Source organism: Mycobacteriales bacterium (assembly GCA_036497565.1).
Classification (GTDB): Bacteria; Actinomycetota; Actinomycetes; order Mycobacteriales; family QHCD01; genus DASXJE01.
This window is the reverse complement of record DASXJE010000018.1, coordinates 57,672-114,411: the sequence shown is the minus strand read 5'-3', so window position 1 is coordinate 114,411 and position 56,740 is coordinate 57,672. Positions and strand designations below refer to the sequence as shown.

Sequence of the window (56,740 nt, the reverse complement as noted above, 5' to 3'; positions counted from 1 at the left end):
TCGGGGACACCGTGAAGACGTCGACGGCGAAGGACAGGTCGGTCGTGATGCTCGCCGCCCGGACGTCGAGGTGGTGCAGCGCCAGTACGCCGGCCGCCCGGCTGAGCAGACCGGCGGAGTCGGGCGCGGCCACCGTCACCTCGCCGCCGTCGACCATGACCGCGATCGCCCCCTCGCGGGCCAGCGCCTGCTGATCCGGAGTCAGCCGCGGCGTCACCTCGGGCGGGGCGCCGTGCAGTGCGCCGCGGGTCCGGGCGGCCAGATCGCCGACCAGCGACGCCTTCCAGTCGCTCCACGCCGCCGGACCGGTCGCCAGTCCGTCCGCTTCTGCCAGGGCGGCCAAGATCTCCAACAACTCCGTCGACCCGTCGACCGCCTTCGCAACGGTGGCCACGGTCGCGGGGTCGTCCAGATCGCGCCGGGTCGCCGTGTCCGGCAGCAGGAGGTGGTGACGCACGGCGCCCGCGACGAGGGCCGCGTCGGCCGCAGACAGTCCGATCCGCCGCGCGATCCGCTCGGCGACCAATGCGCCCTCGCGACTGTGGTCGTCGCCGAGCCCCTTGCCCACGTCGTGCAGCAACGCGGCGATGAGCAGCAGATCGGGTCGGCTCACGTCACGGACCCGCTCAGCGGCGTTCGCCGCGGTCTCCATGAGGTGGCGGTCGACGGTGAAGCGGTGCACCGGGTCGCGCTGCGGACGGCACCGGACGTGCTCCCACTCGGGCAGCATGCTCACGAGCAGCCCGCTGCGATCCAGTGCCTCGAGCGGGGCGATCGCGCCGTGCCCGGCGGCCAGCAGACCCACCAGGGCGTCGCGGGCGGCGGGCGGCCACGGGACCGGAAGCACCGGCCGGCTCTCGACCAGCCGGCGGAGGGTGAACGGCGAGACGGGGAGCCCGGAGCCGGCCGCCGCGGCCGCCACCCGCAGCGCCAGCGTCGGATCTCCCCCGGGATCGGCGTCCCGGGCGAGCACGACCTCCTTGCCCTGCTCGACGACACCGTCGGCGAGCGGGCGACGGGTCGGCTCCGCACGCCGGCGCCAACGCGGCCGCCGGCTCGACTCCTCGGCGTCGATCCGGCGTACCGCCATGTCCCAGGTGAAGGTGATGGTGCGGCCGGCGTCGGAGACGGCCCGCAGCAGCGCGTCGGCATCCGGGAAGTCCAGCGCCGCCGCGATCTCGGCCTGCTGGTGGTGCACCAGCCGGTCCAGCGCCCGGCCGGCGCCCAGGTGCAGCTCACCCCGGACGTCGAGCAGGAGGCGGTAGGCCGCGGCGACGGACGGACCGATCGGGTCGGCCAGCTGCGCGACCGCGAGACCGTGCAGTGCATGGACGTCGCGCAGGCCGCCCAGGCACTGCTTCAGATCCGGTTCGACGAGGAAGGCGAGCTCTCCGAACCGGCGGACCCGTTCCTCGGCGGCGGCGGAAAGATCGGCCACCCGCCGGACGCCGTTACGCCGCCACGCGGTCCGGGCCTCACGTCGGAGCTCGTCACCGACGGCGAGGTCGCCCGCGACCGGTCGGGCGACCAGCAGGCCGAGCGCGACCGCGAGATCGCTCTCGGCCAGGCTCAGCGCCTCCGGCAGGGTGCGCACGGAATGGTCGAGGGAAACGCCGGCGTCCCACAGCGGGTACCAGACCGACTCGGCCACCGACCCGACGTCGGACTGCCCGTCGTGGACGAGAACGAGGTCGATGTCGCCGTACGGCGCGACCTCGCCGCGACCGAGACTGCCGACCGCGACGAGTGCGAGGTTCGGCCGGGGGGCCAGCAGGTCCGCCAACGTCTGTTGATACAGGTCGCTCAGCGCGGCCCGAAGCTCCGCGCCGGTGAGCCGCTGATCCTTGATCAGGCGGTCTCGACCGGCGCGGAGCTCGGCCGCGGCATCAGAGGGCGTCCGGTCCCCGTTCCCCGGTACGAACCCGCACGAGGTGCTCGACCGGCGTCACCCAGACCTTGCCGTCGCCGATGGATCCGGTCCGGGCGGCATCGACGACCGCGTCGACGACCTTGTCGGCGTCGAAGTCGTCGACCAGCACCTCCACCTTGAGCTTGGGCACGAGATCGACGGTGTACTCAGCGCCCCGGTAGACCTCGGTGTGACCCTTCTGCCGGCCGAATCCCTGTACCTCGCCGACCGTCAACCCGGCGACACCGAGGGCCTCGAGTGCAGCTTTGACGTCGTCGAGCCGGAAGGGCTTGATGATCGCGGTGATGAGCCTCATGCGTTCACCTCCGTCTTCTGCGCGGCGCCGGACGGCACCTGCGCCGTGTGTCCGCCACCGACCGAACCGAACTCGTACGCCGACTCACCGTGCATCGAGATGTCGAGACCGGTGATCTCATCCTCCTCGGTGACCCGGTTGCGCGTGATCAGGCCGATGACCTTGCCGATGATGAGCGTCATCACGAAGGAGTACGCCATCACGCAGATCACGGCGAGCGCCTGCTCCCCGAGCAGGCCCGCTCCACCTCCGTAGAACAACCCGTCCCGCCCGGCCGAGTTGGTGTCGATCGTGGCGAACAGGCCGACGCACAGTGAGCCGATGATCCCGCCCACCAGGTGGACGCCGACGACGTCGAGCGAGTCGTCGAAGCCGAACTTGGACTTCAGGCTCACCGCGAGCGGGCAGACCACCCCGGCGAAGAGGCCGACCGCGATCGAGCCGAGCGGGCTGACGAATCCGGCCGCCGGCGTGATGGCGACCAGTCCGGCGACGGCGCCGGACGCGGCGCCGAGTGTCGTCGCCTTGCCGTACTTGATCTTCTCCACCAGGATCCAGCCGAGGCACGCCGCCGCGGTGGCCGTGTTGGTGTTGACGAACGCGTAGCCGGCCAGGTTGTTGGCCCCCAGCGCGGAACCGGCGTTGAAACCGAACCAGCCGAACCACAGCAGGCCGGCACCGAGCAGGGTGAACGGCAGGTTGTGCGGGCGCATCTGTTCCTTGGGCCAGCCGCGCCGCCGGCCGAGCACCAGCGCCATCGCGAGTCCCGCGGCACCGGCGTTGATGTGCACCACGGTCCCGCCGGCGAAGTCCAGCGCGCCACGCTGGAAGAGCCAGCCCTCAGGCGAGAACACCCAGTGCGCGACGGGACCGTAGACGAGGATCGACCAGGCGACGACGAAGCCGACGAACGCGCCGAATTTCCACCGGTCCGCCGTGGAGCCGGTGATCAGCGCGGGCGTGATGACCGCGAACATCATCTGGAAGATCACGAACACGATCGGCGGGATTGTCTGCGCCGCGGCGCCGACGTACCCGGGCACGACCTCGGTCATGTGTTGCAGGCCGGCGAAATGCAGGTCGCCGATGAATCCGTTGCCCTTGCCGAAGGCGAGGGAGAACGAGACCAGGACCCACACGATGCTGACGATCGCGATCGTGACGAAGTTCTGCATCAGCATGCCGAGCATGTTCTTGCTCCGCACCATGCCGCCGTAGAAGAAGGCGAGGCCGGGTGTCATCAGCAGGACGAGCGCGGTACTGGCGAGGACCCAGGCGGTGGATCCGGTGTCGATCTTGGACAGGTCGAACGGGGCGGCGAGGGCCGGCACGGTGGCCGGGCCGGTGGCGAGCAGGGCGAGACTCATGGCGCTCCTCATTGCGGGGACGTGCCGTGAGACTGCCGAAACGATGTTTCCGGATGCGACCGGCGATGTTTCGTCGTTGTGAATTCAGGCCGGCTCGCCGAGCAGCGCGTCGACGAACGCCGGCGGATCGAAGGGCGCCAGGTCGTCCGGACCCTCACCGAGTCCGATCAGCTTCACCGGGACCCCGAGCTCGCGCTGGACGGCGATGACGATACCGCCCTTCGCGGTGCCGTCGAGCTTGGTGAGCACGATGCCGGTGCAGTCGACGGCCTCGGTGAAGACCCGGGCCTGGATGAGGCCGTTCTGCCCGGTCGTCGCGTCCAGGACGAGGAGGGTCTCGTCGATGGGGCCCTGCTTTTCGACGACCCGCTTGACCTTGTCCAGCTCGTCCATCAGCCCCGACTTCGTGTGCAGCCGGCCGGCGGTGTCGATGAGCACCGTGTCGACGTGGCGCTCCTTCCCCTGCCGCACCGCGTCGAAGGCCACCGACGCCGGGTCCCCGCCCTCGGGGCCTCGGACGGTCTCCGCCCCGACTCGCGCGCCCCAGGTGGCGAGCTGGTCGGCACCGGCGGCGCGGAAGGTGTCGGCGGCACCCAGCAGCACGCTGCGGCCGTCGGCGACCAGGACGCGGGCGAGCTTGCCGCAGGTCGTCGTCTTCCCGGTGCCGTTGACCCCGACCACGAGGACCACGGCCGGGCTGTCGGCGTGCGGGAAGGTGTGCAGCTCGCGGTCGGTGTCGGTGCCGATGGCGGTGAGCAGCTCCTCGGCGAGCAGGCGTCGCAGCTCCTCCGGCGACCGGGTGCCGAGCACCCGGGTGCGCTCCCGCAACCGGTCCACGATCTCGGTCGTGGCGGTGACGCCGACGTCCGCGCCGAGCAGGGTGTCCTCGATCTCCTCCCAGGCGTCGTCGTCGAGGCGGTCGCGGGCGAGGACGGCGAGCAGGCCCTTGCCCATCGTCGACTGCGACCGGGCCAGCCGGGACCGCAGCCGCACCAGTCGCCCTGCCGTGGGTTCGGGCGTCTCGACCGCCGGCGCCTCGGGCGCCTCGGCCGCCGGCGACTCGACCTCGGAGTCGGCGGGCGCGGAGTCGGCGGGCGCGGTCGTGGATGGCTGGGCGGGCAGCTGCAGGGTGGTCGACGACTCCTCGCCCGGGTCGACCCGGCGGCGTCGGCGCGGCACCACCAGCCCGACGACCGCGGCGATGGCGATGACGACGACCACGACGGCGATGATCACGTACTCCATGCGGCGATCCTCTCAGAGCGGCGCGCACCCCTGACGCCCCCGTGCTCGCCTGCCCGTAACCGGCGTACGCCGTTCGCCGGTTGCAACGGTGGTGCCGGTGCGGTACGAAGGTGGGAGTAGTAACCAGTGAAAGTGATTAGCCGGTGACGGAGGTCGACCACAAATGGCCGAGTGGGAAGCAATCGGGGCACCGAGCAGTGCCGGGGCGCACCATGCAGGTCAGGAGCGCGCGCCCGCGGCCCTGCGCCGGGCCGGACTCCTCGACCGGCTGCGCGACGGTGGGATGTCGATCGTCGACGGCGGCGACCTGCCGGTCACTCCGTTCGTCGCCGACCCGGCCCACCCGCGCGAGCGCAATCTCGACGGGGTGGTGGCCGCGGCGATCGGGCTCGCCGACCGGGTCGCCGACGTGGTCCGGGACGGGCGCCGGCCCCTGGTGCTCGGCGGCGACTGCACCCTTACGCTCGGCGTGATGGCGGGATTCGGCCGGATCCGCGACGACACGGGCCTGGTCTACGTCGACGGAGACGCCGACGTGGGAACGCCGGAGCACACCGAGTCCGGGATCTTCGACTCCATGGGGGTCGCCCATCTGCTCGGAGCCGGCGCGCCCCGACTGGCCGGTCTGAACCGCCCGGGAGCTCTCGTCGAGCCGGCCCGGCTGTGCCTGGTCGGCTGCGATCCGCGGGAGGTCGACGCTTCCGGGCATGCGTTCCTCGAGCAGCGCGGTGTCGGATACTTCGCCGGCCCGGACCTGGCCGGCGCACCGGAGAAGGTCGCCGAGGAGGCCATCGCCCGGGTGGCCGGCGCGTCCGGGCCCGTCGTCGTACACCTCGACGTCGACGTGGTCGACTCCGGTGACCTGCCGCTGGGCAACTTCCCGCACTACGACAGCGGTGTTCCCCTCGACGCGGTGCTCGCCGCCCTGGCTGTGCTGGTCCGGCACGAGTCCTGCGCCGGTCTGGTGCTCACCGAGGTCAACCCGACCCACGACGCCGACGGCACGATCCTCGAGCGCTACGTCTCGGGTCTGGTCAGCGCGCTGACGGGACCCTGAGCCAGACGGCGTGGTCGACGGGCAGCCGCGGGTCGGCGCGGTCGTCGAACGGCTCGCTGGCGAGCAGCACCTCGTCGTACGGCGGGAGCACCGCCGGGCCGGGAGACATGTTCACCAGACAGACGAAGCCGGGCTCGCGGGCGAAGGCCAGCACTCCGGGCGCCGACTCGAGCCATTCGAAGGTTCCGTCCCCGAGCGCCGGCTGCTCGTGTCGGATCCGCAGCGCCGCGCGGTAGAGCGACAAGGTCGAGGCCGGGTCGTCCGCCTGCGCGTCGGCGGTGCGGTCCTTCCAGCCCGCCGGCTGAGGTAGCCACGGGGTCGAGCCGGCCGGACCGAACCCGAACGGCGACCGGTCACCCGACCACGGAATCGGCACCCGGGAGCCGTCCCGCCCGCGGTTGGTGTGCTTCGAGCGCTCCCAGACCGGGTCCTGCAGCACCTCGACCGGAAGGTCTTCGACCTCCTCGAGGCCGAGTTCCTCCCCCTGGTAGACGTAGGCGCCGCCGGGCAGGGCGAGCTCGAGCAGCGCAGCGGCCCGGGCCCGGCGTAGCCCGACTTCGAGTGAGGCCTCGACCGCTCCGGCGTTGGCGTTCTCGCGGCCGGCCGGGCGGCCGTAGCGGGTGACGTGCCGGACGACGTCGTGGTTGGAGAGCACCCAGGTCGTCGGGGCACCGACCGACCCGATCGACCGGGTCGACTCGTCGATCACGGCCCGCATCGCCGCCGCGTCCCACGGCGCCTTGAGGAAGTCGAAGTTGAACGTCGTGTGCAACTCGTCGGGGCGGACGTAGCGGGCCAGCCGTTCGGCCGGTGACACCCACGCCTCGCCGACGAAGATGCGCGGCTCGTCGTAGGAGTCGGCGATCTTGCGCCAGGACCGGTAGATCTCGTGCACCGCGTCCTGGTCCCACGCCGGGTGGACGGTCCCGAACGGTGGCTCCTCCGGCGCCGCCCAGATCTCGGGCAGGTCGGGGTAGGTCGGGTCCTTGGCCAGACCGTGCGCCACGTCGATGCGGAAGCCGTCCACGCCACGGTCGAACCAGAAGCGCAGCACGTCTTCGAATTCGGCGGCCACCGCCGGGTTCTCCCAGTTGAGGTCGGGCTGCTCCGGGGCGAACAGGTGCAGGTACCACTCCCCCGGCGTGCCGTCGGATCCGGTGACCCGCCGCCACGCCGGTCCGCCGAAGGTCGACGTCCAGTTGGTGGGTGGTGTGTCACCGTTCTCGCCGCGGCCGGCACGGAAGACGTAGCGGTCGCGTTCGGGCGATCCGGGTCCGGCGGCCAGTGCCTGCTGGAACCACGGATGCTGGTCGCTGGTGTGGTTGGGGACGATGTCGAGGATCACCCGGATGCCGTGCCGGTGCGCCTCGTCGAGCAGCGCCTCGGCCTCGGGCAGGGTCCCGAACGCCGGATCGATCGCCCGGAAGTCGGCCACGTCATAGCCGCCGTCGGCCTGCGGCGACGGGTACCACGGATTGATCCAGATCGCGTCGACACCGAGGTCGGCGAGATACGGCAGCCGGGACCTGATCCCGGCGATGTCGCCGAGACCGTCGCCCGTCCCGTCGGCGAACGAGCGCAGGTAGACCTGGTAGATGACGGCGTCGCGCCACCAGGGACGGGCTTCGCCGGGTACGGCGTCGGAGAGCTCAGAAGTCACGGACGGTGATTCTGTCAGGCGTGGTGGCGCCCGGCGACTCGACCCGAGCCGGCGTCAGGCGGTCGCGAGCTCGCGCAGCCGCTGGCTGATCAACGTGGTGACGCCGTCGCCGCGCATGCTGGCGCCGTAGAGGGCGTCGGCGATCTCCATCGTGCGCTTCTGGTGGGTGATCACGATGAGTTGGCTGGCGTCGCGCAGCTCCTCGAGCAGCCCGATCAGCCGCTCGAGGTTGGTGTCGTCGAGCGCCGCCTCGATCTCGTCCAGGACGTAGAACGGCGAAGGGCGGGCCCGGAAGATCGCCACGAGCAACGCGACCGCCACCAGCGAGCGCTCGCCGCCGGAGAGCAGCGACAGCCGCTTCACCCGCTTGCCGGGCGGACGGGCCTCGACCTCGACCCCCGTCGTCAGCAGGTCATCCGGGTCGGTCAACGACAACCGGCCCTCGCCGCCGGGGAACAGCGTCGCGAAGACGAGCGCGAACTCCCGGGCCGTGTCGTCGAATGCCGACGCAAACACCTCGTGGATCCGCTCGTCGACCTCGTGCACGACCGTGAGCAGGTCGCGGCGGGTGGCCTTGAGGTCCTCCAGCTGCCCGGACAGGAACTGGTGGCGTTCCTCCAGCGCGGCGAACTCCTCCAGGGCGAGCGGGTTGACCTTCCCCAGCACCGCGAGATCGCGCTCCGCCCGGGCCGCCCGCTTTTCGCAGGCCCGGCGGTCGAACGCCGTCGGCGTCGGGGCGACGACCTGCTCGCCGCGATCCCGGGCGGTCTCGTATTCGGCCTGCTCGGCCGCCGACGGCGGCATCGGCGCCTGCGGTCCGTAGTCAGCGACGAGCGCGTCCACGTCGACGCCGTACTCCTCGGCGGCGCGGGTCTGCAGCGCGTCGATCCGCAATCGCTGTTCGGTGCGGGCGACCTCGTCGCGGTGGACGATGTCGGTCAGCCGGTCGAGCTCGGTGGCGAGCTCGCGGGCGGCCGTACGGACCTGAGCCAGTTCGGCGTCGCGGGTCTTCCGGGAGGACGCGACGGCGGTCCGCTCGTCGTCGGCGTCGGCGAGCGACCCGGCGAGCCGCTGCAGGGTCGCCTCCGCGGTCGACGCCGCGGCCTCGGCCACCAGGGCGCCGCGGGCGCGGGTGACCCGCGCCGCCTCGCGGCGGGTCCGTTCGACGCGCTCGGCTTCGGCGGCCCGCCGCAGCGACTCCGCCCGTCCGGTCATGGCCCGGACCCGTTCCTCTCCCGTGCGCACCGCAAGACGCGCGTCGACCTCAACCTGGCGGGCCTGCTGCAGGGCGGTCGTGGCGTCGTCGCGGTCCATTGTGGACGGCTCGTCCTCGCCTTGCGTGTCGCGGGCGGCGTGCAGGCGCTGCTCGGCGTCGGCGAGGCCGGCGAGGTCGCGCTCACGGGCCGCTTCGGCCTCGGTGCGGGCGCGTTCCAGTCGTTCGGCCTCGGCCGCCGACGACCGGGCCGCCGCCCCGAGATGGGCCAACTGCTCGGCCACCGCTGACATCTTCGCGTCGGACTCGTGCAGGGCGGCGAGGGCGGCCTGCACCTCCTCGGCCCGCGTCGCCACGAGCGCGCGGGTCTCCTCGATCTGGCGGCGCACCTCGGTCGCCCGCCGGCTCGCCTCGTCGGCCCGCTGCTGCGCCTCGTCGACCGCGGCCTGCACCTCGATCACACTCGGGGCGCTGGCCGAGCCGCCGACCGCCCGGTGAGCACCGAGCAGATCGCCCTCGGGCGTGACGGCCCGGATCGTCGGGTCGGCGGCGATCAGCGCCGTCGCGGCATCGAGATCCTCGACGACCGCGACCCGGTCAAGAGCCCGGTAGAGCGCCGGCCGCAACGCCTCGGGCGCCGACAGCAGGTCGGCCGCCCAATGGGCACCCGCCGGCAGGGTGGGCCAGCCGGACGTCGCGTCGGGAGCGGCCGGACCGGCCGGCTCCGGCGCGCCGATCAGCAGGCCCGCGCGACCGCCCTCGTCGGACTTGAGCATCCGCAGCGCGCGTACGGCGTCGTCCGGCGAGGCCACGGCCACCGCGTCGGCCAGGTCGCCGAGGGCCGCGGCAAGCGCGGGCTCCCGACCGGGTTGGACGCTGAGCAACGCCGCGACGGAGCCCAGGACGCCGCCGACGCGGTCGCGGGCGGCGAGCAGAGCGCCGGCACCGTCCTTGCGGGCCAGCCCGAGGGCCAGCGCCTCCCGGCGGGCCTCCCACGACGTGCGGTCCCGTTCGAGGTCGCGCTCGGTGTCGACGAGCGCATCGAAGCGGGTGCGGGCCTCCTCGTGCCGCCCGACCGCCGCCTCGTGTCGCTCGTCGAGTCCGAGCTCGCCCTCGTCGAGCGCGCCGACCTGTGACTGCAGTGCGTCGAAGTCGCTCGCCGCCTCCGCGGCCCGTCCGCGGGCCTGCTCGGCAGCGACGGACAGCCGGTCGATCTCCTCGCCGCCGGCCGAGGCCCGCGACCGCAGCGCATCGACCTGCCCGGCCAGGGTCGCGATGCCCTCCCGGCGGTCGGCGACGGCCCGGACCGCCGCCACCAGCTCACGTTCCGCGGCGGCGAGGCGCTGCTCCAGGGCGGCCCGCTGCTCGACGGCGGTGGCGAGCCGGTCGCGGTCGCCGGCCAACTCGTCGGCGACCGCGTGCTCCTCGGCGACGATCTCCTCCGCCTCGGCCTCCAGCTCGTCCGGGTCGCGCCCGGGCGGTGCCGGGTCGAGTGGGGCGGACAGGTGCCGGGCCCGTTCGGCGGCGAGCCGCGCCGTCCCGGCGAACCGCTCCCGCAGCCCGGACAGCCGGTACCAGGTCTCCTGCGCGGCCTCGAGCCGCGGCGCGTCCGCGGCGAGCAGCCGCTCCAGCTCGCTCTCGCTCTGCTGTTCGGTGGCGATGCGGCGCTCGACGTCGGTACGGCGCTCGCGGACGGCGGTCTCGTCGGCGACCTCACGGTCGAGGGTGGACTGCAGCCCGACCAGGTCGTCGGCGAGCAGCCGCAGCCGGGAGTCCCGCACCTCGGCCTGAATGGTGGCGGCCCGCCGGGCCACCTCGGCCTGTCGCCCCAACGGCTTGAGCTGACGGCGCAGCTCCGACGTCAGGTCGGTGAGCCGGGTCAGGTTGGCCTGCATGGCGTCGAGCTTGCGCAACGCCTTTTCCTTGCGCTTGCGGTGTTTGAGGACGCCGGCCGCCTCTTCGATGAAGCCACGGCGGTCCTCCGGGCGGGCCTGCAGCACCGCGTCGAGCTGACCCTGCCCGACGACGACGTGCATCTCCCGGCCGATACCGGAGTCGGAGAGGAGCTCCTGGATGTCGAGCAGCCGGCAGGTGCTGCCGTTGATCTCGTACTCGCTCTCCCCGGACCGGAACATCCGCCGCGTGATCGACACCTCGGTGTAATCGATGTCCAGCGCACCGTCGGAGTTGTCGATCGTGAGAGTCACTTCGGCCCGACCGAGCGGCGGCCGGCCCGCGACACCGTTGGGGCCGGCAGAACCGCCGCTGCCGGCGAAGATGACGTCTTCCATCTTGCCGCCGCGCAGTGCCTTGGCGCCCTGCTCGCCGAGCACCCACGCGATCGCGTCGACGACGTTGGACTTGCCCGACCCGTTCGGGCCGACGACACAGGTCACACCGGGCTCGAGACGAAGCGTCGTGGCAGAGGCAAAGGACTTGAAGCCCTTGAGCGTCAGCGTTTTCAGGTGCACGGGTCTCCGAGCGGCTCGATCCTGCGTCGGTCGGACCGGCGAGCGACGGTCGGCAAGGAAAACGCTCGCACGGACCAGCGACACGCTACCGCGCCCGACCGGATCGAAGCGGAAGACTCGCAGGGTGCGGGCACGACGACGTGCGTCAGAACGGCCGGAGCGGCAGGCGCCAGTACGGCGCGCTACGCCAGAGCCGGCTCGGAAAGCTCGGAGAGGTCGTGCAGGCGCTCGTCGAGCGCTTCCTCGGCGAGCGGCTCGGAGTCTGTGGGCAGTGGAGCGTCCCGTTCGGCCCGGAGCCGGTCGACCTCGCCCTCCAAGTCCCGAACCCGGGTCCGAAGGAAGATCAACTCGTCAGCGAACCGACGGTCTGGTGCGACGCCAATGTGCCCGTACAAGGCCTTGGCCATTAGGGCGGCCTCCACGCGACTGACCTAGGGGGTCGATGCACGTCGTGCCAGTGTGCCGACGTGCTGCGGTGCCTTGAGCTTCCCACGCCTCATCCGTTTCGGTCAAACCTCGGCACGGTCATCGGGCCACGAACCCCCTGAGACGGCCTGAAGGTGGACCCCACCGCTCGGTGAGCCGCTGGACCCGGCCGGGTGACCCGGGGTCGCGGAGAACCTGCAGCAGGGCGCGGCAGGCCCGCGCCGGTCCCTCGGCGACCACCTCCACCTCGCCGTCGGGCAGATTGGTCGCCGAGCCGACCAGGCCGAGGTCGGCGGCGCGGTCGCACACCCACCACCGGAATCCGACCCCCTGCACCCGCCCGTGCACCCACACCGTCAGCCGGGCGGACTCCTCGCCCTCGCTCATCGCGGGGCGCCCACCAGGCGGTCGCGCAGCCAGCCGAAGGCGTCCGCCTGCATGGCGAGATCGAACTTGTGCGGGCCGTCGTAGAACTCGCCGCGATAGGCGTCGACCGCGCCGGCCTCGGCGTACTGCGCGCGGATCTTCTCGTGCGCCGCCTGCTCCCCGCTGAGCGGGAACAACGGATCGGCGCGGTTGTACTGCACGAACAACGGCCGGGGCGCGCGGCAGGCGGCCAGGTCGGGCCAGTCGTAGCCGGCGCGGACGAGCCCGGCGGGCAGGAACATCCAGGTGTGGCTGATCACGTTGTGATCCAGCAGCTCGCCGTAGGTGCTCATCATCCCGACGACAACCGCCGCGGCGAGCCGGTCGGCGGTAGCGGCGAGAAGCGCCGCGCGGCACCCGCCCCCGGAGAGTCCGACGCAACCGATCCGGTCGGTGACGTCGGGCCGGGACTGCAGGTAGGACAGCGCGATGCGGTCCTCTCTGGAGACGACCGCGGCCAGGGTCGTGCCGAGCAGCGTGCAGTATTTCTCGACCAGGTGCTCGTGGTGGTAGGCCGCGGCGTTGTAGCGGGCGAACTCCTCGGGCGCACCGTCCGCGGAGCCTTCGGGCAGTACGTCGGCGGTGCCCGCCAGCCGCTGCAGCACCGGCGGCATCTCCGCGAGCGGGAACCGCCGCGAACCCCACCCGAACACGTCGGTGACGAGGACGACGTTGCCCTCGGCGGCGAGTGCGTTGGCGAAGGCCCGGCCCTCGTAGAGGTCGCCGCGCAGCGCCGTCACTGCGGGCGGGACCGGGTCGGGACCGTCCGCGATCTTCTCCTTGCCGTAGAACTTCACGCCGTCGTGGCCGTGCAGTCCGAGTACGGCGGGCAGCGGCCCGGCGGCGCCGACCGGCTTCAACAGCCACGCCCTGGTGCGAGGGCCGTAGCCGACCGACCACGACAGTTCCTCGCCGGCCAGCCCGTCCCGGACCCAGCTCCGCTCGACCCGCACGTCGGCGGGTTGCTCGTCCGCACGGACGTCGAGAAGGTCGTCGATGTCGGCGCAGGCGTCCTTGCCGGGCGGGCGGTTCGCGAGCCGGAGCAGGTTCCAGTCGGCCCAGTCGCTATAGGACCCGAGATGCTCGTAGTGCCGTGGCGATAGTGGCATCGGCACAGCCAAGCACACGACCTCGCCGGCGCACCGACCTGCTCAGCCGCGGGCCCGCCGCGGTCTGGGCTGGCAGCGCGGACAGGTGAAGCTCGACCGGTTCATGAACGGTTCGCGGCGGATCGGCGTACCGCAGCGCCGGCACGGCAACCCGGCCCGCCCGTAGACGTCCAGCGACCGGTCGAAGAATCCGCTCTCGCCGTTGACGTTGACGTAGAGCGCGTCGAACGAGGTCCCGCCCGCGTCGAGGGCCTCCGTCAGCACCTCCCGAACCGCCGCCAGCAGCCGGGCGATCACCGGACGTGTCAGCGTCTCGGTCGGCCGGGTGCCGTGCAGGCGGGCCCGCCACAACGCCTCGTCGGCGTAGATGTTGCCGATCCCGGAGACGAGGGTCTGATCGAGCAGGGCGCGCTTGACCGCCGTACGACGACGCCGGAGCGCGGCGGTGAAGGCCGCGTCGTCGAAGGCCGGGTCGAGCGGATCGGGGGCGATGTGCCGGATCGGCGCGGGCAGGCCGTCGCTGTCGGCCTCGAGCGAGAGACCGCCGAAGGTGCGCTGGTCGACGAACCGGAGTTCGGTGTCGCCGTCGGCGAAGCGGATCCGCACCCGCAGATGGGTTTCGTCCGGCGCCCCGGTCGGCCGCACCAGGAGCTGACCACTCATCCCGAGATGGGCCAGTACGGCGTCGCCGGAGTCGAGGGGCAGCCACAGGTACTTGCCCCGGCGGCAGGCCGCGGTGATGGTCCGGCCGCGCAGCCCGGCGGCGAACCCGGCCGGTCCGGAGAGGTGACGGCGTACGGCGCGCGGATGGAGGACCTCGACGTCGGTGACGGTGCGGCCCACCACCCAGCGGGCCAGGCCGCGGCGGACGATCTCGACCTCCGGCAGTTCCGGCATCGACGGCGCCCGTCAGGCTTCGTCGGCGGCGACCGACCGCGCCTGCAGCACGGTCCAGGCGGCCTCGGCGGCCTTCTGCTCGGCTTCCTTCTTGCTGCACCCGACGCCTGCGCCGAACTGCTCGCCGCTGACCCGGGCGATCGCCGTGAAGGACTTGCGGTGATCCGGGCCGGTCTCGCTGATCAGGTAGTCGGGAGCGCCGAGTCCGAGCGCCGCGGAGAGTTCCTGCAGGCTGGTCTTCCAGTCCAGGCCGGCACCGCGCAGCATCGCCTCCTCCATCAGCTGGTCGAACAGCCGGTGGATGACCGTGCCGACGGCGTCGAGGCCGCGGTCGAGGTGGACAGCGCCGAGGACCGCCTCGAGGCCGTCGGCGAGGATGCTGGCCTTGTCCCGCCCGCCGGTCGCCTCTTCGCCGCGGCCGAGCCGCAGGTGCGCGCCGAGACCGCCGGGGCCGAGGCCGCGGGCCACACCGGCGAGCGCGCGCATGTTGACGACCGAGGCGCGCAGCTTCGCCAGCTGCCCCTCCGGCAGGTCGGGATGGTCGCGGTAGAGGGCGTCGGTGATCACCAACCCGAGCACCGCGTCGCCGAGGAACTCCAGCCGCTCGTTGTGCGGCGCGCCCCCGTGCTCGTAGGCGTAGGACCGGTGGGTCAGGGCGCGCTGAAGCAAGCCCGGGTCGACGGTGATCCCGAGCGCCGTCTCGAGCCCCGCGTGCTCGTCGGCTTCATCCGCCACAGCACCGGCCCCCGTTCCGGGGTCAGCCGGTGACGACCCGGCCGGCGTACTGCCCGCACTCGGGGCAGGCACGGTGCGGCAGGGTCGGCTTCCCGCAGGCGCGGTTGCTGCACGTCACCAACGTCGGCGCGGTGGCCTTCCACTGCGCGCGGCGGGCGTGGGTGTTGGCCCGCGACTTCCTCCGCTTCGGAACTGCCACGGCTAGCTCTCCTGACTCTCGGGACGGCCGGGGTCGCCGGCCGTGTCGGTGCCGGTGAACCGCTCCGCGAGAGCGGCCCACCGTGGGTCGATGGTGTCGTGCGTGTGGTCGGGCGGCAGCTCGTCCCAGCGCTCCCCGCAGGTCGCGCACAGGCCGCGGCAGTCGTCCCGGCACAGTGGTGCGAGCGGCAGTGCGAGCACCACCGCGTCCCGGACGGTCGGCTCCAGATCGAGGGCGTCACCCTCGAGCCGGCGTACCTCGTCCTCCTCCGTCGTCTCCTCGGTCGTGCTCTCCGGGTAGGCGAACAGCTCCTGCACCGGTGCCTCCACCACGTCGGTGACGGGTGTGAGGCAACGCACACACTCCCCCACCCCCGACGCCGTGACGGTGCCGGAGACGAAGACCCCCTCCACCACCGACTCGAGCCGCAGATCGAGGTCGAGCCCGGAGCCTTCCGGCACCGCGATCGACCCGACCCGCAGATCCGCAGGCGCCGGGACCTGACCCTGCACCACCCGCATCGACCCAGGGCGTCTACCGAGCTCGCGGAGATCGAGCACGAGTGGGCGTCGAGGGTCGAGCCGGGTCTTCGGGGTCCTGTTCTCGGGCATGACGAACCGATGGGTGAGGAAGCTGGAGATCCCAGATTAGCGGAGCGGGCAGGAATCCGTCGATTCGGTCGCGTTCAGCCCTCTTCGGCCAGGCGGGCCAGGAGCCGCTCGAGCACATAGGGCGGGACCAGCCCGGACACGTCGCCGCCGTACGTGGCGACCTCCTTGACCAGGCTGGACGACAGGAAGCTGTAGAGGTTGTTGGTGGCCATGAACATCGTCTCGACCTCGGCCAGGCCGTTGTTCATCTGGGCCATCTGCAGTTCGTAGTCGAAGTCGCTCACCGCTCGTAGGCCCTTGACGATGACCGGAATCTGGTGGGTGCGGCAGTATTCGGAGAGGAGGCCCTGGAACGAGTCGATCGTGACGTTGGGCAGCCCGTCGGTGACCCGGGCGAGCATGTCGATGCGCTCGTCGACGGTGAACAGCCGCGACTTGTTCTGGTTGACGCCGACGACCACGACCACCTCGTCGTAGAGCCGGCTGGCCCGGTTGATGATGTCCAGGTGACCGTTGGTCACCGGATCGAAGGACCCGGGACACACTGCGCGTCTCACGGTCGGCGACCGTACCAAAGCACCGCTTCGCCGTAACGGCGCGACTTGAGCGGCGCGACGCCGGTCGGCCAGTTCGGTGCGGGGCTGCGCCGGCCGCGCTCGACGACGAGGACCGCCCCGCCGGCGAGCCAGCCCCGGTCCACGAGGTCGGCGAGCATCCGGTCGACCTCGTCGTCGGCCGTGGCGTACGGCGGGTCGGCGAACACGAGGTCGTAGACCGCCCCGGGCGCCGGGGGCGCGGCGAGCACCCGCTCGACCCGGTCGGCCAGCACCCGCGCACCCGTCGCATCGAGCCGGGCGGCGTTGGTGCGGATCGTGCGCGCGGCCCGCGGGTCGGACTCGACGAACAGCGCCCGGTCCGCCCCGCGGGACAGCGCCTCCAGGCCGATCGCACCGGACCCGGCGTAGAGGTCCAGGACGGCGGTCCCGGACAGGTCGAGCAGTCCGACGAGGGTGTTGAACAGGCCTTCGCGGGCCTGGTCGGCGGTGGGTCGCGTGCCGGATCCGGGCGGTACGGCGAGTCGCCGGCCGCCCGCGCCGCCGCCGACGATTCGGGTCACCCGGCCACGGTACGGCGCCCGCGTCGGCTCAGGCTTTCTCGAGGTAGTCGGCGCGCTCGTCCTCGATCAACGCCGCCACCTGCGCGGCGAGAGCGGGATGCTCCCGCAGCTCCGGGTCGGCGTCGACCAGGGCGACCGCCTCCTCGCGGGCCTGCAGGATCAGCTCCTCGTCGCGCAGCAGCGACAGGATCCGCAGCGCCGACCGCCGGCCGGACTGCGCCGAGCCGAGGACGTCGCCCTCGCGTCGTTGGGCCAGGTCGAGGCGGGCCAGTTCGAACCCGTCGACCGTGGCGGCGACGGCGTCCAACCGCACGCGGGCGGGTCCCGCCGGCGCGTCCGTGACGAGCAGGCAGAGGCCGGGCGCGCTGCCGCGGCCGACCCGGCCCCGCAGCTGGTGGAGCTGGGAGACCCCGAACCGGTCGGCGTCGAGGATCACCATCGCGGTGGCGTTGGCCACGTCGACGCCGACCTCGATGACGGTGGTCGCAACCAGGACGTCGATCTCGCCGGCCGCGAACCGGCGCATCACCGAGTCCTTCTCGTCGGTAGGCAGCCGCCCGTGCAGGATCTCGACCCGCAGGCCGGCGAGGGGTCCTTCGGCGAGGCCCGGGGCGACGTCCAGGACCGACACCGGCGGGCGACGCTCACCCGCGGCCGAGTCGTCGTCGCCGCCGTCGAGCGTCCCGTCGGCGCCGTCCCCCTCGGCAGAGCCGTCGGCGTCGTCGTCGGACCGGGTCTCGCCGCCGATCCGCGGGCAGACGATGTAGGCCTGGTGACCGTTCCCGACCTCCTCCCGCACCCGTTGCCAGACCCGGTCCAGCCAGCCCGGGCGCTCGGCGGCCGGGACCACCGTCGTCGCGATCGCGGACCGCCCGCGCGGCAGCTCCCGCAGCGCGGAGGTCTCGAGGTCGCCGAACACGGTGATCGCGACGGTCCGCGGGATCGGTGTCGCGGTCATCACCAGCACGTGCGGCGGCTGCGCGGCCTTCATGCGCAGCGCGTCGCGCTGCTCGACGCCGAACCGGTGCTGCTCGTCGACGACGACGATGCCGAGATCGGCGAACTGGACCCCCTCCTGGATCAGCGCGTGGGTGCCGACGACGATGCCCGCCGCGCCCCCGGCGATGTCGGCCAGCACGGCGCGGCGTACGGCGGCCGACTGCGACCCGGTGAGCAGCACGACCCGGGTGGCGTGCTCGTCCCCGCCGAGCTCGCCGCCCTCGGCGAGCGGGCCGAGCAGCGCGCGGAGCGACCGGGCGTGTTGGGCAGCGAGCACCTCGGTCGGGGCGAGCAGCGCGGCCTGCCCCCCGGCGTCGACGACCTGCAGCATGCCGCGCAGCGCGACCACCGTCTTGCCGCTGCCGACCTCGCCCTGCAGCAGGCGGTGCATGGGATGCGGGGCGGCCAGTTCGGCGGCAAGCACGGTGCCGATCTCCTGCTGGCCACCGGTCAGCGCGAACGGCAGTCGGGCGTCGAAGGCGTCGACCAGCCCGCCCTGCCGCGCCGGTCGCGGCACGGCCGGGCGGCCGGCGGCGGCCGCGCGGCGCTGCGCCAGCGTCACCTGCAGGGCCATCGCCTCGTCCCACGCCAGCCGGATCCGGGCGGCCCGCAGCGCGACCGTGTCGGGCGGGCGGTGCACGTCCTGCAGCGCCGTACCGAGGCCGACCAGCCGGTGCCGGCGGCGGAGCGGTTCCGGCAGCGGGTCGGCGGGCGGATCGAGGGTGTCCAGCACCAGCCGGACGGCCCGGCTGATCGTCCAGGTCGGCAGCCCGGCCGCCGCCGGGTAGACCGGGATCAGCATGCCGGCGAATTCCTCGGCTGCGCCCTCGGCGTCGTCGGCCGCGCCGAGCAGTTGGTACGCCGGCCCGTTCAGCTGGCGTTTCCCGTTGAAGTCGGTGACCTTGCCGGCGAACAGCGCCCGCCGGCCGACGAACAGGTCGCGCTCGCGCCATGCCTGGTTGAAGAAGGTGAGCAGCAGGGTGCGCCGGCCGTCTCCGACGACCACCTCGAGCAGGGTCCCCGGGCGGTTGCGCATCTTGCGCCGGTTGACCTTGCGCACCTCCGCGAGCACGGTGACCTGCTCGCCCACGACCACCGAGCCCAGGTCGGTGAGCTCGCCCCGCTCGGCGTACCGGCGCGGATAGTGCCGGAGCAGATCGCCCACGGTGCGCAGCTCGAAGGCCTTCTCCAGCGCCGTCGCCGTCTTGCCTCCGACGACACCACGCAGCAGGGTGTCGAAGGTCACCGTCCCGGCGGCCATCTCAGTGGGCCGCCGGAGCCGGACAGGTCAGCACGCCGCACACGACCGCGAGCTTAGCGAGATCGCCGAGCCGGCCCGGCGGGCAGTTTGGCCCGGCGCCGCGGGCTGGCTAGACTTGGCGACGGACCCCGGTCGTCCCGGGGCCGTTTCATGTTGTCCGTGAGTCAGGAGTATCCGGTGGCCAGCGTGTGCGACGTCTGCGGCAAGGGGCCGGGCTTCGGCATGTCCGTCTCGCACTCCCACCGGCGGACCCACCGGCGGTGGAACCCGAACATCCAGTCCGTGCGGGCCCAGGTGGCCCCGGGCACCCGTCGCCGCCTGAACGTCTGCACCTCGTGCCTGAAGGCGGGCAAGGTCGCCCGCGCCTGACCGGCCGGGTGCGCCCGCCCGCCCGCTGCTGACCACGGGCCACGGCACCACGTCCCAGCAGGATCTGCAGCGTCGGCTGACCGACGCCGGCGTGACCTCGCTGGTCGACATCCGTACCGCGCCGGGCAGCCGGCGCAATCCGCACGTTGCCCGGGCCGAATTGGCGCAGTGGTTGCCCGCCGCCGGGATCGGTTACCGCTGGGAGCAGCGGCTCGGCGGTTTCCGGCGTACCCCACCCGACTCCCCCGACGTGGTCTGGCGCAACGACGCCTTCCGCGGGTACGCCGCGCACACCCGCTCCCCGGAGTTCCTCGCCGCGATCGACGAGGTCCTCGCGGGCGCGGCGGGGCAGACCACCGTCGTCATGTGCAGCGAGTCGGTCTGGTGGCGCTGCCATCGCCGCCTGGTCGCCGACTTCGTCATGCTCGCCCGCGGTGTCGACGTACGTCACCTGATGCCGGACGGCCGGTTGGCCGAGCACCACCCGACCGAGGGGGTGCGGCTGCGCGAGGACGGGCTGCTCGTCTACGACGCGGGCCAGGAATCGCTCGGACTGGAGTGAGATCAGCGGCACGGTTTCGTCACGCCACGAGCCCGCGCCGCGTGCACGATGACCTCGGTGACGACGTCCCGTTCCAGCGCGGTGCTGTCGATGACCAGGTGGTAGTGGCGGGGATCCGTGGCGTCGGTGCGGTAGAGGTGGCGGACGTAGGCCTCCCGGGCCGAGTCGTTCTGGTGCAGGTCACGCTCGACGTCCCGCGGGGAGGCTCCGGTCTTCCGGCACATCGCGTCGACCCGGTCGCCGGGGTCGGCGTCCAACCGCACGTGCAACGCGTGCGGGACGCGGGCCAGGACGAGCGCCGCCGCGCGGCCGAGGACGACACCGCCGGGCCCGGCCGCGACCTCCCGCAGCACCTGCTCGGTCTTCTCCTTGAAGGCCCGCTCGTCGCTGAACGTCGTCCGCGCGAGGCTCCCGGCGCAGGCCAGGTCGGGCAGCAGCGACATGGACGAGATGACCCGCCACAGCCCCGTGTCGACCCGCTCGTCCCGCGCCTCGGCGTCCTGCTCGGAGATGCCGAGCTTGGCGGCGACGCCCGCGGTGATCGCGCGGTCGACGAACTCCAGCCCGAGCCGCCGGGCGACCTCCGGCCCGATCTCGCTGCCTCCGGCGCCGTACGACGCGGAGATCGTCACCACACCCACGCCTCGACCTCCTGCACCGCCTGCCCGCCCGGGAGGTCGAGGATGTCACCCGCGGCTGAAGTGATCGAAGCCGGCCGGGTCCTGGCGAACGCCGTCCACCGACACCGCGCCGCCGTCGACGGGATCGGTGACCCGCCCGATCAGCGTCCAGCCCGGCGGCGGTCCCGATTTCGCCGGGAACGTCGCGACCAGGCTGTGATCGTCGCCGCCCCCGAGCAGCCAGTCCATCGGATCGACACCCAGCGCCCGGCCGACGTCGCGCAGCCGGGCCGGTACGACGAGAGCGTCGCGGCGGAGGTCGATGCCGACGCCGCTGGCGGATGCGAGGTGTCCGACGTCCTGCACCAAACCGTCGCTGATGTCGCACATCGCGGTCGCCCCCGCCTCCGCCGCCCGCGGGCCCTCGGCGTACGGCGGCTCGGGCCTGCGGTGCGCACCGACCACGACCGCCGGCGAGCGGAATCCGCGGGCCAGCACGGCGAGGCCGGCCGCCGACCAGCCGAGCCGCCCGGTCACGGCGACGACCTCACCGGCCCGGGCACCGCCCCGGGTGACCGGGTCCCGCCCCTGCAGATCGCCCAGCGCGGTCATCGCGAGGACGACGGTGTCGGAGCGCACGACGTCGCCGCCGACGACGGCCGCGCCGAGCTCACCGGACTCCTCCCGCATGCCGTCGACGAGTTCCTCGACCCAGTTGACCGGCAGGTCCGGCGGGCAGCCCAGTCCGACGAGCACCCCCGTGGGCACCGCGCCCATCGCGGCGATGTCGGCCATGGCCTCGGCCGCGGCCCGGTGCCCGATGTCGCCGGGCCCCGACCAGTCGCGCCGGAAGTGCCGGCCTTCGATCAGGGTGTCGGTCGAGGCGACCACCCGCGCGTCCGGCGCACGGATGACGGCGGCGTCGTCCCCAGGTCCGACGATGATCGCGGCGCTACCGGACAACCGGGTGATTATCCGTTCGATGAGGCCGAACTCGCCTGCCTCTGCGACAGTAATGGCTACCTCCCTGCGTCGATCTTCACGGCGGCGCGTGCGGTAAGTTTCATATCCGCTCCCGGCACCGACGACGAAAGGGCTCGCCGTGGTCCAGGCGTACATCCTCATCCAGACCGAAGTCGGCAAGGCAGCCGCGGTCGCTCAGGAGATCGCACGCATCAAGGGCGTCACGATGGCCGAGGATGTGACCGGCCCCTACGACGTGATCGTGCGCGCCGAGGCACGCAATGTCGACGAACTCGGCAAGCTCGTGGTCGCGCGGGTGCAGGGCGTCGACGGGATCACCCGCACGCTGACCTGCCCCGTCGTCCACCTCTGAGCGATCGACCCGATCCGGCGCCGCGCGGTCCTCACCGCGACGCTCGTCGCCGTACCCGTCGCCATCGTCGTCGGCGTCGTCCTCTTCCTCGTCGGACGCCAGCACACCGCGCCGTCGTCCGCCGGCCCCGCGACGCACACGCCGGCGCCGGCCCGGCTGCCGGCGGTGAGCGTCTCCCCTGCCCCGCGTACGGCGGCCGGTGACCGGCTCTGTCCCGCCTTCCTGGCGGCGCTACCGCGCACCGTCGCCGGCCTGTCGCGGCGGGAGGTCAACGCGCACGACCAGTACCTGCAGGCCTGGGGCGACCCGGCGGTCGTCGTGCACTGCGACGTCCCCCGCCCCACGGGATTCAAGGTCGGCAGTCAGGCGATCGCCGTCGACGACGTGCAATGGTTCGACCAGGGCACGAACTGGACCGCGGTCGATCGCGGTGTCTACGTCGAGGCGAGCATCCCGGAGACCTACCCCGCGGACGCCGCACTGGTGGACATCGGTGCCGCGGTGAAGAAGACGCTCCCCGCGGTCCCCATCCGCCCCGCCCACTGATCTGCTGACCCCGGTCCATTCGAGCGGCGGCGGGCCGACCGGCGTCAGGGGCGGTAGGGGCGCTCGTCGACGAGGATCGTGGTGCCGCCGACGTCGGCGGTGCCGGCGGGTCCTGGTCGGGCGTACAGGACGGAGCCGACCCCCTGCCGGACGGTGATCGGCCGGCCGAGCGAGGTGACCAGTCGTACGGCGGCCGAGCCGGTCGCCTCGTCCTCGGGGACGCCGTGCGACGGCGCGAAGACCCGCGCCCGCACCTCACCCCGCACCTCGTCCTGCCACGCCCACGCGTCGACGAAGCCGTCCGGGTCGGGTGGCTCGGTGAGCGCGTCGATCTCGGCCGGATTCGCGAACTGCCGAAGCTCCATCGCTGGCGCCCAGTCGGCCCGCCCGCGGATCCAGTGCCGCCCCGCCTCATCCACCCACGTCGGCACGTCACCGGCCGGTGTGACGAGGACCTCGGCCGGCTTCTCGCGCTGGGCGAGCAACCACGAAGTGCCGACCAGCGGATGGCCGGCGAAGGGAAGTTCGAGGGCGGGCGTGTAGATGCGCACGCGCGTCGTACCGGGCTCGACGAAGACCGTCTCGCTGAACCCGAGATCGGCGGCGACCGCCTGTCGCCGATCGGCCGGAACCGCGGCTCCGTCGAGAAAAACGCCGAGCGGGTTGCCACCGCGGCCCTCCGGTCCGACGAACACCTTGACCACGTGCAGCGTCGTCACCGCAGTCCTGTTCCCCGACGGAGCGCGGTGTCGACGAGGCGGTCGAGCAGGTCTGGGTAGGCCAGCCCGGTCGCCGCCCAGGCCTTGCCGAACATCGAGATCGCGGTGAAGCCGGGCATCGTGTTGACCTCGTTGATGGTGATCTCCTCGCCGGCACCGACGAAGAAGTCGACCCGCGCGAGCCCGGCGCCGTCGAGCGCGGTGAAGGCTCGACCCGCCATCGCACGCAGCGCCGCGGATGCGTCGTCGGAGAGCTTGGCCGGTATGTCGAACTCACTGGCGTCTTCGAGGTACTTCGCCTCGAAGTCGTAGAAGTCGTGGCCGCCCAGGAGCCGGATCTCCGCCGGCAGACTGGCCTCCGGCGGCCCGCCCGCGAGCCCTTCGAGTACGCCGCACTCGATCTCCCGACCGACGACCGCGGCCTCCACCAGCACCTTGGGGTCGATCGCCCGCGCCTTGTCGACGGCCTCGTCCATCGCCGCCCAGTCGGTGACGCGGGTGATGCCGATGCTCGATCCGGCGCGGGCCGGTTTGACGAAGACGGGTAGGCCGAGCCGGTCCCGGGACGCCGGGCTGATCCGCTCCCCCGACCGCAGTACGACGAAGTCACCGACGGGCAGTCCTTCGGCCCGCAGCAACTTCTTCGTGTACTCCTTGTCCATCGCCACGGCACTGCCGAGCACGCCGGCGCCGACGTAGGGCGCTCCGGCCATCTCCAGCAGGCCCTGGATCGTGCCGTCCTCGCCGTAGGCCCCGTGCAGCAGCGGGAAGACCACGTCGACGTCGCCGAGCGTGCGGGCCCCCTCACCCGGCTCGACCACCACGAGTCCGCCGGCCGTCGGATCACCGGGGAGTACGACGGCGCTGCCCGACTCGACCTGCGGCAGCGTCGTCCCGTGGATCTGCAGCCGCTCGGGATCGCCGTCGGTCAGCACCCAGCTTCCGGCGCGGGTGATGCCGATCGGGACGATCTCGTAGCGGGCCGGATCCAGCGCCGCCATCACGCTCGAGGCGGAGACGCAGGAGATCGCGTGTTCGCTGCTGCGACCGCCGAAGACGACGGCCACCCGGATCTTGCGCTGCGGACTGGACACGGCCCGCACCCTATCCGGTCAGCGCAGCCCGTCGAGGGCCTGTGCGAAGTCCGCGACGAGGTCGCCGGGATCCTCCAGCCCCACCGAGATGCGCACCGTCGAGGGGGCGATACCGGCGCGGGCGAGGTCGGTGTCGGCGAGCTGACGGTGGGTCGTCGACGCCACGTGACTGACGATGGTGCGGGTGCCGCCGAGTGAGCTGGCGGGCATTCCGAGTCGCAGCCGGTCACAGAGCAGGATTCCGGCGTCGCGATCGCCGTGCGGGTCGACGCTGACCATCCCGCCGAATCTGCCGGCATCGAAGATCTTGGTCGCCAGCGGGTGGTCGCGATGTGACGACAGCCCGGGATAGTGCACCCGGGCGACGGCCGGGTGGGTCGCGAGCGCCTCGGCGAGCACCATCGCCGACGCACTGTGCCGCGACACCCGCAGGGGCAGCGTCGATACACCGCGATGCAGCAGGAACGCGTCGTCCGGGGAGAGTGCGCCGCCGAGGTCGATCCGCAGGTGCCGCACCGGATCGATGACGTCGCGGCGGCCGACGACGACGCCGCCGGTCACGTCGCCGTGCCCGCCGAGGTATTTCGTCGCCGAATGCATCACCATGTCGGCACCGTGCTCGAGCGGGCGGCACAGCACCGGCGTGGCGAACGTCGAGTCGACGCCGAGCAGGGCGCCGGCCTCGTGGGCGACGGCGGCGAGCTCGGGCAGGTCGGCGACCGCCAGGGTGGGATTGGCGATCGTCTCCACCCAGACCAGCCGGGTGCGATCGGTCACAGCAGCGCGGTAATCGGCTGGATCGTTGCCTTCGACGAATGACGCGGTGACCCCGAACCGGGAGAGCACGTTCGCGAGCAGCGACCACGTACCGCCGTAGACCGCGGCGGCGCAGACGACGTGGTCACCGGCACCGACGTGCGCCATCACCGCGCTCGAGATCGCCGCCATCCCCGAAGCGAACGGCTGCCCCACGATGTCGTCGTCGACACCGTGACCCTCCAACGCCGCGACCGCGGTCGCGAACGCGTCCGCGGTGGGGTTGTCGACCCGGCTGTAGGAGTAGCCGGGTGCCCGACCGCCGAGCACCTCGGCGAACTCGTTCGCCGAGGAGAAGGCGAACGACGCTGTGCGGTAGACCGGCAGGCCGAGCGGCTCCTGCTCGAAGGCCGGCGGGTGCGGCGTGTGCACCGCGCGGGTGCCCTCTCCGTACGACGGCTGCGAGTCAGTCACTCGGCTCTCATCTCCCTGCTCATGAGGCGTTTCACCATCTCGGCCGGGCGCATGCCTTCGTGGCACACGGCGACCACGCCTTCGGTGATCGGCATGTCGATGTCATACCGGCGGGCGAGATCGAGCACCGACCGGCACGATTTCACCCCTTCGGCGACCTGACCGTGCGTCTCCGCGGTCGCCTCCGCCATGTTCTCACCACGGCCCAGACCCTCGCCGACCGCACGGTTGCGGGACAACGGCGACATGCAGGTCGCGACCAGGTCGCCGAGCCCGGCGAGTCCCGCGAAGGTCGCCGGTTGCGCACCGAGCACGGCACCGAGCCGGGTCATCTCCGCCAAGCCCAGGGTGATGAGGGACGCCTTGGTGTTGTCGCCGAAACCCATCCCGACCGCCATCCCGCAGGCCAGGGCCATCACGTTCTTCACCGCGCCACCGAGTTCGGCGCCGATCATGTCCGCGTTGGTGTACGGCCGGAAGTACGGCGTCTGGCAGTCTCTCTGCAGCCGGGTGGCGCGGTCGGGGTCCGGGCAGGCGATCACGGTGGCTGCGGGCTGTTCGGCGGCGATCTCGCGGGCGAAGTTGGGGCCGGTCACCACCGCCACCCGGTCGGCGCGCACCGACCCGGCCTCGCCGATGACCTCGCTCATCCGCTTGTCGCTGCCGAGCTCGACGCCTTTCATCAGGCTCACCACGGTGGCGTCACCACCGAGCAGCGGCGACCACTGCGCGAGATTTACCCGCAGCGTCTGCGACGGTACGGCGAGCACGACCAGGTCCGTTCCGTCCAGCGCCGCGGCGGGATCGGCGGTGACCGCCAGCGACTCCGGCAGCCTGATCCCCGGTAGGTAGTCGGGGTTGATGCCCGTGTCGCGGATCGTCGCCGCAAGTTCCGGACGGCGGGCGCAGAGGGTCACGGTGCCGCCGGCGTCGACGAGGAGCTTCGCGAACGCCGTACCCCACGACCCGGCCCCCAGCACCGCCGCCCGGGTCACCGGCCGGACTCCTCGCGTGGTGGCCGCGTCCAGAACCGGTCCGGTGGGGTGGCCTGCCGGATCTCGGCGAGCTGGGCCCGCACCCCGCGCATGATCTCGTCGGTGACGTCGCGCAGCAGCTCGCCGGTCACCGGCTTGTCCCGGTACGCCGACAGGTCGACCGGTGGCCCCGCCGCGGTGTGGATCTCCTTGCGCGGCAGCAGGCTGATCTTGTGGTGGTAGCGGTCGTAGGCGAACTGCGGTCCCCACTGGGCGATCGGGACGACGGGGACGTCGGTGGCCAGCGCGAGCCGGGCGACCCCTGTCTTGCCCTGCATCGGCCACCAGTCGGGGTCGCGGGTGACGGTTCCCTCGGGATAGATGCACACCGCCTCGCCGCGGTCGAGCGCGGCGACGGCGTCGCGCAGCGAACCACCGGCTTCCGACGACCCGCGATAGACCGGGATCTGCTTGGCGCCGCGCAGGATCGCGCCGGCGACGGGGATGGTGAAGAGGCTCGATTTGGCGAGAATGCGCGGGATCCGGCCGGAATCCCACACGAACCGGACGAAGGTGAAGGGATCGGCGTAGGAGACGTGGTTGGCGACGAGAATCACTCCGCCGCTCTTGGGCACGTTCTCGGTGCCGCGCCATCTGATCTTGAACAGCAGCCCGTCCAGCGGCCGGATGAGGATCACGCACAGCCGGATCCAGAACCCTGCCCTGCGCCTGGTCATTCGTTGCCGCCCTCCATGTCGTCGACAGCTGCCGCGAAGCAGGATTCTGCCCGGTCGCGCACATGTACCCGCGAGCACCCTGCGACGATGTCGGCGTCATGCGTTGGTCCATTGTCGTTCCGGTGAAGCGACTGCCGCGCGCGAAGTCCCGACTCTTCGCCGCGGCGGCGCCGGACGGCGTGCCGGGCGGGCGGGAGGCGCTCGCGCTGGCCCTGGCCGTCGATACGGTGACCGCCGCGCTGGCGAGCCCGGTGGTTGCGCGGGTCGTGGTCGTGACCGACGACGAGCAGGCCGCGGACCGGCTCGAGCGGGCCGGTGCCGTCGTCGTCCCGGATCGCCCGGATGCCGGGCTCAATCCGGCGCTGGCCTACGGCGCCGCCGCCGCGGCGCGGCTCGGCACCGAGGACGGGGTCGCCGTACTCGCCAGTGACCTCGCGGCACTGCGGCCGGACGAGCTCACCGGGGCGCTGCAGGCCGCTGCGGCGATGCCGCGCTCGTTCGTCGCCGATGCCTCCGGTCAGGGCACCACGCTGCTGGCCGCCGTCCCGGGAGCCGAGCTGGCACCTCGCTACGGCGTGGCGTCCCGGCAGGCGCACCTGGACTCCGGTGCGGTCGAACTGCAGGGCGACTGGCCGTCGTTGCGCCGCGACGTCGACACCCCCGACGACCTCCAGGCGGCGACGCGACTGGGTATCGGTGCAGCGACCCGCGCGCTGCTCTGACGCCCGGCCCGGATCGACGTATCGGGGCGGACTCTCCCGTACGGTGACCGGATGCAGGGCACCGTGCGGCACTTCGACCCGCGGACCGGATCCGGCTCGGTGCTGCTCGACGACGGGCGGGCGCTGGATTTCGACGCGGCGGCCTTCGCCGCAGGCGGGCTCCGGCTGCTGCGCCCGGGGCAACGGGTTCGGCTCGACCGGGACGCCGGGCGAGTGGTCCGGGTCACGCTGATCACGCTCCCGTGAGCGGCACCGTGGCGGGATCGCGGCACGCCGTTCACCTGGACGGGGCATCATCTACCCATGAGCTCTGAGACGGACACCACGGATCGGACCGGGAATCACCCCTCCTCGGACGACAGTGGGCGAACCCCGTCGACGGATCTCGACGACGCGCGACTTCCCGAGGACCGGTTCCTCAACCGCGAGGTGTCGTGGCTGGACTTCAACGGCCGGGTCCTCACACTCGCCGAGGACCGCAAGCTGCCGCTGCTGGAGCGGGCGAAGTTCCTGGCGATCTTCGCCAGCAACCTCGACGAGTTCTACATGGTGCGGGTGGCCGGCCTCAAACGGCGCCAGAGCATGGGCCTTTCCGTGCGATCGGCGGACCACCTCTCGCCCCGCGAACAGCTGGCGCGCATCGCCGAGCGCACCCAGGCACTGGTGGAACGGCAGGCCCGGTGTTTCGTCGACGACGTCGCGCCGGCGCTCGAGGAGCAGGGCATCGCGATCGTGCACTGGCAGGACCTCGGCGACAGCGAGCAGTCCCGGTTGCACGTCTATTTCGGCGACCACCTCTTCCCGGTGCTCACCCCGCTCGCGGTCGACCCGGCACACCCGTTCCCCTACATCAGCGGCCTCTCCCTCAACCTCGCCGTCACCGTGCGCGATCCGGACGGTCTCGTCGACCGATTCGCCCGCATCAAGGTGCCCAACAACGTGCCCCGCTTCGTCGCGGTCGGCAGCGAGGGTGAAGTCAACGCGGGTGCGACCTCCACGGAAAGCGCGAACTTCCTGCCGCTGGAGGACCTGATCGCGGCCCATCTGGACCAGCTGTTCCCGGGCAATGAGATCGTCGAGCACCACCTGTTCCGGGTGACGCGCAACGCCGACTTCGAAGTCGAGGAGGACCGCGACGAAGACCTGCTCCAGGCGCTCGAACGCGAGCTGGCCCGTCGCCGCTTCGGTCCCGCAGTGCGGCTCGAGGTGGCCGACACCATGTCGCCGCACGTGCTGGATCTGCTGATCCGCGAGCTGGACATGAGCCGGGCGGACGTCTCCCGGGTTCCCGGGCTGCTCGACGTGTCGTCGCTGCTGGAGCTCTACGAGGTCGACCGGCCGGAGCTCAAGGAGGAGGCGTTCGTCCCCGCCACGCCCCCGCGGCTCACCGACGGCGAGACGCCCAAGAGCGTCTTCGCGACGCTGCGCGAAGGGGACGTGCTTGTCCACCACCCCTACGATTCCTTCGCCACCAGCGTGCAACGCTTCATCGAGCAGGCCGCGGCCGACCCCAAGGTGCTCGCGATCAAGCAGACGCTCTACCGCACGTCGGGTGACTCCCCGATCGTCGATGCGCTCATCGACGCCGCCGAGGCCGCGAAGCAGGTCGTGGTGCTGGTCGAGATCAAGGCCCGCTTCGACGAGCAGGCGAACATCAGCTGGGCACGCGCACTGGAGCGGGCCGGCTGCCACGTCGTATACGGCCTCGTCGGGCTGAAGACCCACTGCAAGACGGCGCTGGTCGTCCGCCAGGAGGACGGCGCGATCCGCCGCTACTGCCACATCGGCACCGGCAACTACAACCCCAAGACCGCACGCCTCTACGAGGACTTCGGCCTGCTCACCGCCGACCCCGTGGTCGGGGCCGACCTGACGGCGCTGTTCAACGTCCTGACCGGCTACTCCCGTCAGACGTCGTACCGGTCGCTGCTCGTGGCGCCACAGGGCGTGCGGGCCGGCATCATCGAACGGATCGAGCGCGAGGCGGGGCACGCGCGGGCCGGCCGGCCGGCGAGCATCCGCATCAAAACCAACCACCTGGTCGACGAGGAGACCATCGACTCGCTCTACCGGGCATCCCGTGCCGGTGTGGCCATCGACCTGCTCGTCCGCACGAACTGCTCGATCCGCCCCGGTGTGTCCGGGCTGTCGGAAAACATCCGCGTGCGCTCGATCGTCGGCCGCTTTCTCGAACACTCCCGGATCTACTCCTTCGGCAACGACGGCGACCCGGAGTACTGGATCGGCAGTTCCGACCTGATGCACCGCAATCTCGACCGGCGGGTCGAGGCGCTGGTCCACGTCACCGATCCGAGCGCCTGCGAACAACTGCAGTCCACGCTGGACCTCGCCATGGCCGACACCACCGCGTGCTGGGAGCTCTATCCCGACGGCGAATGGCGGCGGCACACCATCGCCGACGGGAAGGCGCTGGTGGACTATCAACAGGTGCTGATGCGGCGCCATACCGGTCGGGGCGAGTAGCGGCCGTGGCTGCACGGAAGATCCCGGCCGCGGGCGGCCTGGTGTGGCGTGGGTCCTCCGATCGGCCCGACATCGCCGTCATCCACCGGCCGCGCTACGACGACTGGTCGCTGCCGAAAGGAAAGTTGCACCACAATGAGCACCCGGTCCTCGGCGCGTGCCGGGAGGTTACCGAGGAGACCGGCTGCATCCCTGCGATGGGCCGCCGCCTGCCGAGCCAGCGCTACAAGGTGCCGGAGGGCGAGAAGACCGTCGACTACTGGTCGATACGTTGCCTGAGCGGCGAATTCCAGCCCGGTGACGAGGTCGACCGCCTGGACTGGCTCGACCCAGACGCCGCACTCGACCGGCTGACCTACGAACGTGATCGCGAGATAGTCCGCGATTTCCTCGCCGGACCGGTGCCCACGGCCGCCATCCTGCTGGTGCGCCACGCGCGCGCGGGCGACAAGAGCTCCTGGAAGGACGACGACCGGCTGCGTCCGCTGGACGCGGTCGGCGCGGCCCAGGCCGATCGGCTGCGCTCGGGTCTGGCCTGCTGGGCGCCCGTTCTGGTGGTCTCCGCAGACCGCGTGCGCTGCGTGCAGACGGTTGCTCCGCTCGCCGCCGACCTCGGCCTCACGGTGGGCCTTGAGCCGGCGCTGAACGAAGAGGCATGCGCGAGCGATCCGGACGCGGCGGTCGAGCGGATCCGCCAACTCGCCCGTAATCGCGGCACGACCGTGGTCTGCAGCCAGGGCGGCGCGATCCCCACCATCGTCGGGACACTGGCGAAGGCCGACGGCGTGGATCTGTCGACGACCGACGCAAAGAAGGCCAGTACCTGGGCGCTGTCCTTCGTCGGTGACAAGTTGGTCGCCGCCGAATACTTCCGCAGCTTCGGCTGACGGCGCCCACCCCGAACGACGACGAGCCGGCATCCGCTTGGGATGCCGGCTCGTCGCCGGATGTCGCCCTGGCCGATGGTGCTAGCGGCGTGCGGTGCGCTTCGCCGCCGTAGTGCGCTTGGCGGTGGTCTTCTTCGCTGCGCCCGCCTTCTTGGCGGTCGTCTTGCGGGCGGTCGTCGCCTTCTTGGTCGCCGTCGACCGCGACGCCGCCTTGCGGGCGGTCGTCTTGGTGCCGGCCTTCTTGGCCGCCGACTTGCGGGCGGTGGCCTTGGTCGTGCTCTTGGCCGGTGCCTTGGCGACCTTCTTGGCTCCGCTGACGACGTCCTTGAATCCCTGTCCCGCGCGGAACGCCGGCACCGAGGTCCGCTTCAGGCGGACCGTGGCACCGGTTGCGGGGTTACGGGCTGTGCGGGCGGCGCGGACGCGCTTCTCGTAGACACCGAACCCGGTGATCGAGACCTTCTCGCCCTTCGCCACCGAACGGATCACGGTGTCGACGAAGGCGTCGACCGCGGCGGCAGCGGACTTCTTGTCCCCACCAAGGCGCTCGGCCAGCGTCTCTACTAGTTGGGCCTTGTTCACGTGTCCCTCCCAGGACGTTACCTCGGCTCACTCTGCCGACTTGCGCCGAACGGTAGGCGTGATCCCCGTCGGGCACAACGACCATACCGAGGAAAAGTCCTGTGTCGCAGCGCAATCCGCAGGCACTTCGGCCGGACTTCGTGATCTGTCCGGTGCCATGCGGGGGGTCGGCGGGGCTGCGGATCCCTTACACAGCAGCGATATCGGCGGTCGCGGCGGGACGACCTGCTGGCTCGGCGGCGCGGTGGGCACGCAGATCCAGTCGTACGTAGTCCTGATCGAAACTTCCGTCGACTCGCCGGAGTTCGGACACTGCACGGGACTCGGCTTGCCGTCGGAACTGCTGCGCCGCTGCATCCGGCACCACTGCGTCGTAGCCGACGAGCACCTGACTGCGCAGCCAGCCGAGCAGTGCGTCGGCGTCCGGGAGCGATCTGCGTTGATGCACCAGACGGACCCAGCCCGCACTCGTCGACAACCCGGACGCCTCGATCAGAGCGCGGTAGGTGTCCGCGTCGGGGAAGAACCACGGCACCGGTGTTCCTCCGACCGCACTGGCCTCTTCGTCCAGCAGCGCCCGGGCGGCGGAGATCTGTCCGGCCCCGCCGAACTCGGCCCGGAACAACCCGCCGGGCCGCAGGACACGGCGGATCTGGTCGAGAACGACGGGGTGGTCGGCTTCGGGGACCCAGTGCAGCGTCGCCACCGACACCACGGCGTCGAAGGACGTCTCCGGAACGATGGTCGCGAGCTGCTGGGCCGCTGCGGTGAGGAAATCGACGTTCGCACGGTCGCTGCGGCTTCCGGCGACGCGCACCATGTCGGGTGCGGCATCGACGCCGAGGACCGCACCATCGGGGACGATATCGGCGAGCCGGAGGGTGAAGTCGCCGACACCGCAGCCGAGGTCGAGCACCCGGGCGGTGCCCGGCACGTCGATTCCGTCGAGCACCGCGTCGTCGAATCGGCGGTGATGGGCGGTGTTGTCGGCGTACAGCGACCCGTCCCACCGCGGGCGGGTGCCGTCCGCGGTGGTCGCTCCGGCCGGATCCGTACTGGTCACGCCGGCTGGGTGACGGGCATCCACGGCTGCCGGTTCTGCTCGTACGCCGAGATGTCCTCTTCGTGTCGCAGGCTCAGACCGATGTCGTCGAGACCCTCCATCAGCCGCCAGCGGGTGTAATCGTCGAGCTCGAACCCGACCTCGATCCCGGGCGCCCGGACGGTGCGGTTCTCGAGGTCGACGACCAGCTCGACCGTCGGGTCGGACTCGATCAGTGTCCAGAGCGCCTGCACGACGTCCTCCGGCAGGACGACGGTCAGCAGGCCGCCCTTGAGCGAGTTGCCGCGGAAGATGTCGCCGTACCGCGGTGAGATGACGACGCGGAAGCCGTAGTCGGTCAACGCCCAGACGGCGTGCTCACGCGAGGACCCGGTGCCGAAGTCCGGGCCGGCGACCAGGATCGTCGCGCCGTCGTACTCCGGCCGGTTGAGCACGAAGTCGGCGTCGCGCTTCCGCCACGCCGCGAAGAGGCCGTCCTCGAAACCGGTCCGGCTGACCCGCTTGAGGTATTCGGCCGGGATGATCTGGTCGGTGTCGACGTTGCTGTTGCGCAGCGGCACGGCGCGGCCGCGGTGCACGGTGAACTTCTCCATCGGTGGCTCCTTCTCCTCAGGACAGGTCGGACGGCGCGGTGAAGCGGCCGGTGACGGCGGTGGCCGCGGCGACCGCGGGTGACACCAGATGGGTACGGCCGCCGGCGCCCTGCCGGCCCTCGAAGTTGCGGTTGGACGTGGACGCGGACCGTTCCCCGGGCTCGAGCCGGTCGGGGTTCATCGCCAGGCACATCGAACAGCCCGCAGACCGCCACTCCGCGCCGGCGGCCGTGAAGACGCCGTCCAGCTCCTCCAACTCGGCCTGCTCCTTCACCTGCATCGACCCGGGTACGACGAGCATGCGCACGCTCTTCGCGACCTTCCGGCCGCGTAGCACCTCGGCCGCCGCGCGCAGATCCTCGATCCGCCCGTTGGTGCAGGAACCGACGAAGACGGTGTCCACCGGCACGTCGCGAAGCGCGGTGCCCGGGGTCAGCGCCATGTAGGTCAGCGCCTTCTCGATCGACGAGCGCTCGCCCGGGTCGTCGTACTCCGCGGGATCCGGTACCCGGCCGCTGAGCGGCACGCCCTGCCCCGGGTTGGTGCCCCAGGTGACGAACGGCTCGAGGCTCGCGGCGTCGATGTGCACCTCGCGGTCGAACGTCGCGTCATCGTCGGTGCGCAGGCCGCGCCAGTAGTCGAGCGCGGAATCCCAGTCGGCGTCGGTCGGGGCGTGCTGTCGGCCCTTCAGGTAGCCGAACGTGGTCTCGTCGGGCGCGATCATGCCTGCACGGGCGCCGGCCTCGATCGACATGTTGCAGATCGTCATGCGGGCCTCCATCGACAGCGCGGAGATCGCCTCGCCGCGGTATTCGATGACGTGGCCCTGGCCGCCGCCGGTGCCGATCTCGGCGATGACGGCGAGGATGACGTCCTTGGCGGTCACTCCGGGCGGCAGCGTGCCGTCGACGGTGACCGCCATCGTCTTGAACGGCCGCAATGGGAGGGTCTGGGTGGCGAGGACGTGCTCGACCTCGCTGGTGCCGATCCCGAAGGCCAGCGCACCGAACGCCCCGTGCGTGCTGGTGTGCGAGTCGCCGCACACCACCGTCATTCCCGGCTGCGTCAGGCCGAGTTGCGGGCCGATGACGTGGACGATGCCCTGGCTCTGATCGCCCATGGGGTGCAGCCGGATGCCGAATTCCGCGCAGTTCCGGCGCAAGGTCTCCACCTGCGTACGCGACACGAGGTCGGCGATCGGCTCGCCCAACCCGGTCGTCGGCACGTTGTGGTCCTCGGTGGCGATGGTGAGATCGGGTCGGCGTACCCGCCGGTCCGCCAGCCGGAGCCCCTCGAAGGCCTGCGGGCTCGTGACCTCGTGCACGAGATGCAGGTCGATGTAGAGCAGGTCCGGCTCTCCCTCGACCTGCCGTACGACGTGGCTGTCCCAGACCTTCTCTGCGAGCGTCCGGCCCATGACCTCTCCCTCTCTGCAAGTATTGGCATCCCACCATGTGGGACGCTAGTATCGCCCTATGAGAACGCAGTCTAGCGGCATCGGCGTTTTGGACAAGGCGGTTCTGGTGCTCAGCACGATCGCCCGTACGCCGATGGGACTGGCCGACCTGGTCGAGGCGACCCAACTCCCCCGTGCCACGGCACATCGACTTGCCGTCGCACTCGAGTCGCACCGGCTGCTCAGCCGCGACGACTCCGGGCGGTGGACGACGGGATCGGCGCTGCGCGAGTTGGCCCACACGGTGCCGGATCCGCTGCTCGCCGCGGCCGGTCCGGTGCTCGTCGGTCTTCGCGACGACACCGGTGAAAGCGCGCAGCTCTACATCCGGGACGGATCCGAGCGGGTCTGCGTACTGGCTGCGGAGCCGGCGCAGGGTCTGCGCGACACCGTGCCGGTGGGCGCGCGGCTGTCGATGTCGGCGGGATCGGCAGCGCAGGTGCTGGCGGCGTGGTCGCCCCCGGCCGAGATGGCGGGATTGCTGACTGCGGCGGCGTTCAGTGCCCGCGGGCTGGCCGAGGTACGCCGACGCGGATGGGCGCAGAGCGTCGCCGAGCGCGAGGCTGGCGTCGCGTCGGTGTCGGCACCGGTCCGGGACCGGTCGGGTGCCGTGGTGGCGGCGGTGTCGGTGTCAGGTCCGATCCAGCGCCTCGGGCGCGGACCGGGCGCACGACTCGCGCCGCTCGTCTGTGCAGCAGCTACGTCACTCAGCCGACGGCTCGGCGAGACCGGGTGACGCCGGTCGCGGAACCGCGTCGGGTCAGCGGATGGACTTCCGTCGGACATAGCCGACGGCGAGCGTGGCCCCCGCAAGGACCAGACCGACCACCAAGAGCCAGGACAGCGCCTTGACGAGCAGGCCGATGATGACGAACGCCAGCCAGACAACCAGCACGATGCCCAGGATTCTCAGGACCATGTCACCAGCGTAGCCCCGCGGTGGCCGAGGCCGCCCCTTCCGACGTGGCCGGGCGGCGGCGCCGACGGGAAGCCCGGCCGACGTAGGACGCCCTACTCGCATAAATCGCGGCAATTTGCGAGTACAGCGTCCGATGTCAGCCACCGCGGGCGCCCAGCCGTCGACATCGTGCGTCCTACTCGCAGAAAGGGCTCCCGGATGCGAGTACGGCGCACGATGTCGCCGGCCCCGGGCTGGATGGGAAGCCCGGCCGACGTAGGACGCCCTACTCGCATAAATCGCGGCAATTTGCGAGTACAGCGTCCGATGTCGGCGACCCACGCGTGTCGCGACCCCACGCGTCGACCGGCGCCCGCACGAAGGCGGGCGCCGGTCGGGGTCACGGAGTGGAAGGTCAGCGGGTCGGTGTCCGGTCGGCCGGCCCGGCAGGCGCGACCCGGCCCCGCAGGACCCAGCCGCGGCGGGTGCGCGCCCAGTGCAGCCGCTCGGTCTCCCACGGCCGCTGGGCGGCCTGGTAGCGCTCCCACAGGTCGGTCTGCGCCCGTTGGAACTCGACGATCGCGGCGACGAGCCGACGGATCGATCGCCCTACCGCCATGAGATCCGCGGCCGGCGTGTGCGCCCGCCGGTACGGCGCCCGCCCCGCAACCGCCGGGTCCGCGGCCCGCTGCCAGTCGCGGCCGTCCCGGCTGTCGGCGCCATACCGCCACACGGCAACGGCGAGGAGCGAAATCAGGCTGGTGACAAGCACGAGAACTGTCATGCCACTGAGCATGCGCGGCCTGACGCGACGGCAGAAGTGGCAGAACTGACAGGCTCCGCGTATATACTGCCAACATGCTTCAGGACGTGGTCGCGATCGTGGACGGGTCGGTGCACCCCTTCGAGCTCGCTGTGGCGTGCGAGGTGTTCGGCCTCGACCGGTCCGCCGACGGTCTGCCCAACTTCGACTTCGCGGTGTGCGCGGTGGACGACCGGCCGTTCCCCGTGACCGGTGGCATGACCCTGCAGGTCGCGCACGGCCTCGATCGCGCGGCGAGCGCCGACCTGGTGGTGATCCCCGCCTGGACGGTCGACGAGGTTCCCGTCCCGACCGAGATCGTCGACGCGCTCCACGCCGCGGTCGACCGGGGCGCCACCGTGCTCAGCGTCTGTTCCGGGGTCTTCCTACTCGCCGAGGCGGGCCTGCTCGCCGGCCGTCGGGTGACCTGTCACTGGTACCACGCCGACGCGCTGGCCGAGCGCTTCCCGTGCCTGGAGGTCGAGGCCGACCGGCTCTACGTCGATGACGCGCCGGTCATCACCAGCGCCGGCACGGCCGCCGGCATCGACGCCTGCCTCTACGTCGTACGCCGCGAGTTGGGTCCGCGGGTGGCCAACGGCATCGCCCGCCGGATGGTGGTGCCGCCGCACCGCGACGGCGGCCAGGCGCAGTACATCCAGACCCCCGTTCCCATCGGTGTGGCCGACGGCGACGACCTCGCACCATTGCTGGCGTGGATGCAGGCGCATCTCGACGAGCAGATCAGCGTTGCGGGGCTGGCTCACCGGGCGCACATGTCGTCGCGGACCTTCGCCCGCCGGTTCGCCGCCGCCACCGGCACTACGCCGCACCAGTGGCTGACGCGGCAACGGGTGCTGCTGAGCCAGCAACTGCTCGAGGACGGCGGCCTCGGCGTCGATGAGATCGCGCGACGTACCGGGTTCGGCGCGGCCGACCTGCTGCGCCACCACTTCAGCCAGCAGGTCGGCACCACGCCGATGGCCTACCGCCGCACCTTCCAGGGCGCCGAGGACGCGCCCGCCATCGCCGACATCGCCTAGCGGCCACCGCCGGCGTCGCTCAGGCGTGCACGCCGGTGAGCGCGAAGAACTCCTGCCGGCTGCGTGCGTCGTCGCGCAGCGTGCCGAGCAATGTCGAGGTGACCGTGCTGGATCCGGCCGCCAGGACCCCGCGCAGCGTCATGCAGGTGTGCTCGGCCTCGATCACGACGCCGACGCCGCGGGGCCGCAGCCGACTGTTGAGCCACTCGGCGATCTGCTTGGTGAGCCGTTCCTGCACCTGCGGCCGCGACGCGCAGTGCTCGACGACCCGGGCGAGCTTGGACAACCCGAGGATCCGCTCCCCCGGCAGGTAGCCGACGTGCGCGACTCCCATGAACGGCAGCAGATGATGCTCGCACACCGACCGGAGCGGAATCCGGCGGGCGAGGACGAGTTCGTCGTAGCCCTCGTCGTTGGGGAACGTCGTCAGGTCGAACGGCCGCGGGGTGAACAACTCGGCGTAGGCCCGAGCCATCCGTGCGGGCGTGTCGCGCAGGGACTCGGTGTCCGGGGCCACTCCGAGTGCCCGCAGAAACGCCTCGGCCGCCCGCTCCGCCGCAACGAGGTCGACCTGCTCCGGCTGCGGAAGCACGTGCAGATCCGGGCGGACCGTGGGAAGCTCGGCTGTTTTCACCTAATTATCTTGGTCATATTCCAGCGACCCGGTCAAGTGGAAGAGGAATACTGCCCGTTGAAAGGTTTCGCACATCAACATGGGCGTAACATGGGTGGGTGATGGTTGATCGGGACGCAGGATCCGCTCCGGACTCGAGAGCGTCGATCCGAGCGGTCGCGGCACTCGACGACGACCTGCGGCGCGGCATGTTCAGCTACATCCGCGATGTCGGCCGACCCGTCACCCGGGAGGACGCGGCGAGCGCCGTGGGGATCTCCCGCAAGCTGGCCGCCTTCCACCTGGACAAACTCGTCGACGTCGGCCTGCTCCGTGCCGCCTACGACGAGCCGGAGCGTCGCGGCCGGGTCGGGCGCACCCCGAAGACCTACCGGCCGACCGACCTCGACGTCCGAGTGAGCATTCCGGCCCGCCGGCACGAGGACCTGTCCGACATCCTGGTCGATGCACTGGTCGCCGAGCCCGCGGGCGGGAGCGCCATGCAGTCCGCCGTGCAAGTGGCGCGCAGCCACGGCGAGACCCTGGGCGCCGAGGAGCGCCACCGCAGCCGCGCCGGGCGGCTCGGCGCCGAACGTGCCCTCACCCTCGCCGAGCGCGTACTCCGGGAGCGCGGCTTCGACCCGACCCGCGACGAGCCGTTGTGTGTGCGGTTACGGAACTGTCCGTTCCACCCGCTGGCCGCGCAAGCGCCGCAGGTCGTCTGCGGCATCAACCACGCCTTCCTCACCGGCTTTCTCGACGGAATGCATGCCCGGACCGTGCAGGCCGTCCTCAACCCTCGGCCCGGAGCGTGTTGCGTGGAGCTACAGGCAGGTCCGGCGTCGACCGACGAGACCGGACCGGGCGCAGGGTGACGACCCGGTCGGCGTCCAGCGCCTGCACCAGATCGGCCCGCGCCCGCGCGACGCGGGACCGGATGGTGCCCACCGGGCAGCCGCACGCCTGCGCCGCCTCCTCGTAGGACAACCCGATCAGCTGGGTGAGTACGAAGGCGGTACGCCGGTCGAGGTCGAGATCGGCCAGCAGCGCGGCCGCCGTGACCTCGCCGGCAACATCCGGCTCGACGGGGGCGGGATTGACCCACGGCAGCAGGGCGTCGCGGCGCCGGCGCCGGGTCCGCGCGCGCAGTTCGTCCATGCAGACGCGGTGCGCGATCGCCAGCAGCCAGGTGCGCGCGGACGAGCGCCCTGCGAACGACGGCGCCGCACGTACCGCGCGCAGGTAGGTCTCCTGGGTGAGATCGTCGGCGCTCTGGGGATCGACCAGGTGCGCGGCGAAACGCCACACATCTGCCTGCGTGTCCCGGATGAACGATACGAGCGCCTGGTGATCCCCGCGGCCGGCCGCTGACAGCACCACCGTCAGCGCATCCACGTCAGCCACCGTAGGCGGAGCGCGGCCGAACGGCAGGAGCCACCCCCACTCACCCGCCGGTCGGCGGGAACCACCCGGCGCCGGCGGACGACTATCTGCGTGTGCTGACGTGTGAGAAAGCGCGCGAGGCGACCTCGGCGCAGCTGGACGGTGCGGACCCGGCAGTGCCGCTGAGCGACCTGCGCGGGCACCTCGACGCGTGCGGCGCCTGCCGGGAATGGCGCTCCGCCGCGGCCGCGGCGACCCGGCGGGCCCGCCTCACTGCGACCGACGGCGTACCCGATCGTGCCGAGGACATCGCTGCCGCGGTTCTCGCCGCCGACGACCCGGTGCCGTCGCCCGGTCGGCGGCGGGCCCGGATCGGCCTGGCGGTGATCGCGGCGGCGCAGCTCGCCGTGACGATCCCGGTGCTCGTCCTCGGCCACGACCACTCGACGCCGATGCACGTGGCGCACGAGCTGGGGTCGTTCGACCTCGCGTTGGCGGTCGGCTTCCTCGTCGCGGTCTTCCGTCCCGCCCGCGCGGCGGGCATGGCGCCGCTGGTGGGTGTCGCCGCCGTTGCGCTGGTCGCGACGGCCGGGATCGATCTCGCCGCCGGGCGGACCCAGGTGAGCGAGGAGGCGCCGCACCTGCTCGCCGTCGCCGGGTGCGTGTTGCTGTGGCTGATCGCCCGAGGCGAGTCCGGCCACGGTTCTGCTCCCGCCCGGCACAAGCGGAATCCGGCGACCGCATCGCCCGGTCGGCTGCGCGGGCGGGCCGCCGCGGCGCTGCTCATCATCGGTGCCGGCAGCGCGGTCGCGGTGGGCGCGGTCAGCCGCCCAGCCGGTGCACACGCGGTGCTGGAGAGCACCAGCCCAGCCGACGGCTCGATCGTCCGCACCGCGCCACAGGCGGTCGCGCTCCGCTTCGGCGAGCCGGTGATCGTTCCCCCCGGCGCCGTACGGGTCTACGACGACCGGCTGCGCCGGGTCGACCAAGGTGCGGTCGATCATCCCGACGGCCGCGCCGACTCGGTCGGCGTATCCCTCCGGCCCGCCTTGCCGCCGGGTACCTACACCGTCACCTGGCGGGTGATCTCGGCCGATTCGCACCCCGTCTCGGGCGGCTTCACGTTCTCGGTCGGACATTCCAGTGCGGTCGCCGGTACGGCGGTCAGTAGTGGCGGCGGGAGCACCACCGTCGGCGTACTGCTGGGCGCGACGCGGCTGGCTGGGTTCGTCGGGATCGTGCTCGGGCTCGGCAGCGCGGTGGTGCTGTTCGCGTTGTGGCCGGCGGGTCGGCGGGTACGTCGGGCCCGGGTCCTGGTGTGGACCGGGTGGGGCCTGCTGGTCGCCGGTAGCGCTGGTGGCCTGCTCCTGCAGGGGCCTTACGGAGCCGGTGCCGGGCTCGGGCAGCTGTTCGATTCCCGGCTGCTGTCCACCACGATCGAGACCCGGTTCGGGACGGCCTCGATGACCCGGATCACCCTGCTGCTGATGCTCGCGGCGCTGCTGGGGCTCGCGTTCTCCCGGCGCCCGGTGACCGTGAGCGCCGGTGCCCCGGCGGGCCCGGCACAGCGACAACCGCCGCGGTGGCTGCTCGGCGCGGGTCTCGCGGTCTCGGTGGCCATCCTGGTGACCTTCGCGGTCTCCGGGCACGCCGCCGACGACACGTTGAGCGGGTTGACGTTGACCAGCGACGTCGTCCATCTGGCCGCGATCGCCGTCTGGATAGGCGGTCTGGCGCTGCTCGTGGACTGTCTCGCCGTCCGGTCTCGGGCCGCCGACCTGGCCGTCGTCCTCCCGCGCTACTCGCGGCTGGCCTTCACCGCCGTGGTCCTGATCGCGGCGACCGGCGTCTTCCAGTCCTGGCGTGAGGTCGGGTCCTGGCCGGCTCTGGTCGACACCGTCTACGGCAGGCTGCTGCTCGCGAAGATGGGCGGCTTCCTCGTCCTGATCGGGCTCGGAAACCTGGCCCGACGCTGGGTGCACCGGTACTACCTCGATACCAATCCCGTGCGCTGGTTCGCGCCACGGCTCGTCGCGCACGCCGACGGTCCGGTACCGCCGGTCGTCGACCCGCCGCCGGCGACGCGGCACGCCGAGCCGGCGCGCATCCCACTTGCAGGGCTCCGGCGCGGCCTGGTCGGCGAGGTCGTGATCGGACTGGCGGTACTGGTGCTGAGCACGATCCTGGTGAACACCGCGCAGGCGAAAGAGACCTACGCACCCCACTTCCAGACCACCGTCGCTGCCGCGCAGACTCGCCTCCAGGTGACGGTCGATCCGGCGCGCACCGGTATGGCGATGATCCAGCTACGCGCCGACACGCCATCCGGCCGGCGGCAACCCATTCAGCAGGTCACCGGCGCGTTGTCCCTGCCGGCGCACCACGTCGGTCCCGTGCCGGTGCACTTCACCCGCAGTGCCCCCGGGCAGGCGATGGCCATGACGAGTTTTGCCGTGTCAGGCCGATGGGATCTCGATGTCAGCGTGCAGACCTCCGCATTCGATGCGACCACCTTTCGCGTCGCCATTCCCGTGCAGTGACACCGATCCAGGACAGGCTTCCGAAGGAAGGGCTCATGGCCGCACATCGCAACCCCGCCCGCTCGCTCACCCGGCTCGGGCTGGTCGCTCTCGCCGCACTGACCTTGGTGGTGGTCGCCGCCGTACCCGCCTCCGCGCATGTCACGGTGCACGCGGACACCGCGACCCAGGGCGGGTCCGCCAAGATCACCTTCCGGGTGCCGACGGAGGTGGACAACGCCTCGACGACCGCGTTGCGCGTCGCCCTCCCGCGGGCCACCCCGATCGCCAGCGTGGCGGTGCAGCCGCAGCCCGGGTGGTCCTTCCGGGTGACCACCGCGAAGCTGGCCAAGCCGATCCAGACCGACGACGGACCGGTCACCACCGCGGTGACCGAGATCGCCTGGAAGGCCGACTCCGCGGCGAGCGCGATCAAGCCCGGCGAGTTCGGCGAGTTCTCGATCTCCGCCGAGCCACTGCCCAAGACCACGTCGCTGCAGTTCCCCGCCCTACAGACCTACAGCAACGGCACCGTCGTGCGGTGGATCCAGGTCGCGGCACCGGGTGCTCCCGAGCCCGAGCACCCCGCGCCCACCCTGTCTCTCACTCCTGCGGGAACGACGCCGGAGGCCGGCACCACCGCAGGCGAGTCCCACGTGGCGTCCGCGCCGCCCGCGGCCTCCGGCTCCGGTACGGCACTCACGCTGTCGATCATCGCGCTGGTGATCGCCGTGCTCGGCGTGGCCGCCGGCGTGCTTGCCCTGCGCCGCGGCCGCATCGTGCGGTGACCCAGCCGGGCCAGCTGGCCGGGTCAGCCGACCTGGGTCAGCCCGAAGTTGGAGGGCTTTCCGGTGGTGTTGTCGGTGGTGTAGTAGCGGTAGTCGTCGGTGGCGACATAGCTGCTGCTCCATACGCCGTTGCCGGTCACCTGGACGGTGCGTCCGGCTGTATAACCGACGGTGTTCTGCTTGTGGAACCGCAGGTTCAAGGTGGTCGACGGCCGGCCGGTGCCCGTGATGGTCACCCTCGAGTTGCGCGCGGCGTGCGCCGGCCCACTGAGGGTGGTGTCGATCTGGGTCAGCCCTTCGTGCAGATGCCCCGAGGTCGTCACGTGGTAGCGGTAGTCGTCGGAGGCGAGGTAACGCAGGCTCCACACCCCGAAGCTGTTGACTGCGACGGTGTGGGCGACATAGCCGTCCTTGCCACGCCGGTGCAGCCAGACCGTCGTGTTCGTGTTGGCCGTCGCCGCCCCGGTCAGAGTCACGGTCGAGCCGAAGTGGGCGTACGCCGGGCCCTTGAGCGGGCCGCCGGCCCGGATGTTGGCCGCCACGCCTGCCGCGCCGGCAGGTGAGAGGTGGATCTCGATGTGCATCGGGTCGCGGGGGGAGTCCGAGGACCAGTCGCCGCCCCATTCCGCGCCGTAGGGCCGGATCAGTGCGCCGGTGTCCAGCGGCAGGGTGGTCGTGCTGGTGGACATCGGTGCGGTGGTCTGCCCGTTGGTCGCGGCGTTGACGTCGATGGCGAGACCGTAGCCGTGGAAGGAGTGCGACGACGAGCCGGCGATGTTGCGGACCTCATAGCCCCAGCAGTCGCCCTGGTAGCACAGCCGCTCGCGCATCCGCGGCACGATGATGCTGAGGATCTTCGTGTCGATGGTGGCGATGTCGGCATTGGCGACGCCCTGCGGGAAGGAGTGACCCTGGAAGGAGAACGGGATCGATCCGCCCGCCCACTGCCATCCCCACGCGCCCGGGTCGTACTGGCCGAAGTGCGACCCGGTCGGGTCACCGGCCTGGTTCGGTTTGATGCCGCCGGGGTGGTTCGGGAGGTGCCCGTCCGTTCCCGGCACGTACGGCGCCGCCTGCCGCGGTGAGCCGGCCCCGGTCGCGGCCGACGCCGAGGTGACGCTCATCAACCCGGCGACGAGTCCGGCGATCATCGCCGCCACCGCGACCACCAGCACCCGCCTGCGGGCGGTCATGGCCTCGCCCAGACGGCCGATGGTGACGCTGCGTATTGAGTTGATGACATAGTGTGAGGCTAGGCGCTCGTTCTGCCCTTTGGGGCAAAACGGCACTAGGGACGATGTCGGCCGGACCGGGAGGCGGGGACAGGGTGCACCGGACCGGCCGGAGATACGCGAACGCCCGCGTCCCGCCGGGACTCGACGAGGAAACGCGGGCGGTGGTGCAGGGTAGCCCCGACCGGATTCGAACCGGCGCCGCCGCCTTGAGAGGGCGGTGTCCTAGGCCGCTAGACGACGGGGCCCTAGGTGATACGTGAACGGCGCTGGGGTACCAGGACTCGAACCTAGACTAACTGGACCAGAACCAGTCGGGCTGCCAATTACCCCATACCCCAATGCTGACGGCGTGGGGGCTGGCGGCTCCCCTGCCGTGTACCGCCATGACGATACCGGACGGCGATTCCCGCACCCAAACCCGCCGTGGTGGCCGGCTACTCCGCACGGATCGAGTCGATCGCGGCGCTCAACCGCCGCGTCGTGCGAGGCCGACCGAGGATCTGCACCGACTCGAACAACGGGGGTGACACGGTGCGCCCGGTCACCGCGACCCGGACCGGACCGAACGCGCGCCGCGGCTTGAGTCCCAGCCCGTCGACCAGCGCCATACGCAGCGCATCCTGCAGATTGTCCGCTGTCCACTCCTCGACACTCGCCAGCGCCGCCTGGGCCGCCTCGAGGGTGGGAAGGCTTTCCGGCTGCAGCTGCTTGGCGGCCGCATCGGGGTCGATCGCGAAGCGGTCCTCATCGACCAGGAGGAAGTCGAGCATCGGTACGGCGTCGCCGAGCAGGTTGACCCGCTCCTGGATCAGCGGTGTCGCCTCCTGCAGCAACTGCCGCTGCGCGTCGGTCGGCGGGTTCGCGATCAGCTCGGCCCGCTCGAGGAACGGGGCGATCCGGCCGATGAAGTCCGCGGGCGAGAGCTCGCGCACCTTGATCCCGTTGATCGCCTGCAGCTTGCGGGCGTCGAAGCGGGCCGGGTTGGCGTTGACCCGCTCGAGGCTGAATGCGCGGCACATCTCGTCGAGGCTGAACAGCTCCCGGTCGTCGCCGAAGGACCAGCCGAGCAGGGCGAGATAGTTGAGGACCGCCTCGGGCAGGTAGCCCTGCTCCCGGACGAACTGCAGCGACGCCTCCGGCGTCTTGCGCTTGGACAGCCGCTGGTTGCCCTCCCCCAGCACGAACGGCAGATGGCCGAACTCCGGCATCGGCGCATCGGTGAGGCCGAGCTCCCGCAGCGCCCGGTGCAGCGGAATCTGGCGCGGCGTCGAGGAGAGCAGATCCTCGCCGCGCAGCACGTGGCTGATCCGCTGCATCGCGTCGTCGGTCGGGTTGGTGAGGGTGTAGAGCGGGGAATCGTCGCTGCGGACCAGGACGTAGTCCGGGACGTGCTCGGGCTCGAACCGGACCGGCCCGCGGATCAGGTCGGTGAACGTGATGGCCTCGTCGGGCATCCGGAAGCGCAGCACCGACGAGCGGCCCTCGGCGTCGTACGCCGCGCGCTGCTCCTCGCTGAGGTCACGGCAGTGGCCGTCGTAGCCGGGCGGGCGCCCGGCCGCCTTCGTCCGCGCCTCCACCTCGGCCGGCGTGCAGTAGCACGGGTAGGCGAAACCGGCGTCGCGCAGCCGCGCGGCGACGTCGGCGTAGAGGCCGCCGCGCTCGGACTGCCGGTAGGGCCCGTAGGGTCCGCCGGCCTCGGGCCCCTCGTCCCAGTCGAGACCGAGCCACCGCAGGTCGTCGAGCAGGCCGCGGTAGGACGCCTCGGTGCTGCGGACCAGGTCGGTGTCCTCGATCCGCAGGACGAATGCGCCGCCGTTGTGCCGCGCGAACGCGTAGTTGAACAGCGCGGAGCGGACGTTGCCGACGTGGAGGTCGCCGGTGGGCGACGGGGGGAAGCGGACCCGGACCGGCTCGCTCATCGGGTCGTCACCGGATTGCTCAGGGTGCCGATCCCGTCGATGCTCACCGTGACCGTCTGGCCGGCGGTCATCGGGCCGACCCCGGCCGGCGTACCGGTGAGGACGACGTCGCCGGGCAGCAGCGTCATGACGTGGGAGACGAAGGACACCAGGCCGGCGACGTCGTGCAGCAGCAGCGAGGTGCGCGAGTTCTGCCGCTCCTCGCCGTCGAGCGTGGTGCGGAGCGCGAGGTCGGCCGGGTCGACGGTCGTCTCGACCCACGGACCGAGCGGGCAGAAGGTGTCGTGGCCCTTGGCCCGGGTCCACTGGCCGTCGCTGCGCTGCTGGTCGCGGGCGGTGACGTCGTTGGCGCAGGTGTAGCCGAGGACCGAGTCGAGCGCCTTCTCGACCGGCGCATCGCGGACGACGCCGCCGATCACCGCGGCGAGTTCACCCTCGAAGTCGACCCGCCCGGCGTCGGCCGGCAGCCGGATCGGGTCGTTGGGGCCGACGACCGAGGTCGACGGCTTGATGAAGAGGACCGGCGCGGCGGGCGGTTCGTCCCCGCCCATCTCGCGCACATGGTCGGCGTAGTTCTTCCCGATGCAGACCACCTTGGTCGGCAGCATCGGCGCCAGCAGGCGGACGTCGGCCAGCGGCCACTGCCGACCGGTGAGCGATACCGGGCCGAAGGGGTGTTCGGCCACCTCGGCGACGGTCAGCGAGTCGGTCGCCGGATCACCCGCGCCGACCACGCCGAAGGCGAACCCCTCAGGGTGGGCGAACCGGGCGATGCGCACGACGACTCCTCTGCGGGCGGGGGTACGGGGTCGCCGTCGAGCCTACCGGCGGCATGCTGGGACACTGACCGGGTGACTGCCTCCCCCGAGGTCGACCGGTGACCGCCGCACGTGTGCGGCTGGGCGCCCTGACCGCCGTACTCCTCGTCGCCGGCATCCTGCCGTGGGCCACCGGCGGCCCGACCGTCACCCGGGTGCTCGGCGTGCCGTTCCTCCTGCTCGGGCTGCTGGCCGGCTACGCGACCACGAGGCTTCCGGCGGTCGCCTCGCGCGCCACCATCCGCACCGCACCGCCCGCCGGCTGCGCCGGGTGCAACTGCGGCGCCGGCGCGTGCGCGCAGGCCGCCGCGGGCGCCTCGGCCGGCTCCGATCAGGCCGACGAGCGCAGCAGCCCGTAACGCACCGCGTCGTCGAGGGCGAGCCAGGATGCCTCGATGACGTTTTCGTGTACGCCGACCGTGGTCCATTCCTGCGTCCCGTCGCCGGTACCGACGAGGACCCGGGTGACCGCGTCGCTGCCGTGCCGGCCTTCCAGGATGCGCACCTTGTAGTCGACGAGTTCCAGACCGGCGAGCTCGGGGTGGATCCGCTCGAGCGCCAACCGCAGCGCGCGGTCGAGCGCGTTGACCGGCCCGGCGCCCTCGCCGGTGGCGACGACCCGCTCCCCCTTGGCGTAGAGCCGCACCGTCGCCTCGCTGGCCACCGTGCCGTCGGCGGTGCGGTCGACGATCACCCGGTAGGACTCGACGGTGAAAGGTCGGGTGCGCTCGCCGAGTTCGTCGCGGACCATCAGCTCGAACGACGCGTCGGCGGCCTCGAACGACCAGCCACCGGCCTCGAGATCCTTGACCCGGTCGACGACCCGACCGACCGTCTCGGGCCGGCCGGCGAGGTCGATCCCGAGCTCGCGCCCCTTGAGCTCGACGCTGGCCCGCCCGGCCATCTCGGTGACCAGCACCCGCATGTCGTTGCCGACCAGCTCCGGCTCCATGTGGTTGTAGAGCTCCGGGCTCACCTTGATCGCGCTGGCGTGCAGGCCGGCCTTGTGCGCGAAGGCGCTGGTGCCGACGTAGGCCTGGTGGGTGTTGGGCGCGATGTTGGCGATCTCGGCGATGGCGTGGGACACGCGGACCATCTCCGACAGACACCCTTCGGGAACGATGTCGGTGTAGCCCATCTTCATCACCAGCCCGCCCATCACGCCGAACAGGTCGGCGTTGCCGGCGCGCTCGCCGTAGCCGTTGGCGGTGCACTGGGCGTGGGTGGCGCCCGCGTCGACCGCGGCCAAGGTGTTGGCGACGGCGCAGGCGGTGTCGTCCTGGCAGTGGATCCCGATCCGGCCGCCGGTGCGCTGCAGCACCTCGGCGACCACGTCGTGGATGCCCATCGGCAGCATGCCGCCGTTGGTGTCGCAGAGCACGCCGACGTCGGCACCGGCGCGGAAAGCCGCCTCGAGCACCTGCACGCCGTAGTCGTGGTCGGCGGCGTACCCGTCGAAGAAATGCTCGCAGTCGAGGAAGACCCGGCGGCCCTCGGAGACGAGGAAGGCGACGGTGTCTCCGACCATGGCGAGATTTTCCTCGCGCGTGGTGCGCAGCGCCTCGGTGACGTGGCGTACGTGTGACTTGGCGACCAGGGTGACCACCGGCGTCTGGGCGTCGAGCAGGGCCCGCACCTGGGCGTCCTCCTTGACCGGCACGCCGGCCTTCCTCGTTGCGCCGAAGGCCACCAACTGGGCGTTGCGCAGGGACAGTTCGCCCCCGGCCGCCCGCGCGAAGAACTCGGTGTCCTTCGGCATCGCTCCGGGCCAGCCGCCTTCGATGAAGCCCACACCGAGCTCGTCGAGGAGCCGGGCGACCGCGAGCTTGTCGGTCACCGAATACGAAATGCCCTCGCGCTGCGCCCCGTCGCGCAAGGTCGTGTCGAATAGGTGGAACCGATCGTCAGTCATGGTGGCAGAAGCCCCTTCAACGAAAAAGACCTCCCGCGGGTGCGGGAGGTCTGCGCGCTGGCGGCAAAATCGCGAGCGCGCTAGGTGCTAATGATGACGTGGTGGTGCACGCCGACGAGTCTCGCACAGCAGCCGCGCGATGGACAAGGCATCCCGCATCGTGAGACGCCGCCCCGCCCGTACCCCCCTTTCCAGGCCTCCGCCTTTTCATGATCGTGATCGGATTTGTTCGGCGTTTCGCGGCTATTTCCGATCACGATCATGAAAAACGGGAGCGGGAAAAGGAGGCAGGCCGGGGGGCGAAGGCGGTGGTCAGTGGCCGCGGGCGATCCAGTCGGCCAGGTGCGGCGCCTCGGTGCCGATCGTCGTGTCGTCGCCGTGGCCGGTGTGCACGATCGTGTCGCGCGGCAGCGTGAGCAACCGGTCCTGGATCGAGGCGATGATCGTGTCGAAGTCGGAGTACGACCGGCCCGTCGCGCCCGGCCCGCCGGCGAAGAGGGTGTCGCCGGAGAAGAGCAGTCGCCCGCCACGCAGGCTCACCGAGCCCGGCGAGTGGCCCGGGGTGTGCAGCACGGTCAGCGTCGACCCGGCGATCGGGATCTCCTGCCCGTCGCTGAGATCGGTGTCCGGACCGGCGTCGGGATACACGTCGTCCCAGAGCATCCGGTCGGCCGGATGCACCGCGATCGGTGCCCGGGTCGCCGCCTGCACGTCGCGCGCGGCGTTGATGTGGTCGTTGTGCCCGTGCGTGCAGGCGATCAGCCGCACCCGCCGGTCCTCGATCGCGTCGAGGATCGGGCCGGCGTCGTGGGCGGCGTCGACCACCACGACCTCGTCGTCGTCGCCGACCAGCCAGACGTTGTTGTCCACCTCGAAGTCCTGCCCGTCCAGGGAAAAGATCCCGGACGTCACCACGCGTTCGGCGCGGATCACAGCACGACGACCGAGCGGAGCACCTTGCCGGCCTTCATCTTGTCGAAGGCCTGCTCCACCTCGTCGAGCGCGATCGTCTCGCTGACGAAGCCGTCGAGGTCGAGCCGGCCGGCGAGATAGAGGTTGATCAACGTCGGGAAGTCGCGGGTGGGCAGGCAGTCGCCGTACCAGGACGACTTCAGCGCACCGCCGCGCCCGAAGAGATCGATCATGCCGAGGTCGACCCGCATCGTCGGATCGGGTACGCCGACCTGCACCAGCGTCCCGGCGTGGTCGCGGGCGAGGAAAGCCTGCTTGTAGGTCTCGGGGCGGCCGACCGCCTCCACGACGACGTCGGCGCCGAAGCCGCCGGTGAGCTCGCGGATGCGCGACACGACGTCCTCGGAGCTGGCATCGACGGTGTGGGTGGCGCCGAACTTTCGCGCCGTCTCGAGCTTTGCCTGGTCGACGTCGACCGCGATTACCGTGCGGGCGGCCGCGATCGACGCACCGGCGATGGCTGCTGCGCCGACCCCGCCGCAGCCGATGACCGCCACGGTGTCGCCCTGCCGTACTCCGCCGGTGTTGACGGCGGCGCCGTAGCCCGCCATCACGCCGCAGCCGACCAGTCCGGCCGCCTCGGGCCGGGCGGCCGGGTCGACCGGCACGCACTGCTTGGCCGCGACGAGCGTCTTGTCGGCGAACGCGCCGATGCCGAGGGCGGCGGTCAGCGGCGTGCCGTCGGCGAGCGTCATCGGCTGCTTGGCGTTGAGGCTGTCGAAGCAGTACCAGGGCCGGCCCCGCAGGCACGCGCGGCAGTGCCCGCACGGCGCCCGCCAGGCGATGACGACGTAGTCGCCCGGTGCGACGGTGTCGACGCCGTCGCCGACCGTCTCGACGATTCCGGCCGCCTCGTGGCCGAGCAGGAACGGGAAGTCGTCGGTGATCGCGCCCTCGCGGTAGTGCAGGTCGGTGTGACACACACCGCACGCCTGCACCCGCACCACGGCCTCGCCGGGGCCGGGGTCGGGGATCACGATCGTCTCCGTCGTGACCGCCGCACCCTTGCTCCGAGCGACGACTCCACGCACTTGCTGGCTCATCGGCACCTCCGCCATGGGATCTCGACTCCCGGCGAGGCTACCGCGCCGTCTCCTCGGCGCCGCCGAGACCGAACATCGGCAGACATGGTTCGAGCCCGTCGATCTCCACCGGAGTACGGCGATGGCTCTCCCAGTCGGCGCGACTCATCCGGAATCCCACCTCGTCGACGGGTTCGCCGCGCCGTACGTGACGCGAATAGCCGTTCTCGACGTAACCGAGCTTGCGGGAGACGGCGAGCGACGCGGCGTTGTCGGCGAAGGCACCGGAGTTGGCCCAGTGCGCGCCGAGTCCGGCAAAAGCCAGATGCAGGACGGCGGCCCGCATCTCGGTGCCGATCCCCTCCCCGTGGTACTTCCGGCCGAGCCACGAGCCGGTGCCCACCTCGCGCAGCACGCCGAAGTCGTTGCCGCCGATGCTCTGGGTCCCGACGACGACACCGTCCCGGGCGACGACGAGTTCGAGGCTCCACCGCTGCGGCGTCCAGGAGGCCCACTGCCGCCAGTGGTACTGGATCGTGCCGCGGGCGCGCTGCTCGGGCGACTCGTCGGTCCACGGCTGCAGGAACGGCATGAACGCCGGGTCGTGGATGCCTTCGGCGGCCAGGTCGGCAAGGTCGGCCAGCTGCCCGAGGGACGGCAGGAACAGCTCCAGTCGCGGCGTGCGGAGACGCAGGTCGGCGAGCGGCCAGTGCTGGGACAACATGGTCGCAGTGTCGCGGATGTCCGTCCGGGCCGTCACCCGGTTAATCCGGCCGGCTGCGGTCGAGCTCGTCGACCCGCGCGGTGAGGAAGTCCCGTTCTACGGCGTTCTCGGTCAGCAGCAGGGCCTCTGCGTAGGCCTCTTTCGCCTCCGCGGGACGGCCGAGCCGGCGCAGGAAGTCCGCCCGTGCCGCGGCGAGGTAGCTGTAACCCGCGAGCTGCGGCTCGTCGGCGAGCGCGTCCAGCGCGGCGAGACCGGCCGCGGGTCCGTCGGCGAGCCCGACGGCGGCGGCCCGGTTGAGCGCGACGACCGGGGACGGCCAGAGCGCGACCAGCAGGTCGTAGAGCGCCACCACCTCACGCCAGTCGGTGTCCGGCCAGCTCGGAGCCTCGCAATGCACGGCCGCGATCGCCGCCATCAGCGCGAACCGCCCGGGTGGCCGGCTCCGGAGCGCTTCGCGCACCAACGCCACGCCCTCGGTGATCGCGCCCCGGTCCCACCGGGTGCGATCCTGCTCGGCGAGCAGCAGCATGCGGCCGTCGTCGGCGACGCGGGCGTCACGTCTCGCGTCCGTCAGCAGGATCAGCGCCAGCAGGCCGGCCACGTCGGGGTCGGCGGGCAGCAGCGTCCGGAGCATCCGGGCGAGGTCGAGCGCGCGCTCGACGAGGTCGCGACGGATCAGGTCGGCGCCCGCAGGCGCGGTGTGGCCGGTGGTGAAGAGCAGATGTACGACGGTGAGGACCGAGTCGATGCGGGCCGGCAACTCCTCGGCCGGCGGCACGCGGTAGGGGATGCGCGCGGCGGCGATCTTCTTCTTCGCCCGCGTGAGCCGGGCGGCCATCGTCGGCGTACCGACCAGGAAGGCGCGGGCGACCTCCGCAGTGGTCAACCCGCAGAGCAGGCGGAGGGTCAGCGCGACCTGCGCCTCCTGGGCGATCGCCGGGTGGCAGCAGGTGAAAACCAGCCGCAGCCGGTCGTCGACGATCTCGTGTTCCGTCGAGACGACGTCGTCCGGGCCGGCCTCGACCTGGTCGTCGAGCAGCAGTGGAAGGGTGCGTCGTAGCGTCGCGTCGCGGCGGAGGAGATCCAGCGCCTTACGCCGGGCGACGGTGGTGAGCCAGCCCCCGCAGTTGTCCGGTATCCCCCGGTCCCCCCACGTCACCAGGGCCTGGGCATACGCGTCCTGCACGCACTCCTCGGCCAGATCAAGATCCCGGGTGACGCGCACCGTCGCCGCGAGCACGAATGCCCACTCGCGACGGTGCGCGTCCGCGACCGCAGCCGCGACCCCCGGATCAACAGGTAGTGCGGTGCCGGTCAGTCGAAAACCTGGATCGGGCGGACCTCGACGCCGCCGTGGTCGGCCGGAACGTCCTTGGCGATCGCCAGCGCGTCGTCGAGGTTCGCGGCCTCGACGAGGTAGTAGCCGCCGAGGGCTTCTTTCGTCTCGGCGAATGCGCCGTCGGTGACCGCCGCAGCGCCCGAGCCGTTTCTGCGGATCGACGTCGCGGTCTGCGTGGACTGCAGGGCATTGCCGCCGCGCAGGACATCGTGGTGCTTCTCGCCGAAGGCCATGTGGCCCTTCATGAGCTGTTCCAACTCGGCCTCGGTGGCTTTGCTCCACACCTGCTCGTCGCCGTAGATAAGGATCAGGTACTCCGCCATAGCGCTGTCCCCTTACTCCGTGGCCCGCGTGCCGGGCCTCTCACTAGTACCGACGGACGGCATCGCGCCGTATCGACACCAGTCTGCGAGATATCGGCACCCGTTGGGCGCTTTCCCTGTGGCCGCGTGGGTCGCCGATCGGGCCCCGCCGCCATCATCGTGCGTCCTACTCGCATCCCGGCGGCATTTGTGCGAGTACGGCGCACGATGTCGCCCCGGCCGGCGATCTGACGCCGTCAGCGGAGACCCGCCGCCATCATCGGACGCTCTACTCGCAAAAGACGCCTCGAAATGCGAGTACATCGTCCGATGTCGATGGGTGAGCAGGCCGCCACCCGCGACATCGTGCGTGCTACTCGCATCCCGGCGGCATTTATGCGAGTACAGCGCACGATGTCGACCGCAGCCGCCGGTCCATCGGACCGGGCATGGCGCCGCGGGCCGGCCGATCAGTCGCGGACGTACTCGTTCCACGACTTGTAGAGGTCGACCTCGCCGACGGTCGCGGCGCTGAAGATCTCGGCGATCTCGCGGGTGATCGGGCCGACCTTGCCGGGGCCGACCGGCCGGTCGTCGACCTCGGCGATCGGCACCAACTCGGCGGCGGTGCCGGTGAAGAACGCCTCGTCGGCCTGGTAGAGGTCGGTGCGCACGATGCTGCGCTCGACCACGTCGTAGCCCTGGTCGCGGGCGATCGTCATGACCGACTCGCGGGTGATCCCCTGCAGCAGCCCGTCGCTGGTCGGCGGAGTGATCACGGTGCGATCGGAGACGATGAAGATGTTCTCGCCGGTGCCCTGCACGACGTGGCCGGCGGGGCTGAGCAGGATCGCCTCGTCGTAGCCGGCCTTGAGTGCCTGCACCTTGGCCAGGGAGGAATTCATGTACTGCCCGGTGCCCTTGCCGGTGGGCGGGATCGAGTTGTGGTTGATGTGCTGCCAACTCGAGGTCGCGGCCCGGCAGCCGGCGTTCTTGGCCTCCTCGCCCAGGTAGGAGCCCCACGGCCACACCGCGATCGACACCTCGGTCTTGCTGGGCAGCGGGTTGAGCCCCATCTCGCCGTAGCCGAGGTAGAAGATCGGCCGGATGTAGCACGCCTCGACGTCGTTGACCCGCACCGTCTCCTTCGTCGCGGCGACGAGCTGCTCCGGGGTGAACTCCGGCTCCAGCAGGTAGATCCGCGCGGACCGGTACAGCCGGGCGATGTGGTCGGTGAGCCGGAAGACGGCCGGACCCTTGTCTGTCGCGTATGCCCGGATACCCTCGAAGACGCCCCATCCGTAGTGCATGGTTGGGTTCAGGACGTGGATTGTCGCGTCGTCCCAGTCGACGAGCGTTCCGTTCATCCAGATCTTCGAGGTGGGCGTGATGGGCACAACGACTCCTTTGACACACGACCGATTCGCGACGATTGCATCACACGTTACGGCCGACCGGAGCGACGGGTGGGCGTACGGGGAAGCTATCCCGCCTTGCTGGCCAGCGCCGCGAGCCGGTCGCCGATCTCCACCGTCCGGCCGAGCGCGGAATGGTCGCGCGTGGCGAGGTCGAAGGCGACCCCGGCCTCGATCCGCCGGGCCTGGTCGCCGTGCCCGAGGTGATCGAGCATGAGGGCCACCGACAGCACCGTCGCGGTCGGGTCGGCCACACCGGTGCCGGCAATGTCCGGGGCGCTGCCGTGCACCGGCTCGAACATGCTCGGGTTGGCCCCGCTCACGTCGAGGTTTCCGCTCGCGGCGAGTCCGATGCCGCCGGTGATCGCGGCGCCGAGGTCGGTGAGGATGTCGCCGAAGAGGTTGTCGGTGACCACCACGTCGAACCGGGACGGGTCGGTGACGAAGTACATCGACGCGGCGTCGACGTGCTGGTAGGCGACCGTCACCTCGGGGTAGTCGCTACCGATCTCCTCGACGGCCCGCGCCCACAGGGAACCGGCGTTGACGAGCACATTGGTCTTGTGCACCAGGGTCAGATGCTTCTTGGGACGGCCCGCCGCGCGCTGGAACGCGTCGCGGACGACCCTGTGCACGCCGTACGCAGTGTTGAGGCTGACCTCGGTCGCGATCTCGTGCGGGGTGTCCTTGCGCAGGACCCCGCCGGTGCCGGCGTAGGGACCCTCGGTGCCCTCGCGGACGACGATCATGTCGATCTCGGGCGAGCCGGCCAGCGACGACGTCACCCCCGGGAAGAGCCGCACCGGGCGCAGGTTGACGTGGTGATCGAGTTCGAAACGCAGCCGCAGCAGCAGTCCGCGCTCGAGGATTCCGCTGGGTACGGCGGGATCGCCGACGGCACCGAGCAGGATCGCGTCGTGCGCCCGCAACTCCCCCAGCACGGAGTCGGGCAGCAACTCCCCGGTGCGCTGCCACCGCGCGGCGCCGAGGTCGTAGCGCGTCGTCTCGACGTCGGGGACTGCCTCGCGCAGGACCTTCAGGCCCTCCGCGACCACTTCCGGGCCGACACCGTCGCCCGGGATCACCGCGAGTTTCATGGCTGGCAGGCTACCGGTCCGTCGAATCCGCGCTAGAGGTCACTCACCGTCGAGGTCGGCGCTGCGCGCGTCCTCGGCCCCGATCTCGCGGGCGATGTCGGCAAGCAGGTCGGCGGGAACGGCGGAATCGACCGCGAGCGCCATCAGTGCCTCGCCGCCGCGCCGGCTCCGGCTGACCTGCGCGCCGGCGATGTTGACGCCGGCCTCACCGAGCTGCACGCCGACCATCCCGACCACGCCGGGCCGGTCGTGGTAGCGGAAGAAGAGCAGGTGGTCCTCCGGCGGCAGGTCGACGTCGAAGCCGTTGATCTCGGTCAACTTCTCGACCTGCTTGGGGCCGGTGAGCGTGCCCGACACGCTGACCTGCTCGCCGTTGGGGAGGACGCCACGCACCGTGACCAGGTTTCGGTAGTCCTCGCTCTCGGCGTACGTGGCGAGGCCCACGTCGACGCCGCGGTCCTTGGCGAGGATCGGCGCATTGACGAAGGTCACCTGCTCCTCGACGACGTCGGCGAACACACCTTTGAGCGCGGCCAGTTGCAGAACGCCGACGTCGTAGGAGGTGATCTCGCCGCGGATCTCGACCGAGATGCTCGCGGCGACGCCGCCGGCGATCGCGGTGAAGACCCGCCCCAGCTTCTCGACCAGTGGCAGCGCCGGACGGATCTCCTCCGCGACGACTCCGGCGGCCTGCACGTTGACCGCGTCGGCGACGAACTCGCCGTCGAGGGCCAGCTTCACCGACCGGGCGACGGCCAGACCCGCCTTGTCCTGCGCCTCACGGGTGGACGCCCCCAGGTGCGGGGTGACGACGACTCCGGGCAGCCCGAACAGCGGGCTGTCGGTGGTCGGCTCGGTCGCGAAGACGTCGATCCCGGCTCCGGCGACGTGACCGGACGCGATCGCGTCGGCCAGCGCCTGCTCGTCGACCAGCCCGCCGCGGGCGG

Annotated in this window: 57 protein-coding genes, 2 tRNA genes and 1 pseudogene (2 of these 60 only partly in view); 16 read left to right on the top strand and 44 right to left on the bottom strand. The window is 71.6% G+C overall.

Features of this window, described 5'->3' with window-relative positions; all coding sequences use genetic code 11:
• The 4 genes from VGH85_01965 to ftsY form a co-directional block, all read right to left on the bottom strand.
• A protein-coding gene (locus VGH85_01965; GenBank protein HEY2172554.1) for a [protein-PII] uridylyltransferase crosses the window boundary here: on the bottom strand, positions 1-1,849 show its 5' portion. Its footprint begins 401 nt before the window's first position; the window shows 1,849 of its 2,250 coding nt (coding positions 1-1,849); its start codon is at positions 1,847-1,849; its stop codon lies beyond the left edge, outside the window.
• Positions 1,850-1,886: 37 nt separating this feature from the next.
• Positions 1,887-2,225: a P-II family nitrogen regulator gene (locus tag VGH85_01960; GenBank protein ID HEY2172553.1), complete on the bottom strand. Its 339-nt coding sequence runs from the start codon at positions 2,223-2,225 to the stop codon at positions 1,887-1,889.
• The gene (locus VGH85_01955) at positions 2,222-3,592 is read right to left on the bottom strand and encodes an ammonium transporter (GenBank protein HEY2172552.1); all 1,371 of its coding nucleotides are present in this window, start codon (positions 3,590-3,592) and stop codon (positions 2,222-2,224) included. Before VGH85_01955 ends, VGH85_01960 begins: the two co-directional genes overlap by 4 nt.
• A gap of 84 nt (positions 3,593-3,676) precedes the next feature.
• Positions 3,677-4,837, bottom strand: coding sequence for a signal recognition particle-docking protein FtsY (gene ftsY / locus VGH85_01950; GenBank protein ID HEY2172551.1), 1,161 nt, complete (start codon positions 4,835-4,837; stop codon positions 3,677-3,679).
• A 163-nt stretch (positions 4,838-5,000) separates the two neighbouring features.
• Between ftsY and VGH85_01945 the strand changes: the two genes are divergently transcribed.
• Positions 5,001-5,894: an arginase family protein gene (locus VGH85_01945; GenBank protein HEY2172550.1), complete on the top strand. Its 894-nt coding sequence runs from the start codon at positions 5,001-5,003 to the stop codon at positions 5,892-5,894.
• On the opposite strand, the gene VGH85_01940 is transcribed toward VGH85_01945, so the two are convergent.
• Both VGH85_01940 and smc read right to left on the bottom strand, forming a co-directional pair.
• Positions 5,872-7,554, bottom strand: a complete 1,683-nt coding sequence (locus VGH85_01940; GenBank protein ID HEY2172549.1) for an alpha-amylase family glycosyl hydrolase — start codon at positions 7,552-7,554, stop codon at positions 5,872-5,874. The two genes, VGH85_01945 and VGH85_01940, sit on opposite strands and share 23 nt — an antisense overlap.
• Before the next feature lie 54 nt (positions 7,555-7,608).
• Positions 7,609-11,238 carry a chromosome segregation protein SMC gene (gene smc / locus VGH85_01935; protein ID HEY2172548.1) on the bottom strand — a complete coding sequence of 1,210 codons (3,630 nt, stop codon included), beginning with the start codon at positions 11,236-11,238 and terminating at the stop codon, positions 7,609-7,611.
• Between the two features lie 140 nt (positions 11,239-11,378).
• Here smc and VGH85_01930 point away from each other — a divergent pair, with 140 nt between their 5' ends.
• Complete coding sequence (locus VGH85_01930) at positions 11,379-11,648, top strand: hypothetical protein (protein ID HEY2172547.1); 270 nt, start codon at positions 11,379-11,381, stop codon at positions 11,646-11,648.
• A gap of 115 nt (positions 11,649-11,763) precedes the next feature.
• Here VGH85_01930 and VGH85_01925 read toward each other — a convergent pair whose 3' ends face one another.
• The 9 genes from VGH85_01925 to recG form a co-directional block, all read right to left on the bottom strand.
• Positions 11,764-12,051, bottom strand: a complete 288-nt coding sequence (locus VGH85_01925; GenBank protein ID HEY2172546.1) for an acylphosphatase — start codon at positions 12,049-12,051, stop codon at positions 11,764-11,766.
• A complete protein-coding gene (locus tag VGH85_01920; GenBank protein HEY2172545.1) occupies positions 12,048-13,199 on the bottom strand; it encodes a hypothetical protein in 1,152 nt (383 codons plus the stop codon). Before VGH85_01920 ends, VGH85_01925 begins: the two co-directional genes overlap by 4 nt.
• A gap of 42 nt (positions 13,200-13,241) precedes the next feature.
• Entirely contained in the window at positions 13,242-14,096 is an 855-nt protein-coding gene (mutM, locus tag VGH85_01915; protein HEY2172544.1) for a bifunctional DNA-formamidopyrimidine glycosylase/DNA-(apurinic or apyrimidinic site) lyase, read from the bottom strand.
• 12 nt (positions 14,097-14,108) lie between these two features.
• Positions 14,109-14,831, bottom strand: a complete 723-nt coding sequence (rnc, locus tag VGH85_01910) for a ribonuclease III (protein ID HEY2172543.1) — start codon at positions 14,829-14,831, stop codon at positions 14,109-14,111.
• Between the two features lie 22 nt (positions 14,832-14,853).
• Positions 14,854-15,030, bottom strand: coding sequence for a 50S ribosomal protein L32 (gene rpmF / locus VGH85_01905; protein HEY2172542.1), 177 nt, complete (start codon positions 15,028-15,030; stop codon positions 14,854-14,856).
• A gap of 2 nt (positions 15,031-15,032) precedes the next feature.
• Positions 15,033-15,641, bottom strand: a complete 609-nt coding sequence (locus VGH85_01900; protein ID HEY2172541.1) for a YceD family protein — start codon at positions 15,639-15,641, stop codon at positions 15,033-15,035.
• Between the two features lie 74 nt (positions 15,642-15,715).
• The gene (coaD, locus tag VGH85_01895) at positions 15,716-16,198 is read right to left on the bottom strand and encodes a pantetheine-phosphate adenylyltransferase (protein HEY2172540.1); all 483 of its coding nucleotides are present in this window, start codon (positions 16,196-16,198) and stop codon (positions 15,716-15,718) included.
• A complete protein-coding gene (gene rsmD, locus VGH85_01890; protein ID HEY2172539.1) occupies positions 16,195-16,758 on the bottom strand; it encodes a 16S rRNA (guanine(966)-N(2))-methyltransferase RsmD in 564 nt (187 codons plus the stop codon). Before rsmD ends, coaD begins: the two co-directional genes overlap by 4 nt.
• 28 nt (positions 16,759-16,786) lie before the next feature.
• Positions 16,787-19,003, bottom strand: a complete 2,217-nt coding sequence (gene recG, locus VGH85_01885; GenBank protein HEY2172538.1) for an ATP-dependent DNA helicase RecG — start codon at positions 19,001-19,003, stop codon at positions 16,787-16,789.
• Between the two features lie 192 nt (positions 19,004-19,195).
• Between recG and rpmB the strand changes: the two genes are divergently transcribed.
• Together rpmB and VGH85_01875 are read left to right on the top strand one after the other, a co-directional pair.
• A complete protein-coding gene (gene rpmB, locus VGH85_01880; protein HEY2172537.1) occupies positions 19,196-19,387 on the top strand; it encodes a 50S ribosomal protein L28 in 192 nt (63 codons plus the stop codon).
• 25 nt (positions 19,388-19,412) lie between these two features.
• Positions 19,413-19,949, top strand: a complete 537-nt coding sequence (locus VGH85_01875) for a DUF488 domain-containing protein (protein ID HEY2172536.1) — start codon at positions 19,413-19,415, stop codon at positions 19,947-19,949.
• Between the two features lie 2 nt (positions 19,950-19,951).
• Here the strand turns inward: VGH85_01875 and VGH85_01870 are convergent, their stop codons facing one another.
• Positions 19,952-20,590: a cytidylate kinase-like family protein gene (locus VGH85_01870; protein ID HEY2172535.1), complete on the bottom strand. Its 639-nt coding sequence runs from the start codon at positions 20,588-20,590 to the stop codon at positions 19,952-19,954.
• Positions 20,591-20,635: 45 nt separating this feature from the next.
• The gene (locus VGH85_01865; GenBank protein ID HEY2172534.1) at positions 20,636-21,586 is read right to left on the bottom strand and encodes a thiamine-phosphate kinase; all 951 of its coding nucleotides are present in this window, start codon (positions 21,584-21,586) and stop codon (positions 20,636-20,638) included.
• Between the two features lie 85 nt (positions 21,587-21,671).
• Here VGH85_01865 and VGH85_01860 point away from each other — a divergent pair, with 85 nt between their 5' ends.
• Both VGH85_01860 and VGH85_01855 read left to right on the top strand, forming a co-directional pair.
• Positions 21,672-21,905 carry an Lrp/AsnC ligand binding domain-containing protein gene (locus VGH85_01860; protein HEY2172533.1) on the top strand — a complete coding sequence of 78 codons (234 nt, stop codon included), beginning with the start codon at positions 21,672-21,674 and terminating at the stop codon, positions 21,903-21,905.
• A 3-nt stretch (positions 21,906-21,908) separates the two neighbouring features.
• On the top strand, positions 21,909-22,451 hold the full coding sequence (locus tag VGH85_01855) for a DUF3515 domain-containing protein (GenBank protein ID HEY2172532.1): 543 nt from the start codon (positions 21,909-21,911) through the stop codon (positions 22,449-22,451).
• A 44-nt stretch (positions 22,452-22,495) separates the two neighbouring features.
• Here the strand turns inward: VGH85_01855 and VGH85_01850 are convergent, their stop codons facing one another.
• From VGH85_01850 to VGH85_01830, 5 genes are read right to left on the bottom strand one after another with little or no spacing between them, the layout of a single operon-like run.
• Entirely contained in the window at positions 22,496-23,170 is a 675-nt protein-coding gene (locus VGH85_01850) for a PhzF family phenazine biosynthesis protein (protein ID HEY2172531.1), read from the bottom strand.
• Positions 23,167-24,264, bottom strand: a complete 1,098-nt coding sequence (locus tag VGH85_01845; GenBank protein HEY2172530.1) for a D-alanine--D-alanine ligase family protein — start codon at positions 24,262-24,264, stop codon at positions 23,167-23,169. The genes VGH85_01850 and VGH85_01845 overlap by 4 nt, the downstream gene beginning before the upstream one ends.
• An 18-nt stretch (positions 24,265-24,282) precedes the next feature.
• Positions 24,283-25,494 (bottom strand): aminotransferase class I/II-fold pyridoxal phosphate-dependent enzyme, encoded by a 1,212-nt coding sequence (locus tag VGH85_01840; GenBank protein HEY2172529.1) that lies wholly within the window; start codon positions 25,492-25,494, stop codon positions 24,283-24,285.
• Positions 25,491-26,489, bottom strand: coding sequence for an NAD(P)H-dependent glycerol-3-phosphate dehydrogenase (locus VGH85_01835; GenBank protein ID HEY2172528.1), 999 nt, complete (start codon positions 26,487-26,489; stop codon positions 25,491-25,493). Before VGH85_01835 ends, VGH85_01840 begins: the two co-directional genes overlap by 4 nt.
• Complete coding sequence (locus VGH85_01830) at positions 26,486-27,205, bottom strand: lysophospholipid acyltransferase family protein (GenBank protein ID HEY2172527.1); 720 nt, start codon at positions 27,203-27,205, stop codon at positions 26,486-26,488. The genes VGH85_01835 and VGH85_01830 overlap by 4 nt, the downstream gene beginning before the upstream one ends.
• A 122-nt stretch (positions 27,206-27,327) precedes the next feature.
• On the opposite strand from VGH85_01830, the gene cofC reads away from it, so the two are divergent.
• The 4 genes from cofC to VGH85_01810 are packed head-to-tail and all read left to right on the top strand — an operon-like array spanning position 27,328 to position 31,298.
• On the top strand, positions 27,328-27,927 hold the full coding sequence (gene cofC / locus VGH85_01825) for a 2-phospho-L-lactate guanylyltransferase (protein HEY2172526.1): 600 nt from the start codon (positions 27,328-27,330) through the stop codon (positions 27,925-27,927).
• 51 nt (positions 27,928-27,978) lie between these two features.
• A complete protein-coding gene (locus VGH85_01820) occupies positions 27,979-28,173 on the top strand; it encodes a cold shock domain protein CspD (protein HEY2172525.1) in 195 nt (64 codons plus the stop codon).
• Between the two features lie 57 nt (positions 28,174-28,230).
• Positions 28,231-30,411, top strand: coding sequence for an RNA degradosome polyphosphate kinase (locus VGH85_01815; GenBank protein HEY2172524.1), 2,181 nt, complete (start codon positions 28,231-28,233; stop codon positions 30,409-30,411).
• Positions 30,412-30,416: 5 nt separating this feature from the next.
• On the top strand, positions 30,417-31,298 hold the full coding sequence (locus tag VGH85_01810) for an NUDIX hydrolase (protein HEY2172523.1): 882 nt from the start codon (positions 30,417-30,419) through the stop codon (positions 31,296-31,298).
• Between the two features lie 81 nt (positions 31,299-31,379).
• Here the strand turns inward: VGH85_01810 and VGH85_01805 are convergent, their stop codons facing one another.
• From VGH85_01805 to leuC, 4 genes are all read right to left on the bottom strand, one after another.
• Positions 31,380-31,880: an HU family DNA-binding protein gene (locus VGH85_01805; protein ID HEY2172522.1), complete on the bottom strand. Its 501-nt coding sequence runs from the start codon at positions 31,878-31,880 to the stop codon at positions 31,380-31,382.
• Between the two features lie 187 nt (positions 31,881-32,067).
• Positions 32,068-32,943 (bottom strand): methyltransferase domain-containing protein, encoded by an 876-nt coding sequence (locus VGH85_01800; GenBank protein HEY2172521.1) that lies wholly within the window; start codon positions 32,941-32,943, stop codon positions 32,068-32,070.
• Positions 32,940-33,536 (bottom strand): 3-isopropylmalate dehydratase small subunit, encoded by a 597-nt coding sequence (leuD, locus tag VGH85_01795; protein ID HEY2172520.1) that lies wholly within the window; start codon positions 33,534-33,536, stop codon positions 32,940-32,942. The genes VGH85_01800 and leuD overlap by 4 nt, the downstream gene beginning before the upstream one ends.
• Before the next feature lie 16 nt (positions 33,537-33,552).
• Positions 33,553-34,953, bottom strand: a complete 1,401-nt coding sequence (leuC, locus tag VGH85_01790) for a 3-isopropylmalate dehydratase large subunit (GenBank protein ID HEY2172519.1) — start codon at positions 34,951-34,953, stop codon at positions 33,553-33,555.
• A gap of 58 nt (positions 34,954-35,011) precedes the next feature.
• On the opposite strand from leuC, the gene VGH85_01785 reads away from it, so the two are divergent.
• Positions 35,012-35,728, top strand: a complete 717-nt coding sequence (locus VGH85_01785; protein HEY2172518.1) for an IclR family transcriptional regulator — start codon at positions 35,012-35,014, stop codon at positions 35,726-35,728.
• Between the two features lie 24 nt (positions 35,729-35,752).
• On the opposite strand, the gene VGH85_01780 is transcribed toward VGH85_01785, so the two are convergent.
• Entirely contained in the window at positions 35,753-35,911 is a 159-nt protein-coding gene (locus VGH85_01780; protein ID HEY2172517.1) for a hypothetical protein, read from the bottom strand.
• A gap of 394 nt (positions 35,912-36,305) precedes the next feature.
• Complete coding sequence (locus tag VGH85_01775; GenBank protein HEY2172516.1) at positions 36,306-36,674, bottom strand: hypothetical protein; 369 nt, start codon at positions 36,672-36,674, stop codon at positions 36,306-36,308.
• Between the two features lie 74 nt (positions 36,675-36,748).
• Here VGH85_01775 and VGH85_01770 point away from each other — a divergent pair, with 74 nt between their 5' ends.
• Complete coding sequence (locus VGH85_01770) at positions 36,749-37,735, top strand: helix-turn-helix domain-containing protein (protein ID HEY2172515.1); 987 nt, start codon at positions 36,749-36,751, stop codon at positions 37,733-37,735.
• Positions 37,736-37,754: 19 nt separating this feature from the next.
• On the opposite strand, the gene folE is transcribed toward VGH85_01770, so the two are convergent.
• On the bottom strand, positions 37,755-38,333 hold the full coding sequence (gene folE / locus VGH85_01765) for a GTP cyclohydrolase I FolE (GenBank protein ID HEY2172514.1): 579 nt from the start codon (positions 38,331-38,333) through the stop codon (positions 37,755-37,757).
• Positions 38,334-38,470: 137 nt separating this feature from the next.
• On the opposite strand from folE, the gene VGH85_01760 reads away from it, so the two are divergent.
• On the top strand, positions 38,471-39,223 hold the full coding sequence (locus VGH85_01760) for a transcriptional regulator (GenBank protein ID HEY2172513.1): 753 nt from the start codon (positions 38,471-38,473) through the stop codon (positions 39,221-39,223).
• Here VGH85_01760 and VGH85_01755 read toward each other — a convergent pair.
• On the bottom strand, positions 39,141-39,743 hold the full coding sequence (locus VGH85_01755; GenBank protein HEY2172512.1) for a sigma factor: 603 nt from the start codon (positions 39,741-39,743) through the stop codon (positions 39,141-39,143). The genes VGH85_01760 and VGH85_01755 overlap by 83 nt on opposite strands.
• Before the next feature lie 101 nt (positions 39,744-39,844).
• Between VGH85_01755 and VGH85_01750 the strand changes: the two genes are divergently transcribed.
• A complete protein-coding gene (locus VGH85_01750; GenBank protein HEY2172511.1) occupies positions 39,845-42,271 on the top strand; it encodes a copper resistance protein CopC in 2,427 nt (808 codons plus the stop codon).
• A gap of 35 nt (positions 42,272-42,306) precedes the next feature.
• On the top strand, positions 42,307-43,038 hold the full coding sequence (locus VGH85_01745) for a YcnI family protein (GenBank protein ID HEY2172510.1): 732 nt from the start codon (positions 42,307-42,309) through the stop codon (positions 43,036-43,038).
• Positions 43,039-43,061: 23 nt separating this feature from the next.
• Here the strand turns inward: VGH85_01745 and VGH85_01740 are convergent, their stop codons facing one another.
• From VGH85_01740 to VGH85_01720, 5 genes are all read right to left on the bottom strand, one after another.
• On the bottom strand, positions 43,062-44,231 hold the full coding sequence (locus tag VGH85_01740; GenBank protein ID HEY2172509.1) for a M15 family metallopeptidase: 1,170 nt from the start codon (positions 44,229-44,231) through the stop codon (positions 43,062-43,064).
• Positions 44,232-44,445: 214 nt separating this feature from the next.
• Positions 44,446-44,518 (bottom strand) — tRNA-Glu (locus tag VGH85_01735).
• A 21-nt stretch (positions 44,519-44,539) separates the two neighbouring features.
• Positions 44,540-44,611, bottom strand: a tRNA-Gln gene (locus VGH85_01730).
• 96 nt (positions 44,612-44,707) lie between these two features.
• Entirely contained in the window at positions 44,708-46,192 is a 1,485-nt protein-coding gene (gene gltX / locus VGH85_01725) for a glutamate--tRNA ligase (protein ID HEY2172508.1), read from the bottom strand.
• Positions 46,189-46,971 (bottom strand): fumarylacetoacetate hydrolase family protein, encoded by a 783-nt coding sequence (locus VGH85_01720; protein ID HEY2172507.1) that lies wholly within the window; start codon positions 46,969-46,971, stop codon positions 46,189-46,191. Before VGH85_01720 ends, gltX begins: the two co-directional genes overlap by 4 nt.
• 98 nt (positions 46,972-47,069) lie before the next feature.
• Between VGH85_01720 and VGH85_01715 the strand changes: the two genes are divergently transcribed.
• Positions 47,070-47,369 carry a hypothetical protein gene (locus tag VGH85_01715; protein HEY2172506.1) on the top strand — a complete coding sequence of 100 codons (300 nt, stop codon included), beginning with the start codon at positions 47,070-47,072 and terminating at the stop codon, positions 47,367-47,369.
• Here VGH85_01715 and cimA read toward each other — a convergent pair.
• From cimA to serA, 9 genes and pseudogenes are all read right to left on the bottom strand, one after another.
• Positions 47,342-48,922 (bottom strand): citramalate synthase, encoded by a 1,581-nt coding sequence (gene cimA / locus VGH85_01710; protein HEY2172505.1) that lies wholly within the window; start codon positions 48,920-48,922, stop codon positions 47,342-47,344. The two genes, VGH85_01715 and cimA, sit on opposite strands and share 28 nt — an antisense overlap.
• 312 nt (positions 48,923-49,234) lie before the next feature.
• Entirely contained in the window at positions 49,235-49,855 is a 621-nt protein-coding gene (locus VGH85_01705) for an MBL fold metallo-hydrolase (GenBank protein HEY2172504.1), read from the bottom strand.
• Positions 49,852-50,937, bottom strand: coding sequence for an S-(hydroxymethyl)mycothiol dehydrogenase (locus VGH85_01700; GenBank protein ID HEY2172503.1), 1,086 nt, complete (start codon positions 50,935-50,937; stop codon positions 49,852-49,854). The genes VGH85_01705 and VGH85_01700 overlap by 4 nt, the downstream gene beginning before the upstream one ends.
• 37 nt (positions 50,938-50,974) lie before the next feature.
• Entirely contained in the window at positions 50,975-51,676 is a 702-nt protein-coding gene (locus VGH85_01695) for a GNAT family protein (protein HEY2172502.1), read from the bottom strand.
• Positions 51,677-51,680: 4 nt separating this feature from the next.
• On the bottom strand, positions 51,681-52,880 hold the full coding sequence (locus tag VGH85_01690) for a sigma-70 family RNA polymerase sigma factor (GenBank protein ID HEY2172501.1): 1,200 nt from the start codon (positions 52,878-52,880) through the stop codon (positions 51,681-51,683).
• 89 nt (positions 52,881-52,969) lie between these two features.
• Positions 52,970-53,302 (bottom strand): annotated as a pseudogene (locus VGH85_01685) (YciI family protein).
• A 449-nt stretch (positions 53,303-53,751) separates the two neighbouring features.
• Positions 53,752-54,678: a branched-chain-amino-acid transaminase gene (gene ilvE / locus VGH85_01680; GenBank protein ID HEY2172500.1), complete on the bottom strand. Its 927-nt coding sequence runs from the start codon at positions 54,676-54,678 to the stop codon at positions 53,752-53,754.
• An 86-nt stretch (positions 54,679-54,764) separates the two neighbouring features.
• Positions 54,765-55,793: a 3-isopropylmalate dehydrogenase gene (locus tag VGH85_01675; GenBank protein ID HEY2172499.1), complete on the bottom strand. Its 1,029-nt coding sequence runs from the start codon at positions 55,791-55,793 to the stop codon at positions 54,765-54,767.
• Between the two features lie 39 nt (positions 55,794-55,832).
• Positions 55,833-56,740, bottom strand: the 3' portion of a protein-coding gene (gene serA, locus VGH85_01670) for a phosphoglycerate dehydrogenase (protein HEY2172498.1). 727 nt of this gene lie beyond the right edge of the window; only the last 908 of its 1,635 coding nucleotides appear in the window; the start codon falls outside the window, past its right edge — the gene reads right to left on this strand; the stop codon is at positions 55,833-55,835.

Excerpts from the sequence above, each read along its gene's own strand:
- VGH85_01830 (HEY2172527.1), bottom strand. The coding sequence starts at position 27,205 with ATGACCAGGCGCAGGGCAGGGTTCTGGATCCGGCTGTGCGTGATCCTC.
- VGH85_01745 (HEY2172510.1), top strand. The coding sequence starts at position 42,307 with ATGGCCGCACATCGCAACCCCGCCCGCTCGCTCACCCGGCTCGGGCTG.
- VGH85_01675 (HEY2172499.1), bottom strand. The coding sequence starts at position 55,793 with ATGAAACTCGCGGTGATCCCGGGCGACGGTGTCGGCCCGGAAGTGGTC.
- leuC (HEY2172519.1), bottom strand. The coding sequence starts at position 34,953 with ATGGGCCGGACGCTCGCAGAGAAGGTCTGGGACAGCCACGTCGTACGG.
- VGH85_01815 (HEY2172524.1), top strand. The coding sequence starts at position 28,231 with ATGAGCTCTGAGACGGACACCACGGATCGGACCGGGAATCACCCCTCC.
- VGH85_01900 (HEY2172541.1), bottom strand. The coding sequence starts at position 15,641 with ATGCCCGAGAACAGGACCCCGAAGACCCGGCTCGACCCTCGACGCCCA.
- VGH85_01820 (HEY2172525.1), top strand. The coding sequence starts at position 27,979 with ATGCAGGGCACCGTGCGGCACTTCGACCCGCGGACCGGATCCGGCTCG.
- VGH85_01920 (HEY2172545.1), bottom strand. The coding sequence starts at position 13,199 with ATGCCACTATCGCCACGGCACTACGAGCATCTCGGGTCCTATAGCGAC.
- VGH85_01785 (HEY2172518.1), top strand. The coding sequence starts at position 35,012 with ATGAGAACGCAGTCTAGCGGCATCGGCGTTTTGGACAAGGCGGTTCTG.
- gltX (HEY2172508.1), bottom strand. The coding sequence starts at position 46,192 with ATGAGCGAGCCGGTCCGGGTCCGCTTCCCCCCGTCGCCCACCGGCGAC.
- ftsY (HEY2172551.1), bottom strand. The coding sequence starts at position 4,837 with ATGGAGTACGTGATCATCGCCGTCGTGGTCGTCGTCATCGCCATCGCC.
- leuD (HEY2172520.1), bottom strand. The coding sequence starts at position 33,536 with ATGGAGAAGTTCACCGTGCACCGCGGCCGCGCCGTGCCGCTGCGCAAC.
- VGH85_01775 (HEY2172516.1), bottom strand. The coding sequence starts at position 36,674 with ATGACAGTTCTCGTGCTTGTCACCAGCCTGATTTCGCTCCTCGCCGTT.
- VGH85_01770 (HEY2172515.1), top strand. The coding sequence starts at position 36,749 with ATGCTTCAGGACGTGGTCGCGATCGTGGACGGGTCGGTGCACCCCTTC.
- VGH85_01740 (HEY2172509.1), bottom strand. The coding sequence starts at position 44,231 with ATGACCGCCCGCAGGCGGGTGCTGGTGGTCGCGGTGGCGGCGATGATC.
- mutM (HEY2172544.1), bottom strand. The coding sequence starts at position 14,096 with ATGCCGGAACTGCCGGAGGTCGAGATCGTCCGCCGCGGCCTGGCCCGC.
- cimA (HEY2172505.1), bottom strand. The coding sequence starts at position 48,922 with ATGACTGACGATCGGTTCCACCTATTCGACACGACCTTGCGCGACGGG.
- VGH85_01925 (HEY2172546.1), bottom strand. The coding sequence starts at position 12,051 with ATGAGCGAGGGCGAGGAGTCCGCCCGGCTGACGGTGTGGGTGCACGGG.
- VGH85_01955 (HEY2172552.1), bottom strand. The coding sequence starts at position 3,592 with ATGAGTCTCGCCCTGCTCGCCACCGGCCCGGCCACCGTGCCGGCCCTC.
- VGH85_01960 (HEY2172553.1), bottom strand. The coding sequence starts at position 2,225 with ATGAGGCTCATCACCGCGATCATCAAGCCCTTCCGGCTCGACGACGTC.
- VGH85_01945 (HEY2172550.1), top strand. The coding sequence starts at position 5,001 with ATGGCCGAGTGGGAAGCAATCGGGGCACCGAGCAGTGCCGGGGCGCAC.
- VGH85_01700 (HEY2172503.1), bottom strand. The coding sequence starts at position 50,937 with ATGAGCCAGCAAGTGCGTGGAGTCGTCGCTCGGAGCAAGGGTGCGGCG.
- VGH85_01780 (HEY2172517.1), bottom strand. The coding sequence starts at position 35,911 with ATGGTCCTGAGAATCCTGGGCATCGTGCTGGTTGTCTGGCTGGCGTTC.
- VGH85_01760 (HEY2172513.1), top strand. The coding sequence starts at position 38,471 with ATGGTTGATCGGGACGCAGGATCCGCTCCGGACTCGAGAGCGTCGATC.